At 55.3% G+C, this 54,963-nt stretch carries 59 protein-coding genes (2 of these 59 only partly in view); 21 read left to right on the top strand and 38 right to left on the bottom strand.

Annotated features, from left to right (window positions below):
- The 6 genes from B1C80_RS01285 to B1C80_RS01260 form a co-directional block, all read right to left on the bottom strand.
- Positions 1–313 carry the beginning of a fasciclin domain-containing protein gene (locus B1C80_RS01285; RefSeq protein ID WP_077919233.1) on the bottom strand. Its footprint begins 662 nt before the window's first position, so 313 of the gene's 975 nt are visible here — the first part of the coding sequence; it begins with the start codon at positions 311–313; its stop codon lies beyond the left edge, outside the window.
- Positions 314–503: 190 nt separating this feature from the next.
- The gene (locus B1C80_RS01280) at positions 504–734 is read right to left on the bottom strand and encodes a vitamin K epoxide reductase family protein (RefSeq protein ID WP_236648555.1); all 231 of its coding nucleotides are present in this window, start codon (positions 732–734) and stop codon (positions 504–506) included.
- Between the two features lie 67 nt (positions 735–801).
- Positions 802–2,115: a DUF4270 family protein gene (locus B1C80_RS01275; RefSeq protein WP_077919232.1), complete on the bottom strand. Its 1,314-nt coding sequence runs from the start codon at positions 2,113–2,115 to the stop codon at positions 802–804.
- A gap of 27 nt (positions 2,116–2,142) precedes the next feature.
- On the bottom strand, positions 2,143–2,454 hold the full coding sequence (locus B1C80_RS01270) for a DUF4907 domain-containing protein (protein ID WP_161492691.1): 312 nt from the start codon (positions 2,452–2,454) through the stop codon (positions 2,143–2,145).
- The gene (locus B1C80_RS01265) at positions 2,444–3,439 is read right to left on the bottom strand and encodes a kelch repeat-containing protein (RefSeq protein WP_129600431.1); all 996 of its coding nucleotides are present in this window, start codon (positions 3,437–3,439) and stop codon (positions 2,444–2,446) included. Before B1C80_RS01265 ends, B1C80_RS01270 begins: the two co-directional genes overlap by 11 nt.
- 210 nt (positions 3,440–3,649) lie before the next feature.
- The gene (locus B1C80_RS01260; protein ID WP_077919231.1) at positions 3,650–4,501 is read right to left on the bottom strand and encodes a sterol desaturase family protein; all 852 of its coding nucleotides are present in this window, start codon (positions 4,499–4,501) and stop codon (positions 3,650–3,652) included.
- Positions 4,502–4,686: 185 nt separating this feature from the next.
- Between B1C80_RS01260 and B1C80_RS01255 the strand changes: the two genes are divergently transcribed.
- Positions 4,687–5,205, top strand: coding sequence for an acyl-CoA thioesterase (locus B1C80_RS01255; protein ID WP_077919230.1), 519 nt, complete (start codon positions 4,687–4,689; stop codon positions 5,203–5,205).
- Between the two features lie 176 nt (positions 5,206–5,381).
- On the opposite strand, the gene B1C80_RS01250 is transcribed toward B1C80_RS01255, so the two are convergent.
- From B1C80_RS01250 to B1C80_RS01230, 5 genes are all read right to left on the bottom strand, one after another.
- The gene (locus B1C80_RS01250) at positions 5,382–5,813 is read right to left on the bottom strand and encodes a nuclear transport factor 2 family protein (RefSeq protein WP_077919229.1); all 432 of its coding nucleotides are present in this window, start codon (positions 5,811–5,813) and stop codon (positions 5,382–5,384) included.
- Between the two features lie 52 nt (positions 5,814–5,865).
- On the bottom strand, positions 5,866–7,191 hold the full coding sequence (locus B1C80_RS01245; RefSeq protein WP_077919228.1) for a serine hydrolase: 1,326 nt from the start codon (positions 7,189–7,191) through the stop codon (positions 5,866–5,868).
- A 36-nt stretch (positions 7,192–7,227) separates the two neighbouring features.
- Positions 7,228–7,722, bottom strand: a complete 495-nt coding sequence (locus B1C80_RS01240) for a hypothetical protein (protein ID WP_077919227.1) — start codon at positions 7,720–7,722, stop codon at positions 7,228–7,230.
- A gap of 111 nt (positions 7,723–7,833) precedes the next feature.
- Positions 7,834–8,532: a bifunctional 2-polyprenyl-6-hydroxyphenol methylase/3-demethylubiquinol 3-O-methyltransferase UbiG gene (locus tag B1C80_RS01235; protein WP_077919226.1), complete on the bottom strand. Its 699-nt coding sequence runs from the start codon at positions 8,530–8,532 to the stop codon at positions 7,834–7,836.
- A gap of 33 nt (positions 8,533–8,565) precedes the next feature.
- Positions 8,566–9,720 carry a glycosyltransferase family 87 protein gene (locus B1C80_RS01230; protein ID WP_077919225.1) on the bottom strand — a complete coding sequence of 385 codons (1,155 nt, stop codon included), beginning with the start codon at positions 9,718–9,720 and terminating at the stop codon, positions 8,566–8,568.
- A 524-nt stretch (positions 9,721–10,244) separates the two neighbouring features.
- Here B1C80_RS01230 and B1C80_RS01225 point away from each other — a divergent pair.
- The 4 genes from B1C80_RS01225 (at position 10,245) to trxA (ending at position 14,950) form a co-directional block, all read left to right on the top strand.
- A complete protein-coding gene (locus B1C80_RS01225) occupies positions 10,245–10,460 on the top strand; it encodes a hypothetical protein (RefSeq protein ID WP_077919224.1) in 216 nt (71 codons plus the stop codon).
- Complete coding sequence (locus tag B1C80_RS01220) at positions 10,453–10,875, top strand: PIN domain-containing protein (protein ID WP_077919223.1); 423 nt, start codon at positions 10,453–10,455, stop codon at positions 10,873–10,875. The genes B1C80_RS01225 and B1C80_RS01220 overlap by 8 nt, the downstream gene beginning before the upstream one ends.
- 40 nt (positions 10,876–10,915) lie before the next feature.
- A complete protein-coding gene (gene dnaE, locus B1C80_RS01215; protein ID WP_077919222.1) occupies positions 10,916–14,533 on the top strand; it encodes a DNA polymerase III subunit alpha in 3,618 nt (1,205 codons plus the stop codon).
- A 72-nt stretch (positions 14,534–14,605) separates the two neighbouring features.
- Positions 14,606–14,950 (top strand): thioredoxin, encoded by a 345-nt coding sequence (gene trxA / locus B1C80_RS01210; RefSeq protein WP_077919221.1) that lies wholly within the window; start codon positions 14,606–14,608, stop codon positions 14,948–14,950.
- 67 nt (positions 14,951–15,017) lie between these two features.
- Here trxA and B1C80_RS01205 read toward each other — a convergent pair whose 3' ends face one another.
- Together B1C80_RS01205 and B1C80_RS01200 are read right to left on the bottom strand one after the other, a co-directional pair.
- On the bottom strand, positions 15,018–16,781 hold the full coding sequence (locus B1C80_RS01205) for a pyruvate dehydrogenase complex dihydrolipoamide acetyltransferase (RefSeq protein ID WP_077919220.1): 1,764 nt from the start codon (positions 16,779–16,781) through the stop codon (positions 15,018–15,020).
- A 99-nt stretch (positions 16,782–16,880) separates the two neighbouring features.
- On the bottom strand, positions 16,881–18,095 hold the full coding sequence (locus tag B1C80_RS01200) for a class I SAM-dependent rRNA methyltransferase (protein WP_077919219.1): 1,215 nt from the start codon (positions 18,093–18,095) through the stop codon (positions 16,881–16,883).
- 180 nt (positions 18,096–18,275) lie between these two features.
- On the opposite strand from B1C80_RS01200, the gene B1C80_RS01195 reads away from it, so the two are divergent.
- Positions 18,276–19,124 (top strand): sugar phosphate isomerase/epimerase, encoded by an 849-nt coding sequence (locus B1C80_RS01195; RefSeq protein ID WP_077919218.1) that lies wholly within the window; start codon positions 18,276–18,278, stop codon positions 19,122–19,124.
- Positions 19,125–19,292: 168 nt separating this feature from the next.
- Here B1C80_RS01195 and B1C80_RS01190 read toward each other — a convergent pair whose 3' ends face one another.
- The gene (locus B1C80_RS01190; RefSeq protein ID WP_369822663.1) at positions 19,293–20,306 is read right to left on the bottom strand and encodes a zinc dependent phospholipase C family protein; all 1,014 of its coding nucleotides are present in this window, start codon (positions 20,304–20,306) and stop codon (positions 19,293–19,295) included.
- 102 nt (positions 20,307–20,408) lie between these two features.
- Between B1C80_RS01190 and B1C80_RS01185 the strand changes: the two genes are divergently transcribed.
- From B1C80_RS01185 to radC, 3 genes are all read left to right on the top strand, one after another.
- Positions 20,409–20,807 carry a Dabb family protein gene (locus B1C80_RS01185; protein ID WP_077919216.1) on the top strand — a complete coding sequence of 133 codons (399 nt, stop codon included), beginning with the start codon at positions 20,409–20,411 and terminating at the stop codon, positions 20,805–20,807.
- A 104-nt stretch (positions 20,808–20,911) separates the two neighbouring features.
- Positions 20,912–21,178: a 30S ribosomal protein S20 gene (gene rpsT, locus B1C80_RS01180; protein WP_077919215.1), complete on the top strand. Its 267-nt coding sequence runs from the start codon at positions 20,912–20,914 to the stop codon at positions 21,176–21,178.
- A 151-nt stretch (positions 21,179–21,329) separates the two neighbouring features.
- A complete protein-coding gene (radC, locus tag B1C80_RS01175; protein WP_077919214.1) occupies positions 21,330–22,025 on the top strand; it encodes a DNA repair protein RadC in 696 nt (231 codons plus the stop codon).
- A 20-nt stretch (positions 22,026–22,045) separates the two neighbouring features.
- Here radC and B1C80_RS01170 read toward each other — a convergent pair whose 3' ends face one another.
- The 5 genes from B1C80_RS01170 to B1C80_RS01150 all read right to left on the bottom strand — a co-directional run bounded on the left by B1C80_RS01170 (position 22,046) and on the right by B1C80_RS01150 (position 26,042).
- Positions 22,046–22,624: a pseudouridine synthase gene (locus tag B1C80_RS01170; protein WP_077919213.1), complete on the bottom strand. Its 579-nt coding sequence runs from the start codon at positions 22,622–22,624 to the stop codon at positions 22,046–22,048.
- A 67-nt stretch (positions 22,625–22,691) separates the two neighbouring features.
- Positions 22,692–23,456: an exodeoxyribonuclease III gene (locus B1C80_RS01165; protein ID WP_077919212.1), complete on the bottom strand. Its 765-nt coding sequence runs from the start codon at positions 23,454–23,456 to the stop codon at positions 22,692–22,694.
- A gap of 95 nt (positions 23,457–23,551) precedes the next feature.
- Entirely contained in the window at positions 23,552–24,772 is a 1,221-nt protein-coding gene (locus B1C80_RS01160) for a nucleoside permease (RefSeq protein WP_077919211.1), read from the bottom strand.
- Positions 24,773–24,844: 72 nt separating this feature from the next.
- Positions 24,845–25,561 carry a DUF4386 domain-containing protein gene (locus B1C80_RS01155; protein WP_077919210.1) on the bottom strand — a complete coding sequence of 239 codons (717 nt, stop codon included), beginning with the start codon at positions 25,559–25,561 and terminating at the stop codon, positions 24,845–24,847.
- A gap of 13 nt (positions 25,562–25,574) precedes the next feature.
- The gene (locus B1C80_RS01150) at positions 25,575–26,042 is read right to left on the bottom strand and encodes a hypothetical protein (protein ID WP_077919603.1); all 468 of its coding nucleotides are present in this window, start codon (positions 26,040–26,042) and stop codon (positions 25,575–25,577) included.
- Between the two features lie 191 nt (positions 26,043–26,233).
- Here B1C80_RS01150 and B1C80_RS01145 point away from each other — a divergent pair, with 191 nt between their 5' ends.
- Positions 26,234–26,812, top strand: a complete 579-nt coding sequence (locus tag B1C80_RS01145) for a Crp/Fnr family transcriptional regulator (protein ID WP_077919209.1) — start codon at positions 26,234–26,236, stop codon at positions 26,810–26,812.
- Between the two features lie 131 nt (positions 26,813–26,943).
- Complete coding sequence (locus B1C80_RS01140; protein WP_077919208.1) at positions 26,944–27,603, top strand: hypothetical protein; 660 nt, start codon at positions 26,944–26,946, stop codon at positions 27,601–27,603.
- Between the two features lie 27 nt (positions 27,604–27,630).
- On the opposite strand, the gene B1C80_RS01135 is transcribed toward B1C80_RS01140, so the two are convergent.
- From B1C80_RS01135 to B1C80_RS01125, 3 genes are all read right to left on the bottom strand, one after another.
- Positions 27,631–28,218 (bottom strand): Crp/Fnr family transcriptional regulator, encoded by a 588-nt coding sequence (locus B1C80_RS01135; protein ID WP_077919207.1) that lies wholly within the window; start codon positions 28,216–28,218, stop codon positions 27,631–27,633.
- 82 nt (positions 28,219–28,300) lie between these two features.
- The gene (locus tag B1C80_RS01130; protein WP_077919206.1) at positions 28,301–28,837 is read right to left on the bottom strand and encodes a DUF4229 domain-containing protein; all 537 of its coding nucleotides are present in this window, start codon (positions 28,835–28,837) and stop codon (positions 28,301–28,303) included.
- A 131-nt stretch (positions 28,838–28,968) separates the two neighbouring features.
- A complete protein-coding gene (locus B1C80_RS01125) occupies positions 28,969–29,892 on the bottom strand; it encodes an SDR family oxidoreductase (protein WP_077919205.1) in 924 nt (307 codons plus the stop codon).
- Positions 29,893–30,001: 109 nt separating this feature from the next.
- On the opposite strand from B1C80_RS01125, the gene B1C80_RS01120 reads away from it, so the two are divergent.
- Entirely contained in the window at positions 30,002–30,352 is a 351-nt protein-coding gene (locus B1C80_RS01120) for a helix-turn-helix domain-containing protein (RefSeq protein ID WP_077919204.1), read from the top strand.
- On the opposite strand, the gene B1C80_RS01115 is transcribed toward B1C80_RS01120, so the two are convergent.
- Positions 30,353–31,273: an NAD-dependent epimerase/dehydratase family protein gene (locus B1C80_RS01115; RefSeq protein WP_077919203.1), complete on the bottom strand. Its 921-nt coding sequence runs from the start codon at positions 31,271–31,273 to the stop codon at positions 30,353–30,355. It abuts the gene before it with no gap.
- A 141-nt stretch (positions 31,274–31,414) separates the two neighbouring features.
- Positions 31,415–32,920, bottom strand: a complete 1,506-nt coding sequence (locus B1C80_RS01110) for a catalase (RefSeq protein WP_077919202.1) — start codon at positions 32,918–32,920, stop codon at positions 31,415–31,417.
- Between the two features lie 207 nt (positions 32,921–33,127).
- On the opposite strand from B1C80_RS01110, the gene B1C80_RS01105 reads away from it, so the two are divergent.
- Entirely contained in the window at positions 33,128–33,430 is a 303-nt protein-coding gene (locus B1C80_RS01105; RefSeq protein WP_077919201.1) for a hypothetical protein, read from the top strand.
- Between the two features lie 298 nt (positions 33,431–33,728).
- Here B1C80_RS01105 and B1C80_RS01095 read toward each other — a convergent pair whose 3' ends face one another.
- The 4 genes from B1C80_RS01095 to B1C80_RS01080 form a co-directional block, all read right to left on the bottom strand.
- Positions 33,729–34,046, bottom strand: a complete 318-nt coding sequence (locus B1C80_RS01095; protein ID WP_077919199.1) for a DUF3817 domain-containing protein — start codon at positions 34,044–34,046, stop codon at positions 33,729–33,731.
- Between the two features lie 22 nt (positions 34,047–34,068).
- Positions 34,069–34,536: a hypothetical protein gene (locus B1C80_RS01090; protein WP_077919602.1), complete on the bottom strand. Its 468-nt coding sequence runs from the start codon at positions 34,534–34,536 to the stop codon at positions 34,069–34,071.
- 83 nt (positions 34,537–34,619) lie between these two features.
- The gene (locus tag B1C80_RS01085; protein ID WP_077919198.1) at positions 34,620–35,534 is read right to left on the bottom strand and encodes a helix-turn-helix domain-containing protein; all 915 of its coding nucleotides are present in this window, start codon (positions 35,532–35,534) and stop codon (positions 34,620–34,622) included.
- Entirely contained in the window at positions 35,531–38,038 is a 2,508-nt protein-coding gene (locus B1C80_RS01080) for a M1 family aminopeptidase (protein WP_139361564.1), read from the bottom strand. The genes B1C80_RS01085 and B1C80_RS01080 overlap by 4 nt, the downstream gene beginning before the upstream one ends.
- A gap of 116 nt (positions 38,039–38,154) precedes the next feature.
- On the opposite strand from B1C80_RS01080, the gene B1C80_RS01075 reads away from it, so the two are divergent.
- The gene (locus B1C80_RS01075) at positions 38,155–39,414 is read left to right on the top strand and encodes an asparagine synthetase B (protein ID WP_077919196.1); all 1,260 of its coding nucleotides are present in this window, start codon (positions 38,155–38,157) and stop codon (positions 39,412–39,414) included.
- Positions 39,415–39,589: 175 nt separating this feature from the next.
- On the opposite strand, the gene B1C80_RS28285 is transcribed toward B1C80_RS01075, so the two are convergent.
- Entirely contained in the window at positions 39,590–40,123 is a 534-nt protein-coding gene (locus tag B1C80_RS28285; RefSeq protein WP_161492690.1) for a collagen-like protein, read from the bottom strand.
- A gap of 251 nt (positions 40,124–40,374) precedes the next feature.
- The gene (locus tag B1C80_RS01065) at positions 40,375–41,412 is read right to left on the bottom strand and encodes an SDR family oxidoreductase (protein WP_077919194.1); all 1,038 of its coding nucleotides are present in this window, start codon (positions 41,410–41,412) and stop codon (positions 40,375–40,377) included.
- Positions 41,413–41,562: 150 nt separating this feature from the next.
- Between B1C80_RS01065 and B1C80_RS01060 the strand changes: the two genes are divergently transcribed.
- The gene (locus B1C80_RS01060; RefSeq protein WP_077919193.1) at positions 41,563–42,102 is read left to right on the top strand and encodes a DUF4136 domain-containing protein; all 540 of its coding nucleotides are present in this window, start codon (positions 41,563–41,565) and stop codon (positions 42,100–42,102) included.
- Positions 42,103–42,173: 71 nt separating this feature from the next.
- Here B1C80_RS01060 and B1C80_RS01055 read toward each other — a convergent pair whose 3' ends face one another.
- The 5 genes from B1C80_RS01055 to pheS all read right to left on the bottom strand — a co-directional run bounded on the left by B1C80_RS01055 (position 42,174) and on the right by pheS (position 47,412).
- Positions 42,174–43,211: an SDR family oxidoreductase gene (locus B1C80_RS01055; RefSeq protein ID WP_077919192.1), complete on the bottom strand. Its 1,038-nt coding sequence runs from the start codon at positions 43,209–43,211 to the stop codon at positions 42,174–42,176.
- Positions 43,212–43,326: 115 nt separating this feature from the next.
- Entirely contained in the window at positions 43,327–44,676 is a 1,350-nt protein-coding gene (locus tag B1C80_RS01050; RefSeq protein WP_077919191.1) for a DUF937 domain-containing protein, read from the bottom strand.
- Positions 44,677–44,823: 147 nt separating this feature from the next.
- A complete protein-coding gene (gene xseB, locus B1C80_RS01045) occupies positions 44,824–45,012 on the bottom strand; it encodes an exodeoxyribonuclease VII small subunit (protein WP_077919190.1) in 189 nt (62 codons plus the stop codon).
- A gap of 60 nt (positions 45,013–45,072) precedes the next feature.
- On the bottom strand, positions 45,073–46,275 hold the full coding sequence (locus B1C80_RS01040) for an exodeoxyribonuclease VII large subunit (protein WP_077919189.1): 1,203 nt from the start codon (positions 46,273–46,275) through the stop codon (positions 45,073–45,075).
- 81 nt (positions 46,276–46,356) lie between these two features.
- Positions 46,357–47,412, bottom strand: a complete 1,056-nt coding sequence (pheS, locus tag B1C80_RS01035; protein WP_077919188.1) for a phenylalanine--tRNA ligase subunit alpha — start codon at positions 47,410–47,412, stop codon at positions 46,357–46,359.
- Positions 47,413–47,777: 365 nt separating this feature from the next.
- Here pheS and B1C80_RS01030 point away from each other — a divergent pair, with 365 nt between their 5' ends.
- Both B1C80_RS01030 and B1C80_RS01025 read left to right on the top strand, forming a co-directional pair.
- Positions 47,778–48,209, top strand: coding sequence for a LytTR family DNA-binding domain-containing protein (locus B1C80_RS01030; protein WP_077919187.1), 432 nt, complete (start codon positions 47,778–47,780; stop codon positions 48,207–48,209).
- Positions 48,210–48,462: 253 nt separating this feature from the next.
- Entirely contained in the window at positions 48,463–48,882 is a 420-nt protein-coding gene (locus B1C80_RS01025; protein ID WP_077919186.1) for a LytTR family DNA-binding domain-containing protein, read from the top strand.
- A gap of 80 nt (positions 48,883–48,962) precedes the next feature.
- Here the strand turns inward: B1C80_RS01025 and B1C80_RS01020 are convergent, their stop codons facing one another.
- Positions 48,963–49,637 (bottom strand): porin family protein, encoded by a 675-nt coding sequence (locus B1C80_RS01020; RefSeq protein ID WP_077919185.1) that lies wholly within the window; start codon positions 49,635–49,637, stop codon positions 48,963–48,965.
- Between the two features lie 220 nt (positions 49,638–49,857).
- On the opposite strand from B1C80_RS01020, the gene radA reads away from it, so the two are divergent.
- Entirely contained in the window at positions 49,858–51,243 is a 1,386-nt protein-coding gene (gene radA / locus B1C80_RS01015) for a DNA repair protein RadA (RefSeq protein ID WP_077919184.1), read from the top strand.
- A gap of 71 nt (positions 51,244–51,314) precedes the next feature.
- Positions 51,315–52,034, top strand: a complete 720-nt coding sequence (locus tag B1C80_RS01010) for an NRDE family protein (protein WP_077919183.1) — start codon at positions 51,315–51,317, stop codon at positions 52,032–52,034.
- On the opposite strand, the gene B1C80_RS01005 is transcribed toward B1C80_RS01010, so the two are convergent.
- On the bottom strand, positions 52,031–52,525 hold the full coding sequence (locus tag B1C80_RS01005; protein ID WP_161492689.1) for a DinB family protein: 495 nt from the start codon (positions 52,523–52,525) through the stop codon (positions 52,031–52,033). The genes B1C80_RS01010 and B1C80_RS01005 overlap by 4 nt on opposite strands.
- A 118-nt stretch (positions 52,526–52,643) precedes the next feature.
- Between B1C80_RS01005 and B1C80_RS01000 the strand changes: the two genes are divergently transcribed.
- The gene (locus B1C80_RS01000; protein ID WP_077919181.1) at positions 52,644–53,519 is read left to right on the top strand and encodes an alpha/beta fold hydrolase; all 876 of its coding nucleotides are present in this window, start codon (positions 52,644–52,646) and stop codon (positions 53,517–53,519) included.
- Positions 53,520–53,588: 69 nt separating this feature from the next.
- Here the strand turns inward: B1C80_RS01000 and B1C80_RS00995 are convergent, their stop codons facing one another.
- Positions 53,589–54,479: an AraC family transcriptional regulator gene (locus B1C80_RS00995; RefSeq protein ID WP_077919180.1), complete on the bottom strand. Its 891-nt coding sequence runs from the start codon at positions 54,477–54,479 to the stop codon at positions 53,589–53,591.
- 135 nt (positions 54,480–54,614) lie between these two features.
- Here B1C80_RS00995 and B1C80_RS00990 point away from each other — a divergent pair, with 135 nt between their 5' ends.
- A protein-coding gene (locus tag B1C80_RS00990) for a sugar phosphate isomerase/epimerase (RefSeq protein ID WP_077919179.1) crosses the window boundary here: on the top strand, positions 54,615–54,963 show its start. The gene runs 521 nt beyond the window's last position; 349 of the gene's 870 nt are visible here — the first part of the coding sequence; the start codon lies at positions 54,615–54,617; the stop codon falls past the right edge of the window.

Below are 54,963 nucleotides of genomic sequence, written 5' to 3'. Positions count from 1 at the left end.
GGGTAGCTACCGAAGCTGCATTGATGGCAGCCGCATCGGCAAAACCAGCCGCCCGGAAGGCGTCATCCGTGGGAGCAAACACCGTGAAAGGACCGTTGCCCGACAGGGTTGTTACCAGACCAGCCCGCGTGACGGCTGCTTCTAGCAGGGTAAACTGGTTTCCTGAAACGACCAGGTCAACAATATTTTGCGGGGGAGGAATTGTCGGATTTTCTTCGTCTTTACAGGCCGAAAACGTCAGGGCCAGCGCCAGGAACAGGCTAGACAATAAACCAAACGCCCGGAGCGATTGCTTAGAGGTTTTAGCGAACATAATGTTTCGATTTGTTATTGGTTGTTAAGCGCACAGTTTCCCACATGTATGGGTGTACCTTTCCCAAACGACTGTTTGGTAATATTGTTTAGCAAAAGCATAAAAACCCTAAACAAACTGTCAGGATTTGCCAGTCACCCCGCCCTATGGCTTTGATCACTTCCGGTGCGGCCAGCGCTGCGGAAGCCATTTACAGTACCGACGCGGTCTGGCAATAGGCGCAGAATGCTTTGTTATCGGCCCATTCTTCGCGGGCGAGTTGCAGATTGGTTCCGATGTCGGCCAGGATCTTGGCACCCATCGCAATGGGTAACCACGGCTTCTGTTCAGCCCGTTTTTTACCACCTGCTGCGGCCAGCCAGGCCGTTAGCCCGTAGGTGACAATCATGATGACGGCATCGGGCGTGTCGAGCCGTGGCACCCGTCGTCTATCACATCTAACCCATCCCGTTTACGGCGGCTTTGGTTACAAAAACTGAGTTTACGTCCTATTTTCCGAATGTAGCGTACAGCTTCAGCCGCATCCGGTAGGTTCCGTTGCTGTTGTCGCCGAGGGCTAGCCGTTCCTGCGGAAGTTGGGCCGCGCTGGTAACCGCCGTCAGCAAAAGGGGGCGGTTGGTAAGCCGGTTGCTGAGAATTTCATTGAGGTAATACGTCAGGTCGAACACGTACTGGCCCTGCTGTTCGAGGTCGGTCAGGCTGTAGCTGTAGGTGGCGCCTACGGTGCTGCTACCACCCGTTCCGTCGGGAACGATAGCCAGCCGTTCGTTCTGGCTGTTGGTCTGGAACAGTACTAGCTGGGCGGGTGGGGCTGCGTTGCTGCGCGGGTTCTGACCGACGGGTTCAACGATCAGTTCGGCGCGGTTGAGACCCCGAAACGTTTCGAGCAGGGCCAGCTGACCGATTGACGGGAAGCTGAGCCGGGTCTGTAGCATGGCTGCCGGTATAACAAAACTCGTACGCTCGGTCTGGCTGCTGGCTACGGAACGGCTGCGGTCAGTCAGCGCTACCAGCGGAGTGCCGCTCCGGCTGGTTACGATCTGGCTGAAATGCCCTCCTTCCAGCGGAAATCGGAGGGTGCTTCGCGTCTGATTGAGGTCGTTTTCGTGGTAATAAAGCACAAGCCCCGCCGACCCCGATGAAATAGCGAGTTTGAGCAGCAGATTGGCCGAGGTCGGTTCGGCTACGAAGGCGAACCCTTTCAGCAGGTTATGGAAGGTTTCATTGTCCGAAATCGTTCGGCTGCGAAGGGCTGCAAAAAGCGACTGCCCGTAAGCGTCCGGTAGTTTCAGCCGCACCTGCCGACTGCCGGAGCCGGGCCGGGGCTGAACGGTTTTTACCAGAAATGACGATGCTTCGTACCCAACGGCATCGAGGTTGTAGTAAGTCTTGGTATCTACGGTTTCGGTGAGCCGATGTACGCGTAAGGTTGTCGGGGTTGTCGTATCGCCGTAGGCTGTTCCCAGCGGCAGCACCAGCACCAGTGAGTCAAAGCGGGCGCCGGTCCGGTCGGGCAGATCATGGCTGACATAGCTTACCGCCGAGAACCCAAGTGCCGACGTGCGACCCGTCAGGGCGTCGGTCCACTGACCTACCAGTACGCTGCTATCGGCCGAAGTAGCAAAAGTGTCGGTCAGAACCGTAGCCGCGTCAACCCGAAACGTGTCGATGGGCGTAATGGCCAACTCCAGCGGACTGATTATCTGCTGACCCACGTCGAGGTCGCCCTGCTGGCAACTCGTGCCGATGAGCAGCAGACCCAGGAAGGCCGTAGTCCTGGCTGTAAATGAAGTAATAAACATGTGTATGTGCGGTGAGCCGTCGGCCTGTTATTTAAGGTCGGCGGGGCTGAGGGTGGGGGGGAACTGGCCCTGTCTGATTTTGGCGATGGCCCGTTCGCCAACACGCCGGGCGTGTTCTTCGCTCTCGAACCCCAGCCAGCCCACTACGGCTGGCTGGGTTGGCTGATGGATGAGCGGTACGTTATTACGCAGAATATCATAACCCCAGCCCGCCGATGTGAGGTATGTACGCAGGCTGTAGCGGGGCGATGCCTGATACAGCCAGACCATAAGCCCCATGGCCAGCACCCAAAACAGGCGCATGGCCCAGGTGCGACGGGGTTGCTGCTTAGTTGTCATCGTCGCGTTCCAGGCTTGGGTCGTACTCCCACAGATCGTCCAGCACGCTGGTGCCAACGCTACCGGTTGTAACATAGGCTTTGTTGTTCAGCGCAAAGCCGCAGCTGTACAGGCGGTTGCTTCCCTCGAACGTATTTTTGTCGGCCCATGCATCGGCAGCCGGGTCATATTCCCAGACCGTGTTGTTGCCGTCGCCGAGGAGTACGTAGGCTTTGTTGTTCAGGGTGAAGGCAACGCCATAGCTCCGGGCTACCGTTTCTTCGTCGGTGAACTTATCTTTTTCGATCCAGGTGTCCTGAGTCGGGTCATAAGCCCATACATCTTTCTGGGCCGTACCGTTGTTATTGCCCGTTACCACATACCCGAGGTTGTTGAGCACGAAAGCAACGGCACCCAGGCGTTTGGAGCCGCTGAAGCTGGCCGTTCGCGTCCAGGTGTTGGTAGCCGGGTCATAGGCGTAAAAATCTTTGAGGTAGTTGCCGTCGAAGCCGGTGCCTACGTAACCCTTGTTGCCAATCGTGAACGCTACCGCATTTCGGCGGGCTGTACCGGCGTAGTCGGCAATGCGTCGCCACTGGTTGCTGGCGGGGTCGTATTCGTAAAAATCGTTGAGCCGGTCGCTGTTCTCGTTCAGACCAGTGCCGATGTAGCCTTTGGTGCCGACCGAAAATCCGGTGGCGGCCTGGCGGGCTGAACCGGCAAAATCGGCTATCTGGGTCCAGGTGTTGCGGGTCGCATCGTACGACCACATATCGCGCAGACGCTCGTTATCGGCATTATTGCCGGTGCCCACATAAGCCACGTTGTTGATGACAAAGCCCGCTGCGGCCTGGCGGGCAATACCTTCAAAGTCGGAGCGACGGCGCCAGTCGCCCAGGGGGGTAACGCTATCCGAGTTACTACAGCCAGCGAGGGCTAGCAGAAAGGTGGAAACGGGGACAGCCAGCCAATGGATGGCTACTGAAAAGCGGAAGCATTTCATCATTCGGGAAGTTGATTACACCGACGAATACGCCGGAAATCAACCAACCGTTGTAAGCAGTCTCCTTTAAAAAATGTTAAATCCAGAGAAGTGCTTCCTCAGGGAGTGGTCAGACTGAACGAAGCAGGAACGTGTATTTTAGCCCGCGGAGGTCTGCCCGTCAGCGGGTTGATGGGTCGGCGAAGGCAATGGCTAACGGCTCAAGAGCGAACGTCAGGCCGTTTGTTTTTCTGCCACAACTTCAGGGCCTACCGGTTGCCGATACGCCTGAAACGGAATCTTCAGCAGGCTGCCTACCTGCGAGTGCTCGTGGGGGCTGAGGTGGGTATCGATACCATATCGGAGATCTTTCCCGGCCATTTCGTGGTAGGTGCCGAAGAGCCGGTCCCAGTAGGGGAAAATGTTACCGTAGTTTGTGTTGGTAACCGGCAGCACGTAGTGATGATGAACATGGTGCATATTGGGCGTTACGATGAACAACCCCAGTAGCCGGTCGACCCGGCGCGGTAGTTCAATATTGGCGTGGTTGAACTGTGATAACGCCACCGACAGCGCCTGGTATAAAAAAACCAGCCACATCGGCGCCCCTGTAACGAGTACGGCAGCCGTTGTGAATACGAACCGAATCACGCTCTCACCCGGATGATGGCGGTTGGCGGTGGTAGTATCCACGTAGGTGTCGGTATGATGAATCAGGTGGAAACGCCACAAAAATTTAACCTGGTGTTCGGCCCAGTGGGGGAGCCACGCACCGATCAGGTCAAGCGCGAGCAGACCGACTAGTGCTTCGACCCAGAGCGGCCAATCAATCCATTGCAGCAGACCCAGGTGGTTCTGAACGGCCCAGTCGCTGGTCCGGAGCAGGATGAACGCCAGCACAAAATTGACGACAATGGTAGTCAGCGTAAAAAAGATGTTGATGCCTGCATGGCGCAGTTTGTTGTACTCGAACCGAAAGAGCGGGGCCGCGCTCTCGATCAACCAGAACAGCGTAATACCACCAACCAGAATCAGGCTTCGGTGAGACGATGGGATGTGTTCCAAATACGCAACCAGACGCTCCATAGTAGGTTGAATTAATCTTGGATTAGATTATACAAAAATAGGGATAATTTCTTTGATAACCCCTTATTTGCCTGTTTCACTTTTCGGTCGTTGGTTTGTAGCGCGTTTATAGAAACCGATCATCACAGACTATCTACACTGGGTGTTATCAACCGACTGTAGATCGAAAACAGAACAGAAAACGAATGCCCCAGCCCAAACTAGCCCGCGAGTCCATGACGGTTATGACCGAGATGGTACTGCCCAACGATACCAATACCCTGAATAATCTGATGGGTGGCCGACTCCTTCATTTTATGGACATTGCGGCTGCTATTGCCGCGCAAAAGCACTCGAACCGCATCGTTGTAACGGCCTCGGTAGACAATGTCTCTTTTGCGGAGCCGATTCGGCTGGGAAACATCGTTACCATGAAGGCGCAGGTGACCCGCGCGTTCAGTTCATCGATGGAAGTGTTTATTGAGGTCTGGGCCGAAGACATCCCGGCGGGTGTACGGGTCAGTACCAACAGCGCGTTCTATACGTTTGTCGCCGTCGATCAGAGTGGCCGCCCCATCGAAGTTCCGGCGGTCGTTCCGGAAACGGATGAAGAAAAAGACCGGTACGCCAGCGCCCTCCGCCGGCGGCAGCTCCGTCTGGTACTCGCCGGCCGTATGAAAGCCCAGGATGCCACCGAACTCCGGGAGTTTCTGAAAGTAGAGTAACGGGAAGATTGTGTTGGAGCATGCCGACCGGAGAGATATACGCCCGGCAATAGCGCCAAAAAAGTAACCCCGGCCTAAAGGCCGGGGCTATTCATTTTTCGGTGGGTCCAGATTCTACATGGAGTTCCGTTAATGACTAGCTCCGGCATTCATGCCGGAGAAAGGAATAAGAACGTTTATTGCGTTAGCCGGAGCGACTGCCAGGCTACCATCTGCCATTGGCCACCCTTTTTTACGTACATATCCGTATACCGAAGCTTGAGGTCGGTGGGCGTGTTGTTGTTATTCATCTTGATCAGACAGACACCGTTGATGATGGCCGTATTCCCATACACCCGGACTTTCTGCTCCTGCGGGTCAATGGCTGCGTAGTTGGACTTGCCATCACGGATCGACTGGATATACGACTCCTTGCCATCCGTATTGCCGTTCGAGTGGGTGTAAACAAGGTCGTCGGCCAGTAGTTGGTTGAGGGCTGAGTAATCTTTGCTTACCTGGGCGTCGAACCGGCGTTTTTCGGCATCCAGAACCGCTTTTTCGGTAGCGTTCGATTGAGCCTGAACAAGGGGCGCGGTGAGCAGCAGGCAGAAGATGAGTAGGTGTTTCATGGAGAGTTATCGGGTTTATCAACTCGATACTAAAGAAGACAGCGCAGGGCTTCTACCGCTCTGGCTGATTAAGCTCAGTGATAGCCTGATAGACCAGCACCTTGAACTTGTCGGTCAGGTCGCCGTAGCTGTTCGGCACTTTCTGCGTGTACAGCAGGGCAACTACTTTTTCGTTGGGGTCGACCCAGTAGGTAGTACCGAAAAAGCCGCCCCAGTCGAATGCACCGGCTGAAACGGGTAGCCGGGCCGCGCTTCGTTCGGACGTAATCGAAAAGCCCAGCCCGAATTTGTTGAGGCCCTGGTTCAGATCCCCAATCTGGTTCTGGGTAATCAGGCGAACCGTTGTGGGACTCAGGATGCGCTTGCCATTATAGGTTCCGCCGTTGAGCAGCATCTGCAGAAAAATGGCGTAATCGTACAGCGTACCCGACAGGCCTGCTCCACCAGAGTAGTAGGTACCCGCCTGCTTGGGGTAGTCTTCCGAGATGCCCCCTTGCGTGGGCAGGCGCCGTAGGGTTCGGGTCGAGTCTTCGGTGTAGACGCGCGTCAGGCGGGGCTGTCGGGCAGCAGGCAGGTAAAAATAGGTGTCGTTCATGCCCAGCGGCTCAAACAGGCGTGTCCGGAGAAACTGGTCGAGCGACTGTCCCGACAGCACCTCGATCAGGTAGCCCAGTACGTCGGTGCTGAGGCCATAGGTCCACCGGTCGCCAGGATTGTGCATAAGGGGCAGGGCCGCCAGCCGCGGAATCGACTCGGCCAGTGTGCCGGTGGGGGTGCCGATACCGCTCGGGATTTTGTATTTGGCATAAATGGCTACGGCTTCTTTAGTGCCGATAGTCGGATAGCTGATGCCCGACGTATGCGTCAGTAACTGCCGGATGGTAATCTCCCGTTTGGCCGGAACGGTAGTGAACGTAGTATCCTTCTCGTTGAACTTATCGAGTACTTTGGGATTTTTGAATGCCGGAATGTATTTCGATATCGGATCGTCGAGCAGGAGTTTACCTTCTTCGAACAGCATCATCAATCCAATGCTGGTGATGGCTTTGGTTTGCGAGGCCAGCCGGAAAATGGCGTCACGCGTCAGGGGCGATCGGGTCGTTATGTCGTCCTGACCGTACGCTTTGTGATACACGATACGACCATCGCGGGCCACCAGCACCGCGACCCCTGCCTGACGACCTTTGGCGATGTAATCCTCAATGACAGCGTCCATGCGCCGGAGTCGGGCCGTGCTCATCCCAACGCTTTCGGCGGGGGCTTCCTTCAATACAGCGGGCACCGGACTGGGGCGCGTGGCTACTCGGGCAGCGGGTATTTGGGCCGTACCCGACAGAAAAAAACCGGCCATGAGGCCGGTTAGCATGCGTGTTTTCATGAACAGACCGGATGTTAGGAACCGGCGCTAAGGTACTTATTTTCGCGTCGCGATGATGTCGTACTTTTTCGAGTACTGCGTTCCGTTTCGCAGGGCATTGGCCGATGCGTTCAGCAGAAGCTGGTTGCTGGTGAAACTGCCCGTTGCTGCGTAGTCGGAGCTGACCTTGTTGGTAGGCGTCAGGGTAATCTGATCCGTTTTCTTATCGATAATGGTAAAGGTATCGCCGTTCAGCTCCGCCGTGACACGCTCCTTGACGTTTCCGTCGTACGACATGTCGAAATACATTTCTTTCGGATTTGAGGCCTTCGTTACGGCCACGTTGATTTTGCCCACATCGGGGGTCAGGCCGTCAGAACCAATGTAGATGGTGATGCGATAGTCGCCGTCATACGTACCAACGTATTGTTCGCGCGGGTCGATGTCGGGGTCGCTGCCGCCTGATTTTTTACAGGAGGTAGTCAGGGTGCTGACAACGAGTAACGCCATCAGTACGTTTCGATAAGAACGAACGATAGTAAGAAAAGCCATGATGTTTATTGGAAGATGGGTTAAGTCTGTTGTTTGTCTATCAAACGCCGTGCCGGTTTTTTAAGTATAAACGAACCTTGATTCGTTCGGCTGTCCTGTCGGCCCGCGGGCCTAAAACTGGAGCAGCAGGTTCTTTCGCTCCTGTTGCAGGGTAAGGGGTTCATCAATGAAACGGGCTTTAATACCCAGCCGTTTGCACATGGCCAGCCAGTCACGTTCGGGTACGATCAGAATCCCGTTCTGCTGCCGAACCGAGTAATAGTCGGAGAAGCGGAGCCGGAACAACAGCCTGAGCATCGATAGCAGCTGCCCCTGCCGCAGCGAACGCCCCAGTATGCTAAGCACGTCGCCCAGCACGCCTTCGGCCACGATCAGGTCGCAGAGCAGCGCCCGACCGCCGGGTGCCGCTGCGGCTTTTATGTTGGTCAGTAACTGCTCAATTTCGGCCGCGCTCCGGTAGTACTGAACCACGCTCATGACGATGATCAGATCGAACTGACGATCCGCCACCGGGCCGAAGTTCAGGTAATCGTCGGCTGGAATATCGTGAATATGCACGTTGGGATGACCAGCGTGCTTGGCGCGGGTGATCTCATTGTATCGCTTCGAGATATCGAGTCCGTGGATATCGCCAACCCGGCTGTGCCAGGCGTCTTCCAGGTTACCCGGTCCCGACCCGATGTCGAGTACCCGGGTTGATGGCGAAAGGGGGGCGTAGGTTTCGACCCGATCCAGAAAAAAAGCATAATTGGCGGTCATCGAGTCGTCGAACTCGTTTTCGTTTTGCCAGAAGTCGAGCCAGGTAGGCATGTGATGAGTGATGAGTGATGAGTGATGAGTGCCTTAGGCGGGTAGGGCTTCAGGTTGGCGCTGGGTGGTTGGTCGGTGCATCAGGTAGATTACCCGAAACCAGATCAGCACGCAGGGCAGCGCTTTCAAACCATAGGGTAATACCAATTCGTTGCGCAGAAATGCCGGAAACAGATCGCTCGGCGACATGATCGTCAGCACGAAGCAGCTGATCAGCAACCCGCGGTCAAGCCGCGATTGTGGGCAGACAAACCACCAGAGAATAACGCCCGTTACGGCGGTGATGTAAGTCGGTGACTCGGAAACCGGGTTAAAGATCACCTGGAAAATCAGTATCGACGCCAGCAGGAGCTGTTTGAACGTCTGTTCGCTATATCGTTTGATGTGTACGTAAACCGTACAGAACAGCAGCACGCCCGAGCCGATAATAACGGATGTATCCAGATTGGGCGATACGAAAAGGTGGAGCAGCCGATGAATCGATGTGTTGGCCCACTTGTCGTGGTCTGATTTGATAAGCAGCTGCCTGACCCATAAGTCATACTGCCAGGCCAGCTTGTCGGGCGTTGTGAACAACAGCGGCAGTAGCCCCAGCACCACAGCCCAGAACACCATCGAGACCAGAAACCGGCCGCGCTGCGGGTACAGCACAAAGAGGCCGGCCGCTACGAGGCTGTATATTTTTACATTGAACCCGAGCATGATGAAGCAAGCCGCCCAGAACGGTTGGCGCTTTTCGAAGCATAGAAAGGCGAACAGCGGAATGGCCCCAATGAGCGGATTGGTCTGGCTGTTGACGATCGACGTAAAGAGTTCGTGCAGACCGAACCAGTACGCGAACACCTGCTGCCGATGGGTCAGCGGCATGCGGTAGATGGCATAGACCCATACGGCCGCAAACAGCAGCTGCCACAGAAACAGACCAACCGAATAGGGGAGCGCGAAGACCGGCGAAAATAAAGCCGCAAAGGTGGGCGCGTAGTGATAGTGATCGAAATACTCAGCCGGATACTCAGCGTACAGACTCGTGCCGTTGATCAGATGATAGAGCGAGTGGTAAAAGATAGAGTAGTTATTCGAGTCCTGATGAATAACGATCCGGGTGCTGGCAAACACCATCAGCAGGGCATAAACGCCAAAAATGAATCGGAAATCGCTGAACAGCGGTTTGCTGAAAAAGGCACGCATGCTTGATCAGATAGCAGGCTTTATCCTGCAGGTACATTGGTTACGGAGGTTGGTAAAGATACGGTACTTTTACCAAGGGATCGATAAGTAATTGCTGAAGCGTACAGAAGCTTATGAATATAGTTACCTATTTTTTTGTTGACTCCGAACCGGAAACAGGTAAGGCTGTGGTCGCGATGGTGGAATCATTTCAGCCTTAGTAGGTTGACCGTAACAAGGCAAAAAATAAGGCTCCATACTACCCGGTCCCCGCGTCTTTCGTTTAAATTTACCCAATCGAACCTGACTGGCCGCGCCGGAACATCAGCGCTGTTCTGCCTCTGATCGGTACAAACTATGCAATTCTTGCCTCTCCATTGTCATACCCCCTATTCGCTGCTCGACGGGCAGGTCGATAGTGAGAAGTCGGTTAAAAAGGCGAAGCTAATCCTATGCCGCCGTTCGCTGTAGCGAAACTATACTTTCTTCAGCCGCGTATTCAATGAACCGTTGCTTCTCTGGTAGAACTTAAAAAATATACGACAATGACCAGAATTCAGTTAGATACCCAGCCCGACAAATACCTGATTTCTATTGACCGTTCTGCTGTCGACCGGCAGTGGCTGGTGCAGTTGATTGAGCGGCTGCGCCTGGAGGAACTGGCTGGTCAATTTAATTTTGGCGAAGACGTCGAAGCGCTCGGTGAGCAAATCAAAGCTGATTGGTGGGCAAAAAACAAAAGCCGGTTTATCAATGAGTAGCAAACCACCGCTGGTCGTTGATACCAACATTGTTTTTAAAGCATTACGAGCCAAACAATCCGCTATACGGGACGCGCTGATTGACAATCAATATCAACTTTACGCGCCCAAGTTTTTAATTGTTGAAATTTTTAAGCACAAGGAAAAGCTGCTCCGGAATAATGCACAACTTGAAGACGAGCTATACGAGTACCTGAACGGGTTGCTGCAACGAATTACGTTCGTCAGTGAAGAATCAATTTCAATAGGTAGCTACCTCGAAGCATACCGGCTATGCAAAGGTATCGATGAAAAAGACGTACCCTTCGTTGCCCTGGCAATCGAACTCGGTTGCTCACTCTGGACTCGCGACCAACCCATCCGGGAGGGATTAACCGCCAGAGGATTTACGGCTTTCTACGATATTTTCGATTAAATCATTTCAAGTACGATAACGATTTTCTTTTCCTTTATCCATGCAATTCTCCCACCTCCATTGTCATACCCAGTATTCGCTGCTCGACGGGCAGGCTGATATAAAAAAGCTGGTCAAGAAGGCCAAAGCGGATAATATGCCCGCCGCGGCTATCACCGATCACGGAAACATGTTCGGTGTGTTCGAATTCGTGGCCGAAGCCAGCAAACAGGGTATTAAACCCATTGTAGGTTGCGAATTCTATGTGGTAGACGATCATACCCGAAAACAGTTTACCAAAGAGCAAAAAGACATTCGGTACCACCAACTGCTGCTGGCCAAGAACGCGCAGGGGTACAAAAACCTGGCCAAACTGTGCTCGCTGGGCTACATGGAAGGCCTGTATGGCAAATATCCGAGGGTCACGAAAGCGCTTATCGACCAGTATAAAGAAGGTCTGATTGCAACCACCTGCTGTATTGGGGCCATCGTTCCGAAAACCATTCTGAAAAAAGGGGAAGAAGCCGCCGAAATTGAATTCAAATGGTGGCTCGATCGCTTCGGGGAGGATTATTACGTCGAGCTGCAGCGCCACGAAATACCCGATCAGATCAAGGCCAATGAGGTGCTGGTCAAGTTGGCCCGGAAGTATAATGTCAAGATTATTGCGTCGAACGATTCGCACTACGTAGACCGCGACGACTGGGTTGCCCACGACATCCTGCTCTGCGTAAACACCGGCGAGAAGCTGGCTACGCCGTCGGAGAAGGAGTTTAACGAAGACGAAGGGGCCAAGAAAGGAACCCGGTTTGCATTCTTCAGCGATCAGTTCTACTTCAAGAACACGCAGGAGATGAGCACCCTCTTTCACGACCTGCCCGAGGCCATTGACAATACCAACGAAATTGTTGGAAAAGTAGAGACGCTGAAACTCAAGCGCGATATTCTGCTGCCCAACTTCCCCATTCCGCAGGAGTTTCAGCTTCATACCGACGATGTGCTGAACCAGTGGGAATACCTTAAACACCTTACCTACGAGGGCGCCCGGCAGCGGTACGGCGAAATCGAAAGCCACGTGCAGGAACGACTCGATTTTGAGCTGTTTACGATCAAGACAATGGGGTTTGCGGGCTACTTCCTGATCGTGGCCGACTTCATCAAGGCCGGGCGCGACCTCGGCGTTATGGTCGGTCCGGGACGGGGTAGCGCGGCCGGTAGTGCGGTGGCGTACTGCATCGGCATTACCAACATCGACCCCATCAAATACGACCTGCTGTTCGAGCGATTCCTGAATCCCGACCGGAAGTCAATGCCCGACATCGATACCGACTTCGACGACGAAGGTCGCCAGAAGGTGATCGATTACGTGGTCGATAAGTACGGAAAGCAGCAGGTAGCGGCCATTGTGACCTACGGTACCATGGCGGCCAAGTCGGCCATTAAGGACGTGAGCCGGGTTATGGACCTGCCGCTCAACGATGCCAACGCCCTGGCCAAGCTCGTGCCCGACAAGCCGACCTATAACATGACCCTCCGGCGGATCTTCGAAGACCCCATCGATGGACCGGGTGGGCTGTCCAGCGTTATTCAGCCGGACGAAGTCGAGAACGTAAAGCGGATGCGGGCGCTCGAAGCGGGTGATCAGAGCGTAGGGCGTGCCATGAAGCTGATCGATACCGAAAAAGTCCAGAACGTGCTGCAGCAGGCGCGTCGGCTCGAAGGTACGGTTCGGAATACGGGCGTTCACGCGGCCGGTATCATCATCGCGCCCGACGATCTGTCCAATATCGTGCCCGTCTCGACCTCTAAGGATACCAACCTCATCATTACCCAGTACGAGGGTAAGGTGATTGAAGACGCGGGCGTAATCAAGATGGACTTCCTGGGGTTACGCAACCTGACCATCATCAAGGAATGTCTGCGCCTGATCAAACAGAATTACGGACTTACCATCGACATCGACGCTATTCCGCTCGATGATCCGAAAGCGTATGAACTGTTTCAGCGGGGCGAAACCAACGCGATCTTCCAGTTCGAATCCGACGGCATGAAGAAGCACATGAAGGATCTCAAGCCCGACCGCTTTGAGGACCTCATTGCCATGAACGCGCTCTACCGCCCCGGCCCGATCCAGTATATTCCGAACTACATCAACCGGAAACACGGGCGCGAGGAGGTTAAGTACGACCTGCCCGAAATGGAAGAGTACCTGGCCGATACCTACGGCATTACGGTCTATCAGGAGCAGCTCATGCTGCTGTCGCAGAAACTCGGCAACTTCACCAAAGGCGACGCTGACGTGCTGCGGAAAGCCATGGGTAAGAAGCAGAAAGACGTGCTCGACAAGATGAAGGGCAAGTTTATGGAAGGCTGCGCGGCTAACGGACTGAACCTCAAAATCTGCGAGAAAGTCTGGACCGACTGGGAAGCCTTCGCCAGTTACGCCTTCAACAAGTCGCACTCGACCTGCTATGCGTTTGTAGCTTACCAGACAGCCTGGCTCAAAGCCCATTACACGTCAGAGTACATGGCGGCCGTTCTCACCAGCTGCCTGGGGTCTATCGATAAAATTACGTTCTTCATGGAAGAATGTAAGAATCTTGGCCTGCCGGTACTGGGCCCCAACGTAAACGAGTCGGAGCGCTTCTTCGGGGTGAACGACAAAGGCGAAATCCGGTTTGGTCTCGGTGGTATCAAGGGCGCGGGCGATGCGGCCGTAGAAGCCATCATCGAAGAGCGGAAAGCCGGTGGACCCTTCAAGGATATCTTCGACTTCGCCATTCGGGTCAACCTCCGCACAGTCAATAAGAAAACCCTCGAATCGCTGGCCTATGCCGGCGCGTTCGACAGCATCGACGAATACCACCGGGCGCAGTATTTCGATCTGGGCGAAGGAGATACCTCGCCGTTCCTGGACAAGGTAATCCGGTATGCCAACAACTACCACGCCGAGAAAGCAGCCGCCCAGCAGTCGCTGTTCGGGGCCATGATGGGGGGAGAACCAATGATTGCCCGTCCCAAACCACCCACTGTGCCGGAGTGGAACCAGATCGAAAAGCTCAAATTCGAGAAAGATGTGGTTGGCTTCTACATCACCGGCCATCCGCTCGACGAGTTCAGGCTCGAACTGGACGGTTTCTGCAACTGTACGCTCGATAAGATCTACGAAGTCAAATCGCCGGAAATCAAAGTAGCGGGTATTGTTACGGCCATGCAGACCAAGATTGCCCGCAACGGTAACCCGTTCTGTATTTTCAAGATTGAAGATTACAATACGGCGATCGAAATGGCGCTCTTCGGCGATGACTATGTGCGGATGGGGCAGTATGTGGATGTGGGCCGCTTCCTGCACATTACCGGAAAAACGCAGAACCGATGGAATTCCGAGCAACTCGAATTCAAACCGGTCAACATTCGGCTACTGACCGAAATGCGCGACAAGATGTGTAAGGAGATACGGGTTTCGCTGATGCTGGATTCGGTAAACGCGCAGCTGGTCGCCAGGCTCAATGAACTAATCGGCGCCCACCCCGGCACCTGTACCCTGTCGCTGAACGTGGTAGACCCGAACGAACGAATTGAAGTCAGCCTGCAATCGCGTACCCTGAAAGTGTCGCCGGCCAACTCGTTTCTGCGGGCGCTCGAAGCCATGGAGGGCGTCACGTGTAAGGTCGCGTAGATTCGGAACTAAACCGGCCCGCGCGGGTTTATACGTCTGAAACAAGTTCAACCCAATAAACAGATTTCACTCATGGCAGCAGGATCCATGGCTGTTGAAGCAACCGATGCGAACTTCAACGAACTGATAAATTCAGACAAACCCGTACTGGTCGACTTTTGGGCCGAATGGTGCGGACCATGTAAGATGATCGGACCGGTTGTTGAGCAACTGGCCGGCGAATACGAAGGTAAAGCCGTTATCGCGAAGATGGACGTCGATCAGAATGCGCAGGTGCCCGCCAAGTTCGGTATCCGCAGCATCCCGACGCTGATGGTCTTCAAAAACGGTCAGCTGGTCGATAAAGTAATCGGTGCTGTGCCGAAGAATGTGCTGGAGCAAAAACTCCAGGCCGCTCTGGAGCCAGCCGCGCTCTAAGCATACATCAGATACAATAAAGAAAGGGAGCCAATTGGCTCCCTTTCTTTATTGTATCTGATGGTATTTATACCAGCATCCGCATCGGATTTTCGAGCATCTCTTTCAGCGTTTGCAGGAAAGCCGACCCCGTAGCCCCGTCAACCACGCGGTGGTCGCAGGAGAGGGTTACTTTCATGACGTTGGTAGGCTTCGCTACCGGAACGCCGGCCGCATCACTCTCAAACTTGACCGACTGTTTGATGGCACCAACCGCCAGGATGCACGAATCGGGTGGGTTGATGATGGCCGTAAATTCGTCAATGCCGAACATCCCCAGGTTCGAGATCGAGAAGGTGCTGCCTTCCCAGTCTTTGGGCTGGAGCTTTTTGTCCTTGGCTTTGCCCGCCATTTCTTTCACCTCGGCCGCAATGGTCGACAGCGTTTTCTGGTCGGCGTTACGAACCACCGGAACGAGCAGCCCTTCATCGACCGCCACGGCGACGCCGATGTTGACGTACTTGTACTTCCGGATTTTATCGCCGAGCCATGACGAGTTAACGTTCGGGTGTTGCTTGAGCGCAACGGCCGCTGCTTTAAGTACGAAATCGTTGAACGAAATCTTAACCGGGCTCACACTGTTGACCGTACCGCGCAGTTCCATCGCCTTATCCATGTTGATTTCCATGGTCAGGTAGAAGTGCGGAGCCGTAAACATGCTTTCGCCAAGCCGGCGGGCAATGGTTTTCCGCATCTGGCTCACCGGTACGTCTTCGTATTCGCCGGCTGCGGGCGCTGGCTGAGCGGCCGGTGCGGGCTGGGGAGCGGCTGCCGGCTTCTGTTCGGCGGCTGCGGGCTGGGCTGGTGCAGTTGCGGGTTTGGTCGGAGCGGCCGATGGGACAAACGATTCGACATCGCTTTTCACAATGCGGCCTTCGGGACCCGAGCCCTGAACCTGCTTGAGGTCGATTCCTTTTTCTTCGGCAATGCGTTTGGCCAGGGGCGACGCCTTCAGCCGACCGTTCGACTCGGCATTGTCGCCACTTTCGCCCCCGTACGACAGATCCGTTGCGGCATTGGCCGGTGCCGATGCCTGCGGGTTCTGCTCGGCGGTTTGAGCGCCCCCGTCGCCACTGGCGGCAGGCTGGGGAGCCGGTGCTCCGCCACTGTCGATCAGGACTTTGAAGTTGGCGCCTTTTTCGCCGACAACGGCAATGATTTCATCGACACCAACAACGGCGCCTTCTTTCACCCCAACGTAGAGCAGGGTGCCTTCTTCGTAAGCTTCCAGATCCATGGTCGCTTTGTCGGTTTCGACTTCGGCCAGGATATCGCCCGATTTTACCGTATCGCCTTCTTTCTTGTGCCAGGCCACGATCGTTCCTTCGGTCATGGTGTCGCTCATCTTCGGCATCCGGATTACTGACGCGTTGACGTTTTCGGCTGGCGCTGCTGACACCGCTTTCTGGTCGGGCAGGTTGGTCGCTACCTCGGCTTTGTTGGCATCTCCGCTGGGAGCGGGCGCTTCGGTCGGAGCCGGTTTCGGCGTTTCGGCGGCCGGGGCTTCCTGACTGCCACCACTCGAACCGTTCAGCAACGATTTGTAATCTTCACCATCGGCACCGATGACAGCCAGAACGCCATCAACGGGCACCGACGAGCCTTTTTCGACGCCTATGTACAGCAGGGTGCCTTCTTCATAAGCTTCGAGGTCCATAGTGGCTTTGTCCGTTTCGACTTCAGCCAGGACGTCGCCGGATTTAACTTTATCGCCCACTTTCTTATGCCACTCCGCAATGACCCCTTCGGTCATGGTGTCGCTCATCTTGGGCATTCGAATCAATTCAGCCATATATAGTCTGTATAAATCGGGTTGTTCGTAGTCGGGACAGGTTACGTGCCAAAATTAGCGCAAACCGGCCAAGGTTGTATCGTTCGGCAGGCTTTTCTATTACTCGACCCAGAGCACCAGCCCTTTGAGGTAGCCGCCTTCGGGGTGGAAGAGGCTTACCGGATGGTCGGCGGGCTGGCTCAGGTGGTGCAGCACGCGCACCTGCCGCCCGGCTTCGATGGCGGCCGCAACGATGGTATTGTAGAACAATTCGCGATCGACCACCTGCGAACACGAAAATGTAAAGAGGATACCGCCTTTGGCTACCCGCCGAAGTCCTTCGGCATTCAGTCGTTTGTAGCCCTGTACGGCCCGGTGCCGCGCCGAGAGGCTTTTAGCAAAGGCGGGTGGGTCAAGCACGACGATATCGTACTGCTGGCTATCCTGGTGTTTCAGGTAATGCATAACATCGTCGGCAATGGCTTCGTGCTGGCCCGGTGCGTTCCGGTCAGCCTGATCGGGGAAATTGGCCACTACGTTCTGGTTGGTCAGATCGATCGCTTTCTGCGACACATCGACCGAATGCACCTCACTGGCTCCGGCCTGCAGGGCATAAACGGAGAAGCCACCCGAATAACAGAAGGCGTTCAGCACCCGTTTGCCGGGCGCATACCGGGCCAGCAACGCCCGATTGTCGCGCTGGTCGAGAAAAAATCCTGTCTTCTGGCCTGTGATCCAGTCGATCAGGAACATGTTGCCATTTTCCTGCACCGGGTGCGGAACGGGTGTTCGGCCAAAGAGGTAGCCGTTGGTTACGCTGGCGCCGTACTCGTCGGGCAGGGTTTCGGCGCTTTTGTCATAAACCGCCTTGAGCTCATCGCCGAAAACCGCACGCAGAGCTTCGGTAATGAGCTGCCGCTCGCGGTGCATCCCGATGGAGTGGGCCTGCAAAACGGCTACGCCATTGTACACGTCAATGATGAGGCCCGTGCAGCCATCGCCTTCGCCATGCACCAGCCGGTAGCAGTTGGTATCGTCGTTGATAATGGCCTGCCGGATGCTGCGGATGTGTGTCAGCTTATCGGTCCAGTAGGCCAGGTCTGGTGTAACGGGCCCGCCGGCAGTGGCGCCAAAGGAAAAGATACGCACGGCAATGCTGCCGTCGTGGTAATGGCCCGTGGCAAGGTACTGTCCCTTGCGGTCGTAGACCTCAACCACGTCGCCATCGGCCAGATTCCCTTCGTACCGGCCAATGGCACGCGAAAAAACCCAGGGGTGAAACCGCCGAACGGCTTCGTCGCGCCCGGCCTGCAGATATAACTTGGAATACGTCATTCAGAATCGGAAAAGAATGCAAAGATACGATAGGCTTTGTATGTCAGCCAGAGCAGTTGACGATCAGGGTGGTGCGGTTCGCCCAAAAGTGCCTTCGTGGAGTTTCCTGAGGGTTATGACAAAAAAATGCGTAGAACAAATCCATTTTTACGTTTTAGTTCTGCAAAACCATCTACAATCATGCAACGACGTTCGTTTCTCCAGCAGGCTGGCCTGCTTTCGGCAGGTGCCCTTACCCTAAGTCATGAACTACTGGCCAGCGCGCCCGGTAAAGCCATTAACCCTTTTGGCGTTCAACTCTACAGCACCCGCGATATTCTGCCCAAAGACCCGAAAGGAGTCATGACGCAGCTGGCCCAGATGGGCTACAAACAGTTTGAGAGCTACAGCGGACCGCAGGGCTTTTTGTGGGGTATGGAGCCGAAAGAGATGAAGTCGTTTCTGGATGGGCTGGGCGTGAAAATGATCAGTACCCACTTCGATATGAACAAAGATCTGGACAAGAGCATCGATATGGCGAACGGCGCTGGCCTGAGCTACCTGCTCTGTCCCTACATCGGAGCCCAGAAGACGTTCGACGACTGGAAACGAATTGCCGACAAGTTCAATACGGTTGGTGAGCAGGTGCGTAAGGGTGGGCTGAAGTTTGGCTACCATAACCACGATTATTCGTTCAAACCCCTCGACGGTAAAATTCCACAGGAGTACCTGCTGGCCAACACCGATCCCAAAAATGTCATGTTCGAGCTGGATCTGTGCTGGATCGACGTAGCGGGTCAGGACCCCGTTGCTCACCTCAACAAGTATGGCAAGCGCTACGAACTCTGCCATATCAAAGATTACAAGAAAGTAGGCGGCAAACCGGTTCAGGACGACCTTGGCAAGGGTAACGTAGACTTCAAAAAGACGCTTCGTACGGCTATGGACAATGGCATGAAGTACTTTATCGTCGAGCAGGAAGAGTATCCTGTGTCAGTACTGGGCAGCATGAAAAATGATGCGGAGTACATGAAGAAGCTGACTGTATAATTTCTTCTTGACATGACGGCTGGTCGTTTTCTGGAACGCTTGGCTACGAGTGTTATGTCATTCCGGCGCAGGAAAAACCAATAGATCTTCCTGCGCCGGAATACCAATGCCGGTTGCTAAAGCAGCCGGAATGAGTATTGATCCGTTTCAACGGGTCCTGAGTATCAATCAACCCTCCTCCCGGGCTGAGAACAGTCGTTTCAGCCAGCTTTTTTTCTCTTCGGTGTCATCATTTTTGTCCTGCTCGGTGAGCTGGTAGCCGGCCAGAGACTTCAGATCCGGCTGGCCCGCATCGACCCAGGCTGTATACCAGAAATCGCCGACCATCTTTATCGATGCGCGCATCTGCCGTTCTACCTGCCCGCTCAGACGGGTATGATACTGACGCGAAAAATCGGATGCATACACTTTTGTAGTCATCCCGTTTCGCTCCTCGAAACCGTATTTACGGGTTTCTCCCACTTCCTGCGTAAGCGTCTGCTCCAGCCGCAAGACGGAGTCGAGGGCCGCATGGGCTCTGAATACAGCCCGCCAGGCTGCCTTTTGCGGAGCGTATACATACTCGGCCTGACCGGTGAAGAAATCATAGTCCATACTGAACAGTTCGGGTAGGCGGGATTCCCAGAAGCCATGAATGCCCTGCTGACCGGTGAGCTGACCGTTGTAGTTGCGGGTCGTATGCAACGGCACGTTTGCGTCGGCAATGTAATGGCCCAGATCGGCCGCGAGCCGGAGAATCCGGCGAACGTCGCGCTGCCGGAAGGCTTCGGTCAGCTGGTACTTGCTCAGCTGAATCTGCCAGGGGACCAGGCCGTGCAGCGCCAGCGTGTCTTCGCCATAGCGGTCCGCAGCGTCTTTGTAAAAGCGGGGCAGGGTAGCGGCTGTGGTATCGGAGTACGCGTCGAGGTCGATGAAATGGCGCGGGGCTTCACCCACTACGGCATACCGGCGTTTGTCGGGGTTAACCGCGTTGTCAGTCAGAAAGCCGATGTGTTTTTTGAAGAACGGCATCATCTCAACCGGTAACGTGAACACGGCCAGCCGGTTAATCTGCTGGTGAGCATAAAACCCCCAGTTGGGTCTGGCTGACTGCGGAGCGTCGGTGGCCAGCGTGGATGAACTGCTCAGCAGGCCCGAAAAAAAAATCACAAAAACATACAACCAAACAAAACGTTTGTACATTTGACAAAACATGGCACTTTACGGATATATAATTTAACTATTCTGTAAAACTGCTGGTTGAATCGAAACAAAATTTGGCAAAATAGAAAAAGACCAATAGTCATGAATCCAAAATCACGGGGTTACGCCCTTATCGTTGTGCTGATGTGTGCTTTCGCTTTGACAATCTATGGTGCATACTCACCTGCGCGCAAAGCCCAGAAACAGCAAATTGTGTGTGTGAAATTCAAAAAAGGGGTTGAATCGCAAGCTGTTGAACAGCATATGAACGGTTTTGCCGCCCTAAAGCATGAAATTCCAAACATCGTTGGTTACACCTCTGGCAAGACAATTTTGCCAAACGGAGCCGTTGCCGACTATGACGTGGTGCATTATCTGACGTTTCAGAGCGAGGCCGACATTAAAATTTTTGAAAGCAGCCCGGCTTACAAACAGTTTGTAACGCAGAACCAGGGCGTTTGGGAAAAAACGCTGATCGTCAACGCTGATATTCGGCCGTAAGCGTTGGTTTATCACAGAAAATCAGTCAGTACACTTGGATGTGCTGACTGATTTTCTTATTTTTGCGCCCTCATATCGCGAAACGATCTTTACAGTACATACCGATGGCAAACCATAAGTCAGCAAAAAAAGCAATCCGGTCGAGCGCCAAAAAGCGGCTGTTGAACCGCTACCAGCACGTCACGACCCGGAACCTGGTGAAAAAACTGCGTACCACCACCGACCATGCTATGGCCGTTGAGTTGTTCAAAACCGTATCGTCGGCACTGGACAAACTGGCAAAGCGCAACATCATCCACAAGAACAAAGCGTCTAACAACAAGTCGAAACTGGCTCGGTTGGTAAACGGTCTGAAGCCTGCTGCTGCCTAGTTGCCAGTCATTCAGAGACATATCAGAACCTTACCTTTTTCGGGGTGAGGTTTTTTTATGCCCTAACTGGCCGGAAATGCGGTAGAATAGCGAGGTTTATGGTGTCTATTTTGTTAGTTCGTGTTTAGTTCCTGACCGATTCACTGCTGCCGTGACCTACGAAACCTCCGGAAAAATCCAAAGCTGGGCCGAAGAAGACCGTCCCCGCGAAAAGTTGATGCTCAAGGGAAAAGCCGCCCTGTCCGATGCCGAGCTGATCGCTATCCTGATCAACGCCGGTACGGTAGACCTGACCGCGGTCGATATCGCCAAAATCATCCTGAAGAGCGTAGGTAACAACCTGAACGACCTGGCCCGGCTGAGCATCAAAGACCTGTCTAAATTTCGGGGTATTGGCGAAGCGCGGGCCATCGCTATCGTGGCTGCCCTTGAACTGGGGCGTCGGCGCAAAGAGCAGGACCGTCCGCAACGCGCCCGAATCACCTGTTCGCGCGATGCGTATAATGAGATGATTCCGCACCTGATCGATAAGCCCCACGAAGAATTCTGGATTTTGCTGATGAACCGCGCCAACGAGGTGCTACGGCCGGTACTGATCAGCGCGGGGGGCGTATCGGGTACGGTGGCCGATCCCAAAATTATCTTCAAGCAGGCAATCGAGTATCTGGCCTCGTCGATGATTCTGTTTCATAATCACCCCTCAGGCAACCTGACCCCGTCGCAGGCCGATAAAGATCTGACCCGTAAGCTGAAAGATGCGGGTCGCCTGCTCGATATTCCGGTGCTGGACCATCTGATCTTTACCGATAAGGCGTATTACAGCTTTGCCGACGAGGGTATATTGTGAGTTTCGGCGGATGGCTCGGGTTACAGCTTCAGCCCCTGCAGGATCTCGCCCCGGCTTAGTGGACGAACGTCGCCGGGCATCATACCCTCGGCGGTGAGTGATTCGATGGCCCAGCGCACGAGCCGGAGTGTAGGAAACCCAACGGCGGCCGTCATTCGGCGTACCTGCCGGTTCTTGCCTTCGTGCAGACTGATCGATAGCCATGAGGTTGGTATGGCGGCTCTGTAGCGGATGGGTGGGTCGCGGTCGGGCAGGGGCGGAGCCGCCATCGGTTTTGCCAGCGCGGGCAGGGTCGCATAGGGTTTACCATCGACCGAAATCGTAACCCCCGCCGATAACTGCTGGCAGGCTTCGGCGGTCAGCGCACCATCTACCTGCACGTAGTACGTTCGGTTGTGCCTGAATCTGGGGTTCAGCAGCCGATGGTTGAGTTGCTTGTCGCTCGTCAGGAGGAGCAGCCCTTCGCTATCGGCATCGAGCCGCCCAACGGGGTAAACATCGCCCGGAAAGTCGTACGCCAGATCGGCTAGCGTGGGTTTGTCGCCCTCCCGCGAAAACTGCGAGAGCATCAGGTAGGGCTTGTAGATCAGATAGTACATGAAAAAACAGGGCAATTCAACGGGGTGGAAAACGGGTGACGATGCGCGTTGCTCCCCACCCGACTCCTCAATCCTGTAATGACAACCAAACGGGGCAGTGGTCAGCGTGGACGGCGTCGGGAAGCATCCGGCAGTCGACGATGCGGGGGCGCAGCGGGTCGCTGACGGAGGCATAGTCGATACGCCAGCCCTTGTTACTGGTGCGGGCGCCGGCGCGGTAACTCCACCAGCTGTAGGCTACATCGTTGGGGTGGGTATGCCGAAAGGCGTCTATCATGCCGGAGCCAAACCACTGATCCATCCAGGCGCGTTCTTCGGGCAGAAATCCGGTGGTGTTTTTGTTGCGAACGGGGTCATGAATGTCCTGGGCAGTATGAGCAATGTTGTAGTCGCCGACTACGATCAGGTTGGGCCGGGTTTGCCGCAGCGTTTGGACGTACTCGAAGAAATCGCGGAGAAACTCCATCTTCACCGCCTGCCGAACCTCGCCCGTCGTGCCCGAGGGGAAGTAGCAGTTCAGCAGGGTCAAGTCGCCAAAATCGGTGCGCAAAATGCGGCCTTCGCAATCATATACGGCCAGGCCGCAACCCATGATCACATTGGTAGGAGCCATGCGGGAGAGCGTAGCCACGCCCGAATAACCTTTTTTCTCGGCCGCGTGCCAGTGATACTGGTAGCCCAACTGTTCAAACGGTGCCAGGTCTACCACATCGGTAGTGGCTTTGACTTCCTGAAAACAAAGGATATCGAATTCGTTACGGCTCAGCCAGTCGGTCAGCCCATTGCGCATGGCCGCCCGAATGCCGTTGATATTGTAGGAAATGAGTTGCATGAACGAAAAGAGAAGAGGACAGACAAAGAAAGCCGAACACCGGGAGGCATGACCTGATGCCCGTTGGTGTTCGGCGGCTTTTTTCGGTTCTTCCGTTATAAAGGCCCTGTTACCAGTTCCCCTTCGGTGGGGACTGATTTCTTGTTGTCGGTGAATAGCAGCACGAAAATGATCAGTACGGCAGCGGCAATACCGGCTGGTACGAGCCAGACTGACAGCCAGTCTTTGGTACCATCGGGGCGGGTATACATGTCGAGTACGATACCCGACAGTTTGGAGCCGATGCCCATACCCAGGCCATACGTGGCCAGGGTAATCAGCCCTTGCGCCGAGGACTTGATTTTGTCGCCGGCCTTGTTGTCGGTGTAGATCTGACCTGTTACAAAGAAGAAGTCGTAGCAGACGCCGTGCAGCAGGATGGCAATAAAGAGCAGCCACTCCGACGATACGTCGCCGTAGCCGAAGCAGATGAACCGCACGATCCAGGCGATGAGCCCAACGATCAACATCTTCTTAACGCCCAGTCGGCTATACGCCACCGGGATCAGCAGCATGAAGATAACCTCCGACGCCTGGCCCAGCGACATTTTGTTCTCAACGTTCTGCATGCCGCCGTCGGTCAGTGAAGGGTTGGCCATGGCGTAGTAGAACGACAGAGGAATACAGATCAGCACCGACGATAAAAAGAAAATAGCGAACGACCGGTCTTTGAACAGTTTGAAGGCATCGAGCCCCAGGATCTGGCTAACCGACGTTGAGGCTGTGGCTTTGGGGGGCGTATCGGGCAGGAAGAACGAGAAGATACCCAGCGCTACCGCCGAGTACATCGACAGCTGGAAGATCGTGACCTGATCGCCGAACCCGTAAAAACCAACAATGTTGGTAACCACGATCCAGGCCACCGTACCGAGCACCCGGATACCCGGAAACTCCTTCTCGGGGCTCGTCATCTGCTGCATGGCAATAGACGTGGTCAGGGCGAGCGTTGGCGCGAAGGTGATGCAGTAGGCCAGGATCAGGTAGAAGAAATTGCCCGGGTCGGTATTCTGCGTAATCAGGTAGAGCACGACTGCTCCGAGCAGATTCAGGATGCCCAGCACTTTCTGCGCGGCAAAATAGCGGTCGGCAATCATCCCCACGAAGAAGGGCGCAATGATCATGGCGAGCGAAAAAGCCGCGTAGGCGTTGCCGACCTGATCGCCGGTGGCATTTAGTTGCGTGAGCAGGTATTTGCTCATTTGTCCGTACCAGGCTCCCCAGACAAAGAACTGGAGAAACATCATAGCAGACAGTTTAACGCGTGTTGTGGTAAGCATGAGGGCTTGCAGAAGTTAGGTTTTACCGTATGAAGATAGCCAACCCCCTTTTTCTATCATAACCCCGGCCTTTTATTTCTCAATCCGGCCAACCTGCCAGCACCGCAGACCCAGTCCGATGAGCCAGATCAGCCAGAGCGTACTGCCCAGAAAACCAGCCGGATTCCAGACCGGGAAGGTGGGTAGTACCGTGGCCAGCAGCTCGGCCTGGGCCAGCAGATAGATGGCCGAAGCCACATAACCCAGCCATACCCAGCCCCGGTTCAGAAGCCCGGCCCGGCCGAGTGCCCCCGCGAGTATCACCGTCCAGACAATGGTAAAGAGCTGGCCCAGGTGCTCGCCCAGCAGCACGCCACCGTACTGATGGATGGTGATGAAGGCCAGGCGGGCGGCCTCCCGAACCGCTTCCCGATCGGTCGTTACGAAGATGCGGGCCAGCACCGGTACCACAAACACCCAGCGCAGCAGGCCTATCAGCTGGACAACCAGTCCAATGAGCCCGACGGTGGTAGCCCAGCGTACCGTCGGCTCCCGTTTATCGACCCACTGACTCAGCAGTACATACGCCGGAATGAGCGGCAGACCGACCAGTGCGAACGCCAGCCAGGTCCAGATCAGGCTGGCCCCGCCCGCCTGGAACCGGCTCAGTACGGCGCCCGGCTCCGCCCGTAAACTGTCCGGATAGTCGAACGTACTGGTCAATATCGCGTACGGGATCAGGAGCAGCAGACCCCCGGCTATGAGCAGCTGACCGGCCCGGGCCAGCCATGTTTTCTCAGGAGTGTTCATGAGGATAGATCGATTATCGGAGAACGAATGAGTAGCTGATACCCGGCGTTGGGTTGATTTTTACGCCCTGGCCTGCTGACGCCAGCGCAATGGCGCCGATCCGCAGATTCAGGCCGCGCCAGACCATCCATCGGAAACCGAGTTCGGCCGAGGCTGCGTTTCTGGCTTCGTAATCGCGGTTGAGACCACGCAGGTATGATACCGACGCATAGAAGGAAGACGGATTGGGCTGCCGGCCAACCGGCAAAAACCAGCCCGTTACCCCTGCTTTTACGAAGCGGGTCGTAAGGTTTGGGCTCAGGTTGGTCAGGTAATAGCCGCCATGGACCGAGAAAGCCTGGTGGCGGTATTCCAGCCCGATCGATGGAGCCCGGAATCCATTGATACTTAACTCATGCTTGGGAAAGCGATGCTGGGCCAGTAAGCCCGGGGAGGTCAACAGGAGGCCGACGAGCCAGGAAAACCAGAATAAACGCGTCATGACAGGACGATGGAAAAGGTTATCGACGTTGATAACGAATGCAAACATCCTGGTCTGGCCGGCCTGTTTCGTGCACCTGAGTTAATTACGTTCGGTTGCCCGGCGAAGCTGGCGAGTGATTGGGTGCCGTCATCAGCCCCGGAGCACATTTCGAAAGCGGATTTTTCCGCTAAAGGTTGTAGCTTACCCCTATGTTTGACCGCCTGAAAATCAGTCTGGACCGGCTGTTGCCCGTTACCCGCGACGAGTTCATGTACTTTGCTACGTTGCTCACTCCGCGCCGACTGGCCAAACATGAATTGTTGCTGCGGGGCGGGGAGGTTTGTTCACATATCGCTTTCATCAACCAGGGCTGTCTGCGCTACTATTACCTGAAAGACGGGGACGAGTACAACGGGCAGTTTTTCTTCGAAGGGGCCTGGGTTGGTGATTACCAGAGTTTCCTGACCGGGCAGCCAGCCGTGCAGTACATCGATGCGCTCGAAGACACGGAACTGCTGGTCATTAAACGAACCGATCTGCAGGCGCTGTATGCCGAACGGCCTGTCTTCGAGCGGTTCGGGCGATTGCTGGCCGAGAATATAGTGATCGGTTCTCAGCGCCGGACAGCCTCGTTACTGTTCGATACGCCCGAAGAGCGCTACCTCAAGCTCATTGCCGAACGGCCCAAGGTGATGGAGCGGATTCCATTGCACCATATTGCGTCGTACCTCGGTATCAAGCCCGAAAGTCTGTCGCGCATTCGGAAACGACTGGCCGATAACCGGTAGAATAGGTCTATTTCTTAACCCAGGTCAAGATACGTCGCTGGCGAAGCTAACCGAAGTCAAGGCACGACGCCCTGATCAGGCAGCACCTTTGTATCGTAAGTCAACCGATCACAAAGCCGTTAAAAGCACGTATGAAAACCGTTCAGATTACCTTCCTCGGGTCCGTCTCTTTCCTCCTGGCAACTACTGCCCTCCGGGCGCAGCAGACGGAGCCTGCACCCGCCAAGCTACCCATCTACGCGACTATCAGCATTGGGTACGGCAACACCTTTTTCTCGGGCCAGCTCGCCGAAAAAGAAACGATCAACGACGGGCGTGGCTTTGGCCGAAACCAGGGAAACACGCTCACAAGCTGGTTTTATGTTGCCCCGGCCCAGTGGAAGGGCCTCGGCGTAGGGGCAGGGATCAAAGGTTTTTTTGCTACACCCAACAACGGTGGTAACAGCGAAACATACCTCTTCAACTACTACCATACCGGTATCGGTGCCAAATACTACCTGTTCAGCAAACGCTTCAACCAGGGTCTGGCGCTGAAGAGCAGCTTCGGAATTGGCCAGATGACGGAGAAAACAAAGTATAACGCAACCCAAACCTACGAGCATCAGTTTGCCATCGGTACTACCCTGCTGGTCGGACTGGGCTATTCTGTTCCGATTCTCAAAAAACGGTCGGCCCTTAACATTGACTTCGATTTCGAAACGTCAAACCGACGGGGCGACGTAACGGGGGTCGGGGAGAATCAGTCCTTCAGAAACAGCCACGTCAGCCTGAATGTTGGCATAGGTTTCTGAACCGCCCTTCGGCGTAACCCCGTTGTGTCATCGGCCTGTCCGGGCCAGCCGGCGCCGGATGCGGCTGAGCGACTGGGGTTTTACGCCCACGTAGGAGGCCAGGTAATACTGTGGAATACGCTGCTGAATATCGTGGAAGTGTCGGGTAAAGTTCAGATACCGGTCTTCGGGGGTGTTGGTATACAGACCAGTCAGCTGATGCACCGTTTGCAGAAAAATCTGCTCGATGATGAGCCGCCCAAACCGTTCGCCTTCGTTTACCTCCCGATAAAACCGCTGAAGGTCTTCATGCGTGATGCAGCGGAGCAGCGTTGGTTCGATGGCCTGAATGGCGCAGTTGGCTGCTGACTGGGTCAGAAAACTCTCGTAGCTACTGGCAAAATCGGTCTCTTTCCCGAACGAGTACGTAAGTTCGTCGCCATCGTGGTTGACCGTATATCGCAGCAGACCCTCTTCGATATAGGCCACATAGCGGCAAACCTGCCCCTCCTGCAGCCAAAAATCGCCCGGATGCAGCGATTGCGGGCGGAAGAGCGTGTCGATCAGCTCCTGTTCAGAAGCCGATAGCGCTATAATCTGGCTGATTTTTGATACCAGAGGACTGCTGCTTGTCATGATGGATCGATTAACCAGGGTTCTGAGTTAGGCCGCCATCAGTTGATCTACTGGCTCCCGGGCCGCACCAGTCATCTAGTTATCAATTTTTCGGGAATTCGCCTAGCTGTAGTTTCAGAATCCTGTTTTCGAGATATCCGTCGTCGATATGTTTGTCGGTGATGTACCACACCCGGGCGGGCATACCATCGGGCAGTGGAATCTGGGTGGGACCACCGTTCTGAAACCCGGCATGTTCCGCTTCTTTGATGTAATAACCGAACGAAACGCCGTTGACCGTAAACCCCTCGTAGTGTTTTCGGTCGGGTTTCCCGCTGGCATCGCGCGCTACCCATTTCTTTTCCCAATGCCCCTGAATGATCCCGTCGAGGTGCTCACAGTCGTCAGCCAGGAGCCGGTCGCGCAGCCGGTGAAAGTCCCAGTACGACAAGGCCGCTATCCCGGCAATAACCAGGGCAAACCCCACAACCCAGTGCCGCTGTGGGTATAGACCGGGCTTAACCGTGGTCAGAATACCGAAGCTGTACAGCACCAGAATCGCAAAAATACCGGCCAAAATGAACCAGATCCAGCCGTCGTAAGGCTCCACCGAGATGTCGTACACAGTTTTGTAGTGCATTCGCTTTGAAGGGCTTAGGGTTGACAGGTGGGGCAGGCAGGCGTTTGGATCCTGACCCGCCCCACCTGTCAAATATAAACCGACAGCCAGCTCGTGCCCGATAGGATTGAGCGAAAGGCGTGGTCTGTTAATCAGGCGGTTACCGGGGCCGAGAAAAGCGCCCTGCGGGCCGCAACCCACTGGCTGATACTCGTCATCTGAACGGGCAGTTCGGATAGGACCGGCTGCATGTCGGCCCGAAAAGCAGGTCGCTGCTCCGGGAAGTCCCACATCCGCTGATATTCACTGGCAGCCGCAGCGCCGGCCCCCGGCCCAAAGGCCTGATCCAGAATACCGCCAAAATCACGAGGTGGCATGGCGTAATACGTTATTGGGCGACCGAGTCCTTCCGAAAAGGCCCGGGCCAGCGCCGGTCCGTCCGGGTTGGCCAACCCGCTAACGGGCCAGTTCGACCCTGCCAGCTGGGGGCGTTCGAGAGCCGCTGCCACCAGGGCACTGACATCGTCGGACGCAATCCAGCTAACAGGCATATCAGCAGGCACCGGATAGGCAACCTGGTTTTTGTTGGCAACGAACGGTGCCGTCCAGGGGCCGAGCAGGTTTTCGAGGTATACACTCGGCTGAATGATAATATGGGGCAGCCCGCTCTCCTGTAAATACTGCTGCATATCGATCCGGACGTCGATGGATGGGTTCCCCGTCCGAACGGGAAGAATTGCTCCGCTGGTGTTCCAGACGAGAAGCTTGACCCCCGCGGCCTTGGCGGCATCGATAGCCTGACGGCCGTAATTGGCAACTTCGGCCGGGTTGGCGAAGAACGGAATCAGCAGCGATACGGCATCCATACCGTCGCTGATCTCACGCAGCCGGTTGCCGTCGGCCATGTCGCCTTCCAGCACGATAGCGCCCGCTCGGGCGTGGTGAGCCGCTTTGTCGGCAGTGCGGGTAAGAACGTAGGGTTGGTGACCAGCCGCCAGCAGGAAGGTAGGTACCGCACCGGCCTGCGATCCGGTAGCTCCGTAGACGAGTACGTTTAATGGGTTGGTTGTGTTCATGACAGCCTTTTGTTAGATGCTGTCGCAAAGCTCAACCGGTTTGCTATACATTTTATATGGCTATACTTTTGTATAGTACTATACTATAGCATAGTAATTCATACTCAGCATGAAACAGACCTATTGCACGAACCATCTGCGATCCATGGCCGACACGCTCGAATTACTGGGCGGTAAGTGGAAGTTGCTGATCATGAGTTTGCTCCACAGCGAAAGTCCCATGCGCTTCAGCGAGATCGAGCGGGCTATTGGCGGCATTACGCCCCGTATGTTATCGAAAGAACTGAAAGAGCTGGAGCAGAACGAGCTGGTTGAACGGCGGGTCTACCCCACCATGCCTGTCTCGGTCGATTACCGGCTGACGGACTATGGTCGCTCGTTAGATACCGTACTGACGGCGCTGGGCGACTGGGGCAGGAACCACCGCCGACGCATCATGCAACCCGCTGTTGCCCGCTGATCAGTTGCCGCGCACCGTTTCCCGCACCCCTTCAATCGGGGAGGTGGCTTCGATGCCGAATCGCCGGGTGAACTTGCTGCTGTCGAACGCGTAGTGCCGGTCGTACTGGTAAACCATTTCGCGTAGTTCCTTCATGAGCGGTACAAACCAGCCCAGGGGTAACAGGGCCCAAACGGGTAAGGCACTGGCTTTGGGTGTTACGTGCATCTCCTTGGCAAACAGCTCGACCCATTGCCGTCCCGTCAGCCGTTGCGGGTGGGTGGGCAGGTGCCAGACCTGCCCGTAGGCATCGGGCGTGTTGCCCAGCAGAGCCGTAGCCCGGCCCGCGTCGGGGGTGTAGGTGAAGTTATGTACGTAGTCCAGGCCGGCCAGCCAGTTGGCTGCTTTGCCCTGCTTCAGGTTTTTGTAAACCGTTTCGACCAGTACGCTCTTGTCATTACCGGGTCCGTAAAAATCGGCCGATCGGGCAATCAGGGCCGTCAGGGTACCGGCTCGTACGGCCTCCATCAGCATACCGGCAATCTGCGCTCTGACTTCTCCTTTCCGGCTGGTAGGCCGGATCGGGGTTTCTTCGGTCATGGGGTCGAGGTGATCCCGGTCGTACATATAGATGTTGTCGAAGAAGACCAGTTTAGCGCCGTGCTCCTGACAGGCCTCGATGACGTTGCGCATGGTAACAGGCCATCTCTCCTGCCAGATTTTTACGGAATAGTCGTACCCAACCGTCAGATAGACGACTTCCGATCCGGCCACGGCGCGACGTACGGCGCCGGCATCGGTCAGGTCGGCCGAAACCAGTTCATCGGTCGGGTTAACCGCCTTCGGGTTCCGGCTGACCAGCCGAATCTGATCGGTATAGCTTGTCAGAGCGCTGGCCAGGTCTTTGGCAATGGTGCCGCCCGCACCGAGTATCGTTTGCATCGTGTGTTTGTGCGTTAAATTGAGATACTGCAAAGGTGCTCACGGGCAGGCAACTACGCATTGACCCGGGTTAACTTCGGCGCAAAAAAATACCCCCAAAAAGAACGCAGAGAGGTCTCTTTGGGGGTAGCCGTCAATTCACTAAGCGTGTGCGCTCTGGGCGGTTGGCATAAACTGATCGACGTTTACGTTCAGCCCCCGCGCTATGGCCATGCCCAGGCTCATGTCGGCCCGGAAGAAGTGGCACAATTGCCGGAAAACGATCTGCTCTTTTTTCGGGCCCGAAATGCCGCGCATGGCCGTTACAATGTTCTGAACCGTGGCCATCTGCTGCTCGGGCGTCATAACCTCCCGGAACAGGATCCCAGGCTGGGTATAATGGTCATTGTCGCCGGGTGCATTCCGGTCGTACCAGTCGGCTACCAGGCTGTCGAGCGTCTGGGCGGGTTCTTTGTACGACGCGTCGGCCACAATGGTATCGAACGAGTTGGGGAAGTAGTTGGGGGTGCGGCCGCCGTTGCCATCTACCCGCATTTGTCCGTCGCGCTGGTAGTTATGAACGGCGTAGGGGCAGCGGTTCACCGGAATCTGCTCGTAATTACCGCCCAGCCGATAGCGGTGTGCATCCGGATAAGACAGTAATCGACCCTGAAGCATCTTATCGGGCGAATAGCCGATACCGTCTACCACGTGGGCCGGGGCAAAGGCCGACTGTTCGACCTCCGCAAAGTAGTTGTCAGGATTCTGATTCAGCTCCAGCACGCCAACGTCGATGAGCGGGTAATCCTTATGCGGCCAGACTTTCGTGAGATCGAAGGGATTCCACTTGTAAGTTTTGGCGTCGGCTTCGGGCATGATCTGTACCTTCAGCGCCCATTTCGGATAATGCCCGTTGTCAATGGCTTCGAGCAGGTCGCGCTGGGCGAAATCAAGATCCCGGGCCTTCATCGCGTCGGCTTCCGGCCCCGAGAAATTGCGGATGCCCTGCATGGATTTGAAATGAAATTTGACCCAGAAGCGCTCGCCTTTGGCGTTGATGAGCGAGAACGTATGCGAGCCGTAGCCGTTCATGAACCGGTATCCAACCGGCGTACCCCGGTCCGACATCAGAATCATTACCTGATGCAGGCTTTCGGGGTTCAGGCTCCAGTAATCCCACATCATGGTGGGCGATTTCAGGTTTGTGTACGGATCGCGCTTCTGGGTATGAATGAAGTCGCCGAATTTCTTGGGGTCTTTGACGAAGAAGACGGGCGTGTTGTTACCCACCAGATCCCAGTTGCCCTCCTCGGTGTAGAACTTAACCGCGAAGCCGCGTGGGTCGCGCTCGGTATCGGCCGATCCTTTTTCGCCACCAACGGTCGAAAACCGCATGAACACCCGGGTCTCCTTGCCGACCTGATTGAACAGTCTGGCCCGGGTGTACTGGGTGATGTCGTTCGTTACCGTAAACGTACCGTAAGCGCCCGACCCTTTGGCGTGTACAACCCGCTCCGGAATCCGCTCCCGGTTGAAATGCGCCATTTTTTCGTGCAGGATATAGTCCTGGAGCAGCAAAGGCCCGCGTGCGCCGGCGCTCTGGCTGTTTTCGTTTTCGGCATAGGGCCGTCCTGAAGCGGTAGTTAACTTTTGGGGCTGGTTGTCCATACGAGTGCGCCTGATGATGCGGTTGATACGTGAGTGGTGAGAAAAAAGCTAGTTGACGAGTAACAAGGTAGAGCAGGCTCTGTCATAGGTCAAATTGATTTGCTTTATGATCATATAGAGTGGATTGATGCGTAATAAGCCAGAATCTAAAACCATTTTGTCGGCATCCTGTTAGGTAAGTATTACTCAACAAAATAACTGATTCCTATGGATAAGCTACAGAAATTCGAACTGATGAACAAAGTAGTTCGTGAGCTTGAGGATCTTCAAAATAGCCAGACCGCACTGATTACGAAGATCAGTCAGATCGAAGTTGATAACATGAACGGCCTGAACGATAAACGTCTGGAAACCGATCTGGGCGATATGCACGCCAAAATAGCCGAAAACGTAGAAGCCATCACGCAGATCTTCGCTTATTTCGAGGAGCAACGAGATGAGTACGGCGACAAAAACCGCGCTGCCATCGAAGCCGCCGAAGCCGCTGCCGCTATCGACGCCGTGAAGTAAGCTACGATAAGCTGATATAAACGGTCCCTCCTCATGCCATACGATGCATGAGGAGGGACCGTTTTTTTACAAAGCTAGGGTAACTCGCTGCAGCTGAAACCTAGGCCTTTCATCAGCTCGATAACCGTTGCTGCCTCCAGAGCAGATCCAGCAGCCGTCTCAATTCGTAGAACCCGATCACAGTCTTCCAGATCTACCGTCCAGCGAGTGATGACGTTGACAGCATTCAGGGCAGCCCCCACAGTTTGTACGCAGCCCGTACCGACCATGTCTGTTTGGAAGATAAGTACGGGCATACTTATTCTGACGGCTCGCGCAGTTGCCTGAACAGTTTGTAATCGGCCCAGAAGGTTCCGCCGGGCAGGACCGAAGCCAGTAGGGCCAGCCCTGTTTTGCCCAGCGGCCAGCGATACTCGGTCTTCGCCTGTATGACCGTCAGCACGTACAGGACAAACAGGAGCCCGTGAATGGGGCCAACCAGTTCAACGGCTTCCGGATGACCGCCGATGCGCTTGAGCGGCACCGCAATGAACAATAGTATGAGGTAGGAAAGCCCCTCGGCAAAACCGATAACCCGTAGCCGTATTTTGGGGGAGTTGAAAAAAGTAGCTGCCATTGTCGTGGTTGATAAAGACTGGTTAAAGACCCCGTATCCAGGGGCGGCTGGCCAGGGGTGAAAATGGCCAGGGTATCGACAGGCCGATCAGCAACAGGCCGATGGTGAAATAAACGGCTGTTGTTCGAAAGCGCTGCCGGTGATCGGTCTGCCGCTTGGCTTTACTGGCCCCAACGGTCATCACAACGATCGCTATAAACATCAGGCTGCCGTGAATCAGCCCAAAGAACGGAAATTCGGTCGATTCGCCGAAGCCGGGTTTGTAGGTCCAGTAATAGCTGACAATCGGGCTAATGGTGTACAAATATAAGCCAACCAACAGCTGGGTGTGTGCGAGGGAGGTCGTCAGCACGCTCACGGCGCGGTCGAGCGGGCGGTACGGACGGCTGCTGAGCCAGCCCGAGTAGCTACTAAACAAAGCCGCCAGCAGGCTGCCGAGTACCAGCCACCGCAGGGCGTTATGCAGAAACAGAATGATTGGGTAAACCATAGAATAACCGATATAATCTACCGCAAAGGTCCGGGCGTAGGCGGTTGTTGAGTTAGGACGTATTCGTTGGAAATTGGTCCGAATCAATCATTTTGCTGGCTGTGCCTGGCTCGGAAAGCCGTGGGGCTCAGGTGCACGTACTTCCTGAACAGCTTACCAAAGGTAGACTGGTCATCGAAACCCAGCTCGGCCGCAATCTGCCCCACCGTCAGGCCAGACTGGAAAAGCAGCACTTTCGCTTCCAGAACGATATGCTCGTCAATCCAGACCGAGGGCGACCGACCCGTTCGGGCTTTCAGTACTTTGTTAAGGTGATTGGGGGTCACGTTGAGCCAGTCAGCATAGGCCGTTACCGCTCTGGACTGGCGAATGCGCTGGGGCAGTACGTCCATAAACCGCTGAACCAGCTGATCGCCGGCACTGATCCGGGGCGGTACGCTGCCCAGATAAGCCTGGTTGATTTCCGTCATCAGCGTGAGCAGATATGGCCCGATCAGGTCGGTTCGCGTGCTGCCGTGGGTGTAATACTCCGCTGAGAGCCGCCCGAGCAGATTGGCTATGTAATCGGTTTGGGGGCTTGTCAACGACACGACGGGCTGACTGGTCAGCTTCAGAAAATCGAAGCTGGCAGGACCAACGGCGGTGCGTAGCCGTTCCGGGCTGACAAAGCACATGTACCCCGTTGTGTTTTCCTGAATGGTTTCGATCGAGAAGATCTGCATGGCCGGAACGATGGCCAGCTCGGGCGAGGTGAGCGTATACGCCCGATGACCAATCCGGATGGCGACTTCGCCACCCGTAACCAGAAAAAGGGCGTGGTTGCCGGTACGGCCCGTCGGGACCGGTAGTTTAATAACGGGCCGGGCGTACTCGAACGACGAGATAATGAACTGGTCAAAATCGGGCCTGAAACGATTGTCCCACGTCTCGTCGCGCAGCAGAAACCGGTCTCGTGCCATGGCCGGACTGATAGCCGGGAAATGCGTATCTGTGATCATGGCTGATAAAGGAGCTTACTGGCTCGGAAAGGTCCGTCGGCAGCCTGTAACAGTTTCGCGCGCAAACGGGGGTTATAGCCCGGCCGGTCGGCCAGAAACTGCCGGACCAGCTGCGCCGTTTCGGGGGTCTGATACGCGCTGAGCGTGGCCCGCAGCCATTGCTCGGGAAAGAAAATGTCGCCGGTTCGCTGAATCTCCTCCAGCAACTCGAGGCTTTTGGGCAGGTAGCGGGCCGAGGTTGCGGCCCGGAGCGGATGGTGCAGATACCCAAGTGCCGCTGTTACCCAGGCTTCGCGGTCGCGGTTGGCTTCGACGGCCAGTGACGCAAAAAAAGCGTTCCGCTCGGCCTCACTGGCCGAGAGGGCGGGCATCATAAATTCGAGTCGTTTCTGCCGGTCGGGGTTTTTGATGCGGGCGAGCTGCCGGGTCAGGATGCCGTCGGCCGGGTAGTCGCGTACGGCCAGCGCCAGGGCCAGGGAGGTATAGTCATCTTCGGTGAGGGTCACGCCCGCCGGCGCTTTTTGCTGGTCCCAGATCGTAAACAGTCGCTGTTGGGCGCCGGGGCTGAGGGCCACGCTCTGGTACAGACGAAACAGCAGTTTAGTGATACCCGGGTGTTGAGCCTGTTCCATAGCCTGCCAGGCCGCCTGTTCGACCTGGGCCGCCACCGCTGGCCGGTCGGCGGGTCGGGTGAATGTCCAGACGAGGTCCGTCAGCTGGCTGGTCAGCAGCCGCAGGGTAAGCTCCTCTTTCTCGGTTGCCAGCATGGTCTGGTACGTATCGATGAGCTGTTTCGGCCCGATACCGGCTCCTGCCAGCATGGCTTCGTACAGATTGATGTACAGAGCCGCCCGGGTAACCGGATTGCCAACTCTGGCCAGCTGGGCGGGGGTAGCCGGGTCGACGGGAAAACGGCCGTATCCCTGCCCCATGGCGTTGAAGGCGACGAACAGCGGGGGTGTTTTGCCCCGGGCAGCGGTTAGCTCAACGGTAGGCTGGCTCATCGTAACCGGAATCAGCTCGACCCGGTCGGCATAGACCAGGGCCACGTCGAACACCTGGGGCCACAGGCGTCTGGAGCCATCTTCACCCGCTTGTGTGATCGTAAATCGGTTGATGCGTCCGTTCTGCTGCTCGATCTGGTGCGTAAAAACCGGTCGGCCGGTCTCGCTGACCCAGATGCGGCTCCAGGCCTGGAGGTCGGTTGGGGTACGGGCGTCGAGAATCCGGATGAGGTCGGTCCAGGTCGCGTTACCGAAGGCGTAGGTTTTCAGGTAATCGCGCAGCCCCTCCCGGAGGGCTTCTCTCCCGATCAGGAGCTCCAGCTGCCGCATCATAATCGGCGCTTTGTGGTAGATGATACCCCCGTACAGCGAGCCGGCTTCCTGGAGGTTGGCCAGCGGCTGACCAATGGGGTTGGCGCCTTCGGTCCGGTCGACGGCGTAGGCCGCCGGGAAATGGTCGATCACGAACTGCAGATCGTAGTTGGCATCGGGAAACGAAGCCTCCGTGATTTTATCGGCCATAAAGTTGGCAAACACTTCTTTGAGCCATACATCGTCGAACCAGCGCATGGTCACCAGATCCCCGAACCACATGTGAGCCGTCTCGTGCGCAATCAGGGTAGCGCGGTTCAGCTTCTGATCGCGGGTGGCGCCGTTGTCGAGAAAGAGGGTAGAGGAGCGGTAGTCGATGGCGCCAACGTGTTCCATGCCGCCGTACTGAAAATCAGGGATGGCCGCAAAGTCGAACTTGCTGAACGGATACGGCATCTGGGTGTAGTCTTCCAGAAACCCCAGCGCTTCGGCGTGCAGATCGAAGAGCGGGGCGAGGCTAAGCCGGATTTTGGTGGTGTCGGTTTCGCGGTGGAGCAACAGCATGGGCCGGTTGCCGGCGGTTCGGCTGACGGGCCTGAACTGCCCCGCTACGAACGAAAACAGATAGGTCGGTATCCGCTCCGAAGCAGCAAACCGGAGCGTTTTCCGGTCGGCGGTTACGGCGGAGTCGATCAGGCTGGCGTTGGTGATGGCCTGCCAGCGTTGCGGAAGGGTAAGCGTAAGCTGAAACGAGGCTTTCAGGTCGGGTTGGTCGAAACACGGAAAGACGGTGCGGGCGCGGTCGGGAACGAGCAGGGTATAGAGGTAATCGTCGTTCCGGTTCAGCGATAGATTCCCGGCTGTAAAGCCAATCGTGATCTGGTTGGTGCCGGGTCGGAGCCGGGCCGCATCGATGAGCAGATGTTCCTGCTCAAAAACAATTGGAATGGCTGTTCCGTTAACCGAAACAGTCTGCAAATGAGCGCGTTCTTCCTTGAAGTCGAGTTGCAAAGGTGCGTTGCCGGGCTGCCAAGTAAAGGTTATGGTTTCACTGGCTGGAATGGGCTGGTTTTTTTGCGCAGGAATGTCGAACTTGAGAGCATATGCCAGATCGCCAAGGGTTTGAGCCCGAAATCGGGCCAGGGCCTGCGAAACGCCGGTTTCGACGGGGGGCGGAGATGGGGGCATAGCCTGACGGGTACAAAACATCATAAGTACAGCCAGTGTAGACAGTAGAAGACCGTAACAGGAAAAGGAAAGTAGCTTCACCATTGAACAGAACCAGTTGCGAACGTATGCAAGTTATGAAACGGCATCTGACCATCCTGCTTTTCCTGTCGGCGATTATTGCCGCCCGCGCCAGCTCAATCCTGATCCCGATGGACGATCAGCAGGCCAACCACCTCAAAGCCTATGGCATTGCGTATAAAATGCTGAAAGACGACCAGGACGTCGACTGGCTGTTGAACTACCGGGGTGGGGCGTTTCTGATTAAGCACTCGGCCGCGCTGGAGACCGAATGCCGGGTGCGGGGCGTATCGTTCGAGTCGATTACCGATAGCCGGGCGGCTTCTATCCGCCAGCAGCTGGCTGATCCCGATCTGAATATGAACGTGGTGACGCTGCACAAGGCGGCTAAGATCATTGTTTATTCGCCCATTAAAGTGAGCCCGTCCGAGTTCGAAAATACGGATGCCGTACTGCTGGTGCTGACCTACGCCGAAATTCCGTTCGAGGTCGTGTATGATGAAGAGATTCTAAAGGGCGACCTGCCCAAATATGACTGGCTGCACCTGCACCATGAGGATTTTACGGGTCAGTTTGGGCGGGCCATTCACCGGCAGACGCTGGCCGACATCAAAGCGCAGGAAGACATCGCGAAGAAATATGGGTTCTCGAAGGTATCTACCATGAAACTGGCGGTGGCCAAAGCCATCAAGGAGTTCTGCGCGGGCGGAGGCTATCTGTTTGCCATGTGTTCGGGCGCTGAAACGCTCGATATTGCGCTGGCAGCGGAGGGCGTCGATATTGTAGGAAGTGCGTACGACGGCGATGGTACCGACCCCGACGCGCAGGCTAAGCTGGACTTTACCAAAACGCTGGCGTTCGGAAATTTCACCCTCGAAGGCGACAATGGATACCGGGGCTTTTCTACGTTTTCTGACATAAACTCGGCCGCCGGTCGGGGTTATGACCAGACGGCCGGTTTCTTCGAGCTGTTTAACTTCTCGGCCAAATGGGACGTAATTCCGGCCATGCTTACCCAGAACCACGAACACATTATCAAAGAGTTTTTTGGGCAGACCACCGCGTTCCGGAAGGCCGCCGTCAAACCCAGTTCGCTGGTGATGGGGGAGGGGAAAACCTCCGATCGCTACATCTACGGCGAAGTAGGGCGGGGCCAGTGGACCTTTTACGGCGGTCACGATCCCGAAGGTGTCCGCGGGGGCGGCAGCTGGCGCACCCCTACCGACCTTAATCTACACCCGCATTCGCCTGGCTACCGGCTCATTCTCAACAACGTCCTGTTCCCCTCGGCCCGCAAAAAGAAGCGCAAAACGTAGAGACGCATCCGCCCGGCGGCCCTGCCTATGCGTCTCCTACGCGTCAGCAACACGGCGTTATAGGGGAGGGGTGGTTGTACTTACAAATTGCTGACGCATAGGAGCTGCATGGGGTCTTGTTGCTGACGCGAATGAGACGCATGGGCCGGGCCGCCGGGCGGATGCGTCTCTACGGTTAATCAGGAATGTTGTAGGCTTTTTTTACGGCTTCGTAATCGTTGAGGTCGATGGCCGCCTTTCGCCCGCCAACCGCAGCGCCACCCGGAATAATGACGTAGCGGAACTGCTGGCTCGACAACGCATAGGAAGCAACCAGCTCTATGCGCCCCACGTAAAAGCGCTGGTGTACCGAATAGCTTGTGCCCCCGATTGTCTGCGCATACGGCAGGGCAAGTACCCGGCCGCTCTCGCTCCAGTACACGCGGATATCGGCACGGTCCAGAACGGCTTGCGTGATGGCTGCGGCTGTAATGTTGCCCGTATAGCTGCTGCCACTGCCCGAGAATGTGGTCGGAATCCAGGGCGAGTACTGAACGTTGGCGGTGCCTGTCTCGCCTTTGGCACCTTGCGGACCAGCCGGTCCGGTGGGGCCAGCAGGTCCGGCTGGTCCGGTGGGGCCTACTTCGCCGTCTTTAGGCTGACAGTTTTGAAAAACAAACGATCCAAGGAAGAGGGTAGCCACGAGCAGGCCTGTGTGTAAACGTTTCATGTTGAACAGTGATTAATGAGTAAGGTGATACGACTTCTTAGTCGCATCACCCCCACTGTCGGAAACAGCAACGAGTGAACACAGGTAGTACTACCGGGAAATTACGTAGATGTACGCACCAGATCAGACATAGGGTAATGAGTCAGGCTACCCGGATAAACGACAGAGAGGTCAACGCCATACGCTGTTGCTTACAGCGGGCGTTGACCTCTCCGTTCAGTTATATGGTCTGATTATACTGGCTATCAGTATCAGGCCAGCGTCGACTCGACTTTAGCTTTGCCGTTGTGATAGGTTCCGACAACCGAGTCGATGATCGACGAGATCGTACCCGAGGCCGAGTCCCCCAGCGACTGCGCCTGTTGCCGATAACGAGCTTTATCGATCGGGTTGGCGTTGGTATAAGCACGTACGAGCGCGTAGCCCGCCACAGCCGCCAACGCAATGCCGATCCCAACGGTCCAGGCTGGCGTTTTCTGGTCCTGCCCTGACTCATGCTTGGGCGAGAGCAGCTTGCGCATCAGAGAGGCCAGCGCTTCCTGGGGCGACACATAGGACATGAGTTCCTGCGCTTTGTTACCCAGCCCGCCGGGGATTACTTTGGCCTCGCCTTTCATCAGCGCCTTGTAGCCGTCTTTAGCTACCATAGCCGGATCATCCATCATGTCTTCAACGACCAGTTTGGGCGCACCCGCTTCGCGGAAAAAATTGGTGGCCGTGGCGTTGGGCATCAGCGCCGTCATGGTTACGTTGGTGCCTTTGAGTTCATTATTGAGCGACTGGGTCAGGCTCCAGACATACGCTTTGGTAGCCGCATAAACCGACATCAGCGGGAAAGGCGTTACCGATACCATCGAAGCCAGCTGCAGAATACGGCCTTCGTTGCGGGCTACCATATCGCTCAGAAATAGCTTGGTCAGTAGTGTGGTGGTCAGCACGTTGAGGTGGATGAGCTCTTTCTCGCGCGCCCATTCTGTTTCGGTGGCAAACTTCCCGTAGGTACTCGCCCCCGCGTCGTTGACCAGAATATTAATCGTAATGCCTTTGCTCTGTAACTCGTCGTACAGCTCCTGCGCTACATCTTCCCGCGCCAGGTCTTTGTTGATGACGGTAATCTGCTGGGTTCCGTAGTTATTGCGGAAGACATCGGCCAGCCGGTCGAGGGTTTCTTCACGTCGGCCAACCAGCACCAGGTCGAATCCATCCTGGGCAAAAAGTTTGGCAAGTTCCTGACCAATGCCACTGGAGGCACCGGTGATAAGGGCTGTTTTTCCTGTTCCTTCTTTCATAACGTTGTGATTAAGTAACGAATAATACTCTCTAGAGAACCGGCGCTGGTCGAAGTTGTTCGAATACGCTGGGTGAGGCAAGGTGCCGGTAAGGTTCGCTTACGCACAAATAGCCACGGAGATTTGTTATACAGGAAACTAACCAACGCCATGAAATTACCCCATCTTTTCCTGTTGCTTATCGGGCTGGTATCGGCTTGCTCCCCGTTTCGGGTTGTTCGTAACGAGTCGGATCGGTCGGCGACCTGGGCGGCTTACCGGACCTATGCTTTTGTCGATACAGCCCGTATCGACCCAACCCCCCGCGATTCATACCAGGCAGCTATGGAACAGGTCAAACAGGCCGTAGCTATCGAGTTGAAGAATCGGGGCTATGAGCCTACGAAAGATAATCCGGACCTGCTGGTCAATCTGGGGGCCGTGGTGAAGGAGCGGACGCAAACCCGGCAGACCACGATTCGGGAAGCCCCGCTGTATATTGGTCAGCGCCGGTACAGCTGGCGGAGTCAGGAAGTGCCGACGGGAACGTATCAGGAGGGAACCGTAAACTTACATATAGTCGACGCGCAGCGTAACGCCCTGCTGTGGGATGTAGCCGTCTCAAGCGTACTCAACCGACGAACGCTGGACCCTGAGCAGATCAGCAATGCCGTCGCCAACGTGTTCGAACGGTTTCCGGGGAAAAAGTGAATGGATGGTAAATGATGAACTGGCGCGGTCACAGTCGCCCCTCGTTCATCATTTACCATTCATCATTCATGCTACACCGCTTCCTGCTCGGCCTCGGCTTTGGTTTTGTAGTAGGACCCGGCCACCGAGTCGACTACGGAAGCCAGTGCGTTTTTAGCCGACCGGCTCGCTTTGCTGGCTTTATACCGATACCGCGCCCGATCGATCGGACCGGCATTTCGGTAGGTGGCATACAGAACGATACCCGTTGCCACGAGGGCTGCTACGCCGATGCCGAGGGCCAGCGCCGACGACTGCTCTTCCTGCTGGGCGTTGCGATCTTCCATCTGCTTCCGCATGTTGGCGGCAACAGCCTGATCGGGCAGAAAGTGAGCGGCCGCTACCTGTACTTTATTCATAGCACCCGACACAATCTTGTCTTTGCCAGCCATCATGGCTGCGTACCCATCTTTGGCCACTACAGCTGGGTCGGTTGAGCGGGCCTGATCCTGCGCTTTTGTGTTCATCGCGCCCGCCTTGTTGAAGAAATCGGTATCCGTCGCGCCCGGCATCAGCACCGTAATCGAGACGTCAGTATCTTTCACTTCGTTACGCAGCGCTTCGGAAAACGAATAGATAAACGACTTGGTGGCTCCGTAAACCGCCATCATCGGGTTAGGCATCACAGACGCTACCGACCCCAGCATGAGAACCTTCCCTTCATTCCGCTTCACCATATCTTTCAGAAACAGCTTGGTCAGGTGGACCAGTGATGTCAGGTTGACCTGAATGACATTCAGTTCTTTCTGGAGATCGGTTTCGGTCGCAAACTTGCCATACTCGCCAAAACCGGCGTTGTTCACCAGGGCGTTTACGGTAATGTTTTGCCGGGTTACCTCATCGTAGATTTCCTGCGGAGCCTGCGGACTCGACAGGTCTTTCTCGATAACCGTAATGGTCGATGTGCCAAACTGGTGTCTGTACTTGTCGGCCAGATCCTGAAGTTTATCTTCGCTTCGGGCTACGAGAACGAGGTTATACCCATCTTTGGCAAATAACGTTGCCAGTTCACGGCCAATACCGCTCGATGCGCCGGTAATAAGAGCTGTCTTGCCTGCTTCGGTTGTCATAGGAGTTGAGTGTGTTAAGTTGATCGCTTACCATTCAACCTGACGGGCGGGAAGTTGTTTGGACAGGACGGGGAGGAGCGGCATCAGCCCCCCCATGGCCATCCTCTGCCTTCGCTTATTTAACGACTACTTTAACGTCGATTTTTTTCAGCGTCGGTTTGGGGATACCGGATGTATCCCGTTTGCTGACGCCGGTGCCGCGTCCGATTGCGTCGATCCGAACAAAATCGATACCCGACGACATCAGCTGCTGCTTGATCTGGTTGACCCGCTTGAACGACAGGCTCTTGTTGGTAAGCGCTCCACTGGCATCATTGGCGTAACCGATCAGCTGAATTTGCAGCGAAGGATAGGTTTTCAGCAGCGTGGCCAGCTCCCCAACGGTTGCCTGCCCCGACGTCATGGATAACGAACCGGGCGAGAACGACACCTCCGTCAGTGGGAAGATCCGGCCTTTGGGTAGGGCTGCGTTGCCCAGATAAGGCGTCATTTGCTGCGTCAGATTACCGGTTGGCGTGGTGGGCGCGCCCCCGACAGCCAGACCGGTTGCGGTAGTTGCCGCGGTTGCTGATGTAGAGCGCGGAGCCGGCTCGGCCGGCACGGCCAGCGACCGGGTTACGGTATCGGCCTGGATGGTATCGCTCGTGACCGGGCCCGCGTCGGTAACGATCTGCTCATCGCCGGCGTAATTCTGGGTATTCTGATAGATGTAGTAGCCTCCGCCCAGTACGGCCAGAACCAGCAGCCCACCTACGGCCAGCTTTGCCAGGGAGCTGTTGTTCCCGGCTTCTTCTTCGGCGGGTTCGTAACTGATAGGTGGGCGCGAAGCCGTAGCGGTCTGGCGGGATGGCGAAGCCACTGGGCGGGTCGGTGCCTCGGTCGCGGAACGGCGGGCCGGCGCTGCCAGGCCCGAAACGATCTGCTGCAGCCCCACCTTCTCGACCAGCCGGGGCATGAATTCGTCCGGTACGGTGTTGATGAGAGCATCGCGTTCGGCAAAGAGCAGCGAGGCCAGCCCATCGGCGTCCAGCTTCCGGTCTTTAACCTGTTTACCCAGGCCGTGCAATACGATCGTGGTGGTGAGACCCAGCAGCGAAATAGCCGATGAGTTGCGGATGCCCGCGTAGCTCGAGATCATGCTGCCGATCGAGCTTTTCATGGCGGGCAGCAAATGACTGATCACATCATTACCCTGCGTAATGAGCGTATTGGTATGCGCCGGATCGCGTAGTGACTGATCGAGGTTTTCGATCAGACTACCGTCATAACGCCCTTTTTGTATATGGCTGAATAACTGATTGACTCCAATTTCAGTAGTTGTCCGCTTCATCAGACCACCAATAATGGTGTATACCAGACCGTCAACGGCTTTATTGATTTTATCCGCCGGTTCGTCTACGTACAGCGCAATACGCGATACGACGTCCGGGTTGAATACAGTATCGAATGTGTTGAACAAATTCATAAGTAGGAAAACTCGATCGGGCAAAACAAGGGTGTCGTTCTCTTCACAGTCAAAATCGGCACATTACCCCTTTTATGACCCCCCTCCGGGATAAAATTAGGCAAGGTTTACTAAAGGACACGCAAGCCCGGTTGATAAATTCCCGATTTATCGCTTCGGCAGGCGTTCGATCGATTCCTGATAGTCAGTTTCAACGATACGCAGGCGATCCTGGCAAAACGTAATCAACTCGCCAGCCTGTCGGATTTTGGCCGGCAGTTCGTCGAGTGCGATCTCTTCGTTCTCGATCTCTTCAACCAGCGCTGTCAGTTTTTCGTAAGCTTCCTGATAGGTCATGTTGTGTTTTGTTGTCTATACGTCAATCCTGGCCACGCACTTCTCCACGTTGCCTCTACATCAGCTCACGACGGTGATGGTGCCATCGTGCAGCTGAACCTGAAGGGTTTCGCTCTGACGGACCTCGGCCGCCTTTGTAACGATCCGGCCCTGACGTAACAGCAGGGCGTACCCCCGCCGGAGCACGTTGGCAGGGTCAAGGTGCCGAATCGTAACTGCCTTCTCGGTTAGTTCGGTATGCCGGTCGCGGAGGTAGTTGTAAGAAACAAACCGCAGCCGGTCGGTTTGCATATCAAGCTCTTCGCGGGCGTTCTGGAGTACATCCCGGGCAACAACGCCCATTCGGTCGAGGAGCCGAAGGCAGCTTTCTTCGAACTGTCGGTTGTGTTCGATGAGGAAGCCCGCGGCCTTGGTCGGTGTTTTCACACTCTGGTGACACATCATGTCGGTAATACTGACGTTGCGCTCGTGCCCGATACCGGCCAGAATCGGAATGTCGAAACCGGCAACGGTCAATCCCATCAGCAGGGTGTCGAACGAGCCGAAGTCGAGCTGCGAGCCCCCGCCACGCACCAGAACAACGGCGTCGTAGGGCGTACTGCTCAGCCGTATCGTTTCCAGCTGCTGGCAAATAGCCTGTTCGGCCCCTTTGCCCTGCACCTGGGTCAGGTACTCATCTACCGAGAACGTATAGCCATAGGGGTTAGCCGCCAGCTCATGGCGAAAGTCACGCCAGCCATCGGAGCCCGGTGCGGCAATCAGGGCCAGGCGCTGCAACACGGCCGGTCGGGGCAGAAGCTGATTAGCCGTGATGTATTGTCCTGCTTCGAGCCAGACCAGGTCGGGGTAATCCCGAACCAGCGTGTCCAGCACCTCCTGCCGCTCGCGTTCCAGATTGCCCAGCGTGTAGGAAGGGTCGATCTTCAGGATTTCGAGTCGCAGGCCATAAACCGGGCTGAATCCGACCGATACCAGGAGCAATAGTTTTACGTTCCGCGCAAAGGCGACGCCGGTTGCGGTTTCGAAGTCGCGGATGGTATGGTAGTTCCGGCGCCAGATGCAGGCATCCAGCTTGGCCAGCGTTTCGTGCCGACCCGAGGGGCCGTCTTCCCGCTCGACCAGCGTCAGGAAGCAGTACCCCCGGTCGGGGTAATTCTTGATATCGCTCGTTTCGGCCACAACCCATATCGGCTTCTGTCCGAAGGCGTTGTCCAGAACAGCTTCAAGGGTGAACGCAAGATCGGATAAGCGAATAGGTGACATAATAGAGTGAGTGAATGAGCGACTGAACGACTGGGTGAAGGCCGACTGGAGCGGCTACTCACTTACTCATTCACCCATTGATCAAAGTCCTTCAAACTGGCGCAGAAACCGTACGTCGTTTTCGGTATAGAGCCGCAGATCGTTGACAACGTACTTGAGCTGGGTGATCCGCTCGATACCCATTCCAAACGCAAATCCGGTATACTCTTCGGGATCGATGCCGCAGTTGGCGATGACCTGCGGGTCAACCATGCCCGATCCTGCAATTTCGACCCAGCCCGAATGTTTGCAGATGTTACAGCCCTTGCCGCCACAGATCTGACAGGAGATGTCGATTTCGGCGCTTGGCTCGGTAAACGGGAAGTAAGACGGTCGAAACCGGATCTGCGTACCCGGCTCAAACATCTCTTTTACAAAGTGATACAGCGTATCTTTCAGATCTTTGAAGCCTACATTCCGGTCAATATAAATACCCTCTACCTGGTGGAACATGCAGTGGGCGCGGGCCGAAATGGTCTCATTCCGATACACCCGGCCTGGCATAATGGAGCGAATTGGGCGGAACGGGGCTGAGCTGCCATTAGCGCGCTGACGCTCCATCAGCCGGATCTGTACGTTCGACGTATGCGTCCGCAACAGCATATCGGATTGCTGACCGTCTTTTTCGACGAAGAACGTATCCTGCATATCGCGGGCCGGATGGTTATCCGGGAAGTTGAGGGCGCCGAAGTTGTACCAGTCCGACTCGATTTCGGGGCCGTCGGCTACGTTAAAACCAATCCGTTCGAAGATCTGGATAATGCGCTGACGAACCAGGCTCAGCGGGTGTTGCGTACCGTTCAGATTGGGTACAGTGGGCAGGGTCAGATCGATAGGCGCCCCGTCGGTACCGGCTGGCTGATCGTCAATCTGCCTGGCAAACTCATCGAAACGCTCCTGCGCCCGGTTCTTAAGCCCGTTGAGGGCCTGGCCGACCGCGCGCCGGTCGTCGGCAGCCACCTGCTTGAGCCCGTCAAACAGTTCCGTAACAACCCCTTTCCGGCTGATGAATCGCAGTCGAAACTGCTCCAGCTGTTCTTTCGATGCTACTTCGTACTGATCTATTTCCCCGTAAATCTCCTTAACTCGGTCCAGCATACTACACTACCTGTCATTGTATAAGGCAAAGGTACGGAAAAACGGAATGAGTGCCGATTTAAGAACCGTATATGCCAGATGGGCGTGGTCTTTATTACCCAAAACTGTAGAAAATGATGACAACATGTGACCATGCGTTGCTTTACGGATGGTCATTGAGTAAGCGGTAAAATACCACTGATTAATAACAGTTTATAAAGAAGATGCCAACGTTTAATAAAACGGCGGGAAGGTAGGTCTGATTGTTGCACAGGATGAGGTGTATTACGCACAGTAACTCCCTAGGTAGATCGCGATTACTAGTTCCCTAAGTAACTGAACATCAACCTTAAACTATCAATCATTATTCTTCACTCAAAACGACTATGAAAGCATTCGCTAACGACTCGATTTTCGATCCAATGTCCATTCCTTTCCACAAAAGTGTGGAAAAAATTGCCGATTCTTCGTGCATGCAGAAGCTGTTGATCCCATTCTACGATCGTAAGCGAACAATTTCTGTCGATGAAATTGTGCGGCTCGAAGGGTCAGGAAATTACACAAACTTCTTTCTGAAAGACGGCACCAAAATGCTGGTGTCCCGGACCCTGAAAGAATATGAAACATTGCTCGACGGCCAGGCGTTTGTCCGGGTTCACAAATCGTGTATCGTTAACCTGGGCTTTGTTCGTAAGTTTTTTGTCAAGAAAGAAGGCGAGCTGGAGTTGATTGATGGTCAGCAGGTGAAAATTTCCCGTCGCCGGGCGCAGATGTTTATGGATCGCATCCGTGATTTTCAGCCAGTTGCTGTGAGCTAGACGCGCTCATCCGTAGAAATTACCATATGTGCTCCGTAGGATGCTGCATAAGGCCATACGTATTTCTACGTAATCAGGTGGGTACTACCACTCAAATGTAGACCAAAAAATATTTATAACGGTCTGATAGTTAGTTGATTGGGTGTTAATCTGATCGGCTGGCTGCCAGACCGTTTTTTCGTGAGGTTGCCTCCGGATGGTAATTTTGAGTCATCAGACACGGATTCAAACACGGACTTAATAACCCCTAAGCATGGAAGCGAACCTCTTTTCTACTGTACAGCCCCCATTAACTGCTCCTCAATTTCCAGCTTCGTATCAGCGAGGTACTCACCGGATTGCGTTACCTTATCTGAACCGCACCATATTTATTGCGGTCGATGATATCCTCTGTCTGCAGGGCGAAGGCAACTATACCTTCCTCCATACCCGCGACCGGAAACGGTATCTGGTATCGAAAACCCTGAAAGAATTCGAAAAAACGCTCGACAGCACGCTGTTCCTGCGGATCCACAAATCATACATCGTGAACCTGGCTTACGTACAACACAGTGTGTTTACCAAAGAGCGGCAGGTACGACTGGCCGACGGTCGGGAGGTAGCCATATCGCGCCGTCGGATGAAAGACATTACGCTGCAACTGGCTCAGTACCGCCAGCGGATGCATAATTAATAGAAACGGTAAGCAACAACACCTAAAAGGGGCGGATACATTGCGTATCCGCCCCTTTTAGGTGTTGTTGCTTACCGGCCTTAAAACAGTTTATACGCCAGCGTTACCTGCCACGATTTGAACCGCTGGTTGAACTTGCCGGATGCGTCGTTGATCTCCGCCACGTCAGACAGGTTACCTTCGTACCGGACGTCGATACCGAGCGACCCGATGTCGAGGCCGCCCCCAACCTGGTAGCCGTAATACGCTTTTGACCAGGCATCGTTCAGCGTACCGCTGGTATATTGCTGAATAGCCTCGCCCAGCCGCTGATTATCATCGATACGCAGCGATACAACCGGGCCAGCTACTACCCGGAGCGGACCACCTTTAATACCGATCAGCACCGGAATATCGAAACTCGTTGTTTTGATGGTAACCGTTTCCGACTGCCCGTTGCGGACGACATCGAACTGGCCCGATCGGGTCGAGTAGAGGACTTCGGGCTGTAAAAACAGGTTCTTCCCGAAGCGGGTATAAATACCGAACGACGTACCCGTGCGGCTCTTGTAGCTGTCACTGATGCTGTTACGGAACGTCTGGCCATCAACATTGACCGAGGGAGACCCGTTGGAATTCGTAGTGGTACTTACAAAAGGGCCGAATGAAAGTTTTGAGAGGTTGACCCCGCCTTTAATTCCGATCTGGAAGCCTCCCTGCGCAAACGTGAGCGCCGGCAGGAGTGTCAATGCAGCGATTAGCAGTTTCTTTTTCATGGTTGTCTGATTGTACTAGATGGTTAAACGTTTAGTCGGGACCGGCGGTGTGCCAGATCAACTTATTTCGAGGAAACGGCGTTTATCTAATGAATAAGGGCAATGCGTAAAAACTGATTCGAGCCGGTTTCGGGGCTTGGACTGGCCAGCATCCGTTTGGTTTAAACGACCTGGTAATAACTCTATCACTGAACATCCGCCGTTATTCCAGATTCCTGAAATGGCTAAACTGAAAACCACTTATTTCTGTCAGAATTGCGGCCAGCAGTCGGCCAAATGGATGGGTCGCTGTGCTACCTGTGGTGAATGGAATACTATAGTAGAAGAGGTAGTCGCTAAAGACGAACCCGAGAAAGGAGGCTGGCGCAGTCCGTCGGCCGGTCCCGGCCATGTACGTGTGGCTGCCAAACCCAAAGCCCTTCATGCGATCAATTACGAGGAGCAACCCCGCATTCCAACTATCGACGGGGAGCTGAACCGGGTGCTGGGGGGCGGTATCGTTCCCGGCTCGCTGGTGCTGATCGGGGGCGAGCCCGGTATCGGTAAATCGACGCTGTTACTCCAGATTGCGCTGAGCCTGTCGGGTATGCGGGTGCTGTACGTGTCGGGCGAAGAAAGCGAGCAGCAGATCAAGATGCGGGCCGAACGCCTGGATGCACCCGTCAGCGACTGCCATGTCATGACCGAAACGTCGACCCAGAATATATTCCGGGTAGTGGAGCATTTCGAGCCGGAAGTGCTGATCATCGATTCGATCCAGACGATGCAGTCGTCGCTGGTCGAGTCGGGGGCGGGGAGTGTCTCGCAGGTTCGCGAGTGTACGACTGAGTTCATGAAATATGCCAAAGAGTCGGGCGTGCCGGTATTTATGATCGGTCATATTACCAAAGAAGGATCGCTGGCTGGCCCTAAAGTGCTGGAGCATATGGTCGATACGGTGCTGACGTTCGAGGGGGATCGGCATACGACCTACCGGATTCTGCGAACGACCAAAAACCGGTTCGGCAGTACCGATGAGCTGGGTATTTATGAAATGCTCGGTTCGGGGCTGCGGCAGGTAACCAACCCGTCGGAGATTCTGATTTCACAACGCGACGATGCGCTGAGTGGCGTGACCATCGGGTCGATGCTGGAAGGCAACCGCCCGCTGATGATCGAGTCGCAGGCGCTGGTGAGCGTGGCCACCTACGGCACTCCGCAGCGCAGCAGCACCGGCTTCGATGCCAAGCGGTTAAATATGCTCCTGGCGGTACTGGAAAAGCGGGGCGGCTTCCGGCTGGGGCAGCAGGACGTTTTTCTGAACATAGCCGGGGGGCTGCGGGTCGAAGATCCGGCCATCGACCTGGCCGTTTGTGCGGCTGTCGTGTCGAGCTACGAAGATATTGCCATCGCGCCCTCCATTGCGTTTGCGGCCGAGGTTGGGCTGGGGGGCGAGGTGCGGGCCGTGAGCCGGATCGAATCGCGCATTGCCGAAGCCGAAAAGCTGGGGTTCAAAGAAATCTATATTTCCAAGTATAACCTCAAAGGGCTCGATACGAAAAATATGGGGATCCGCATCCGGCCCGTATCGCGGCTCGATGAGGTCTTTCAGGGAGTATTGCTGTAGGTTTGTTTATCTGATCACATCAATGGCAGGGCAGGTTCATCGAATGAGGCTTGTCCTGCCGCCGATAACGCATGTGCGTCGTAACTTATTTGCCCCTGCCCGAAGGTGGTTTTGTGCTGACATCCAACCGCGACGAGCTCAGCAGCCGACCGGCTGCGCTGGCCCCGCAGGCGTATACGCTGGCCGACGGGCTAGTTTGTTTCCCCAAAGATCCGACCGGCGGAGGGACCTGGCTGGCTACTTCCGCCACAACAACCGTCTGCCTGCTCAACGGCGCCTTCGAGCCCCATCTTCATCAGCCACCCTATCGAAAAAGCCGCGGCCTGGTCGTGCTTGATTACTTTAGCTACCCCAGCCCGGCGCTGTTTACCGACCGCTACGACTTCAGCGGTATCGAGCCCTTTACGCTGGTTATCGTCAGCCACGCGTCAGGTACGCCGGCGCTGCATGAGCTGCGCTGGAATGGGATGCAGGTTTACCTCCGCAACATGCCGCCCCAGGTGGCGCATATCTGGTCGTCGGTGACGCTGTACACGCTGCCCATGGCCGAACTTCGAAAAACCTGGCTGGCTCAGTTTCTTTATAAACAACCTCATTATACAGCCGCCGACGTGTTTGCGTTTCACCAAACGGCGGGCGACGGCGACCCGGCCCATGATTTTGTCATGCACCGCCCCGCTTATGGTCTTCAAACCGTGAGCATCACTCAGGTGTACCACAGGGCGGCTGACCAGCAGATGCGGTATCTCGACCTGAGTGCGCAGGCCTCGGTGCAGGTGGCGGTTGGCTAGAACGAATACAGACCCATCGGCTGTCCGGCCGTGCGGAGGGCGCCCCCCAGTTTTAGGATAGTGAAAAAATGGTGGGCTTCGTGGAGCAGAAAAAATTCAGTCCAGCCTTCCAGGGTCATCGGTCCATAGGCCGGGTGAAGACCCGTGCGCGTCAGGTGTTCCTCGTGTAAAATACTGAGAAAGGCATTGAGGGCTGCCCGTTCACCCCGGAATCGTTCAAGAAGCGCGTCGAACGGGAGTTCGGTCCAGGGTAAAAAGCCGGGATCGGCATCGGCAGCATAGCGCTCGAACCGGGGTTCGTCCTGGGTAGTGATCCGCTGCATTCGTTCCAGAAAAACTTCCTGATAACGACCCAGATGCGCCAGGTTTTCGGCAATGGACCAGGTGCTGGGCTGGGGCCGCTGGTGAAGCTGCTCATCGGAAAGACCGGACAGCAAATGATCAAGGGCGTCGGGCTGGGCCGACAGTCGGGACAGGAGGGATGGTTTCATTACCTGAAAATAAAATACGCGCAAAAGAGGGCAAAGAAAGAATCTGCCACAAACCATTATACGTAACTACAGTTAATTCATGGATTATATTACTCAACACGTTAATTGAACCTTAGTTATGAGCTACATTAAAGCGGGTACTGACGCCCAGGGCAATGATGTAAAATTATTCTACACCGATCAGGGTACAGGAAGCCCGGTTGTGCTGATTCATGGCTGGCCCCTGAGCCACGAAATGTGGGATTACCAGCTGGCCGAACTGCCCAAGCATAACCTGCGGGTTATCGCCTACGACCGGCGTGGCTTCGGTAAGTCGAGCCAGACCTGGACCGGCTACGATTACGATACCCTGGCGGCTGACCTGAAAGCCGTACTGGACGAACTGGATCTGCAGAACGTTACGCTGGTTGGCTTCTCGATGGGCGGTGGTGAAGTGGCCCGCTACATGGCCAATTACGGCGGTGCCCGGGTGGCACGGGTCGCTTTCGTCAGCGCAGTAACGCCTTACCTGCTCAAGACCGACGATAATCCCGATGGCGTAGACCAGGACGTATTCGATACGATGGTCGAAAATATCAATAAAGACCGGGCTGACTTCCTGCAAACCTTTGGCAAGCAGTTCTACGGGGTTAACCTGATCAGCCACCCGGTTAGTCAGGCGCACCTCGACGGCGATTTCGCCCGGGCCTATGTGGCGTCGCACAAAGCAACGGTCGATTGTGTACGGTCCTTCTCCGAAACCGATTTCCGGAACGACCTGACCCAGATCACGGTGCCTACGCTGATCATTCACGGCGACTCTGACAAAACGGTACCCATCGAGTCGTCGGGCGAACTGACGTCGAACGCCCTGCCGAACGCGACCTACATCGTATACGACGGAGCGCCCCACGGCCTGTTCGTAACCGAGAAGGATCGGCTCAACCAGGATCTGCTGGCTTTTGTGCAGGAAGGCGTAACCACCCGCGAACCCCTGAGTACAACGACGTATTAATCCGTAGTTGACATACAGTCCGACTCCGGACCGGCTGCCCACTTCTGAAAAGAGGTGGGCAGTTTTCGTTTAGCCCAGTTGCCGGTACGTTCTGACGTAACCCGAGGGGGTCTGGCCGGTTATCTGCCGGAACTGGCGGTTAAAGTTGGAGAGGGTTCTGAATCCACTTTCAAAACTGATCTGAGCCACACTTAAATCCCCTTTTACCAGTAACTTGCAGGCGTGGCCGATGCGAACTTCGGCTACAAAATCAAGGAAGGTTTTGTTGGCGTGAGACTTGAAATAGCGGCAAAAGGCGGGGGCTGTCATGCCGGCCAGATCGGCAATGGCAGCGAGGTGTATTTCGTCGGAGAAATGGTCCATAACGTAGTCGTGAACGATCTGCATCCGGCGGTAGCCCGACCCATCTATTTCGTATGGTTTCACGGTATTGGTGTAGCCCGTGCTGGTCAGGAGCCGGTAATTCGTGGCGTGGGCCAGCTCGTTCAATAGGGTAAGCAGGCTCAGCACCCGATCAAAGCTGATGGGCTGCTGGGTCAGGTTCCGAAGCGCGGCCTCGGTACGGTCGCGGGTGTCGCCGATCCATTCGAGTCCCCGTCGCGAAAGTTCGAACAGCTGCCGCAGAGCCGCCATTTCGGGCTTGTTGATAAAATCAGCGCCCAGGAAGCCTTCTGAGAAATACACAACGATTCCCTTTGTCAGCAAGCCGCTGGACCGGTCAAAAAAGGCCTGATCACTGCGCCAGAGGTGTGGCAGGTTAGGACCCAGAAAGACCAGATCGCCCGGCCCAAACGGCCGGATCGAGTCGCCGATGAAGCGCGTGCCCGTACCTTCCTCTACCATGAACAGCTGGTAGTGCGGATGAAAATGCCAGTTAGGATCGAAGTGCGGTTCAACCAGTTCCTTGACCAGGAACGAAGCGGAAACCGGTTCAAGGTCTTTACGTAAGGGCTGTTTCATAAGACTGGCTTGTTATTTACTCGAATATGGGATAAAAGGTCGAAAATTAGTGAAAAAATAGTCAGTTTTCGGCAATATAAGCCGCGCATCCCACTAGTATACTCAATACATTTGTTAACTTTTTATAGATCGAATATGAATAAGTATGGAATGAATCTATTTGTCTGGACGATGACGATGGAGGAAGATCTGTCCGACACCTTCTCGTTTCTGAAAGCAAGCGGTTTTGATTTCGTTGAGATTCCCATCAATAACGCCGATGACACGGCCCGCTGGAAACGCATCGGGCAGCAGTGTGCCAGTCTGGGGCTGGGCGTTCAGACCTGCACCATCTGCGGTCCCGAATACAGTCTGATCAGTCCGGACGCTGCTGTTCGTCGGGCTGGGATCGATTTTCTGAAGCGGGTTGTCGACTGTTCAGCCGCGGCTGGCTCGAAAATTCTGATGGGCCCCCTGTTTGCCGGGTTCAAAACGTTTGTCGGCC

This window comes from Spirosoma sp. 209, from assembly GCF_002006735.1.
Lineage (GTDB): Bacteria > Bacteroidota > Bacteroidia > Cytophagales > Spirosomataceae > Spirosoma > Spirosoma sordidisoli.
Note: the sequence above shows the minus strand (reverse complement) of the source record. Positions and strands in the feature narration are given on the sequence as shown.

Bases quoted from the DNA above. Each gene is read 5' to 3' on its own strand.
- B1C80_RS01275 (WP_077919232.1), bottom strand. From the start codon at position 2,115: ATGTTTATTACTTCATTTACAGCCAGGACTACGGCCTTCCTGGGTCTG.
- B1C80_RS01270 (WP_161492691.1), bottom strand. From the start codon at position 2,454: ATGACAACTAAGCAGCAACCCCGTCGCACCTGGGCCATGCGCCTGTTT.
- B1C80_RS01265 (WP_129600431.1), bottom strand. From the start codon at position 3,439: ATGATGAAATGCTTCCGCTTTTCAGTAGCCATCCATTGGCTGGCTGTC.
- B1C80_RS01260 (WP_077919231.1), bottom strand. From the start codon at position 4,501: ATGGAGCGTCTGGTTGCGTATTTGGAACACATCCCATCGTCTCACCGA.
- B1C80_RS01255 (WP_077919230.1), top strand. From the start codon at position 4,687: ATGCCCCAGCCCAAACTAGCCCGCGAGTCCATGACGGTTATGACCGAG.
- B1C80_RS01250 (WP_077919229.1), bottom strand. From the start codon at position 5,813: ATGAAACACCTACTCATCTTCTGCCTGCTGCTCACCGCGCCCCTTGTT.
- B1C80_RS01245 (WP_077919228.1), bottom strand. From the start codon at position 7,191: ATGAAAACACGCATGCTAACCGGCCTCATGGCCGGTTTTTTTCTGTCG.
- B1C80_RS01240 (WP_077919227.1), bottom strand. From the start codon at position 7,722: ATGGCTTTTCTTACTATCGTTCGTTCTTATCGAAACGTACTGATGGCG.
- B1C80_RS01235 (WP_077919226.1), bottom strand. From the start codon at position 8,532: ATGCCTACCTGGCTCGACTTCTGGCAAAACGAAAACGAGTTCGACGAC.
- B1C80_RS01230 (WP_077919225.1), bottom strand. From the start codon at position 9,720: ATGCGTGCCTTTTTCAGCAAACCGCTGTTCAGCGATTTCCGATTCATT.
- B1C80_RS01225 (WP_077919224.1), top strand. From the start codon at position 10,245: ATGACCAGAATTCAGTTAGATACCCAGCCCGACAAATACCTGATTTCT.
- B1C80_RS01220 (WP_077919223.1), top strand. From the start codon at position 10,453: ATGAGTAGCAAACCACCGCTGGTCGTTGATACCAACATTGTTTTTAAA.
- dnaE (WP_077919222.1), top strand. From the start codon at position 10,916: ATGCAATTCTCCCACCTCCATTGTCATACCCAGTATTCGCTGCTCGAC.
- trxA (WP_077919221.1), top strand. From the start codon at position 14,606: ATGGCAGCAGGATCCATGGCTGTTGAAGCAACCGATGCGAACTTCAAC.
- B1C80_RS01205 (WP_077919220.1), bottom strand. From the start codon at position 16,781: ATGGCTGAATTGATTCGAATGCCCAAGATGAGCGACACCATGACCGAA.
- B1C80_RS01200 (WP_077919219.1), bottom strand. From the start codon at position 18,095: ATGACGTATTCCAAGTTATATCTGCAGGCCGGGCGCGACGAAGCCGTT.
- B1C80_RS01195 (WP_077919218.1), top strand. From the start codon at position 18,276: ATGCAACGACGTTCGTTTCTCCAGCAGGCTGGCCTGCTTTCGGCAGGT.
- B1C80_RS01190 (WP_369822663.1), bottom strand. From the start codon at position 20,306: ATGTACAAACGTTTTGTTTGGTTGTATGTTTTTGTGATTTTTTTTTCG.
- B1C80_RS01185 (WP_077919216.1), top strand. From the start codon at position 20,409: ATGAATCCAAAATCACGGGGTTACGCCCTTATCGTTGTGCTGATGTGT.
- rpsT (WP_077919215.1), top strand. From the start codon at position 20,912: ATGGCAAACCATAAGTCAGCAAAAAAAGCAATCCGGTCGAGCGCCAAA.
- B1C80_RS01170 (WP_077919213.1), bottom strand. From the start codon at position 22,624: ATGTACTATCTGATCTACAAGCCCTACCTGATGCTCTCGCAGTTTTCG.
- B1C80_RS01165 (WP_077919212.1), bottom strand. From the start codon at position 23,456: ATGCAACTCATTTCCTACAATATCAACGGCATTCGGGCGGCCATGCGC.
- B1C80_RS01160 (WP_077919211.1), bottom strand. From the start codon at position 24,772: ATGCTTACCACAACACGCGTTAAACTGTCTGCTATGATGTTTCTCCAG.
- B1C80_RS01155 (WP_077919210.1), bottom strand. From the start codon at position 25,561: ATGAACACTCCTGAGAAAACATGGCTGGCCCGGGCCGGTCAGCTGCTC.
- B1C80_RS01150 (WP_077919603.1), bottom strand. From the start codon at position 26,042: ATGACGCGTTTATTCTGGTTTTCCTGGCTCGTCGGCCTCCTGTTGACC.
- B1C80_RS01145 (WP_077919209.1), top strand. From the start codon at position 26,234: ATGTTTGACCGCCTGAAAATCAGTCTGGACCGGCTGTTGCCCGTTACC.
- B1C80_RS01140 (WP_077919208.1), top strand. From the start codon at position 26,944: ATGAAAACCGTTCAGATTACCTTCCTCGGGTCCGTCTCTTTCCTCCTG.
- B1C80_RS01135 (WP_077919207.1), bottom strand. From the start codon at position 28,218: ATGACAAGCAGCAGTCCTCTGGTATCAAAAATCAGCCAGATTATAGCG.
- B1C80_RS01130 (WP_077919206.1), bottom strand. From the start codon at position 28,837: ATGCACTACAAAACTGTGTACGACATCTCGGTGGAGCCTTACGACGGC.
- B1C80_RS01125 (WP_077919205.1), bottom strand. From the start codon at position 29,892: ATGAACACAACCAACCCATTAAACGTACTCGTCTACGGAGCTACCGGA.
- B1C80_RS01120 (WP_077919204.1), top strand. From the start codon at position 30,002: ATGAAACAGACCTATTGCACGAACCATCTGCGATCCATGGCCGACACG.
- B1C80_RS01115 (WP_077919203.1), bottom strand. From the start codon at position 31,273: ATGCAAACGATACTCGGTGCGGGCGGCACCATTGCCAAAGACCTGGCC.
- B1C80_RS01110 (WP_077919202.1), bottom strand. From the start codon at position 32,920: ATGGACAACCAGCCCCAAAAGTTAACTACCGCTTCAGGACGGCCCTAT.
- B1C80_RS01105 (WP_077919201.1), top strand. From the start codon at position 33,128: ATGGATAAGCTACAGAAATTCGAACTGATGAACAAAGTAGTTCGTGAG.
- B1C80_RS01095 (WP_077919199.1), bottom strand. From the start codon at position 34,046: ATGGCAGCTACTTTTTTCAACTCCCCCAAAATACGGCTACGGGTTATC.
- B1C80_RS01090 (WP_077919602.1), bottom strand. From the start codon at position 34,536: ATGGTTTACCCAATCATTCTGTTTCTGCATAACGCCCTGCGGTGGCTG.
- B1C80_RS01085 (WP_077919198.1), bottom strand. From the start codon at position 35,534: ATGATCACAGATACGCATTTCCCGGCTATCAGTCCGGCCATGGCACGA.
- B1C80_RS01080 (WP_139361564.1), bottom strand. From the start codon at position 38,038: ATGCCCCCATCTCCGCCCCCCGTCGAAACCGGCGTTTCGCAGGCCCTG.
- B1C80_RS01075 (WP_077919196.1), top strand. From the start codon at position 38,155: ATGAAACGGCATCTGACCATCCTGCTTTTCCTGTCGGCGATTATTGCC.
- B1C80_RS28285 (WP_161492690.1), bottom strand. From the start codon at position 40,123: ATGAAACGTTTACACACAGGCCTGCTCGTGGCTACCCTCTTCCTTGGA.
- B1C80_RS01065 (WP_077919194.1), bottom strand. From the start codon at position 41,412: ATGAAAGAAGGAACAGGAAAAACAGCCCTTATCACCGGTGCCTCCAGT.
- B1C80_RS01060 (WP_077919193.1), top strand. From the start codon at position 41,563: ATGAAATTACCCCATCTTTTCCTGTTGCTTATCGGGCTGGTATCGGCT.
- B1C80_RS01055 (WP_077919192.1), bottom strand. From the start codon at position 43,211: ATGACAACCGAAGCAGGCAAGACAGCTCTTATTACCGGCGCATCGAGC.
- B1C80_RS01050 (WP_077919191.1), bottom strand. From the start codon at position 44,676: ATGAATTTGTTCAACACATTCGATACTGTATTCAACCCGGACGTCGTA.
- xseB (WP_077919190.1), bottom strand. From the start codon at position 45,012: ATGACCTATCAGGAAGCTTACGAAAAACTGACAGCGCTGGTTGAAGAG.
- B1C80_RS01040 (WP_077919189.1), bottom strand. From the start codon at position 46,275: ATGTCACCTATTCGCTTATCCGATCTTGCGTTCACCCTTGAAGCTGTT.
- pheS (WP_077919188.1), bottom strand. From the start codon at position 47,412: ATGCTGGACCGAGTTAAGGAGATTTACGGGGAAATAGATCAGTACGAA.
- B1C80_RS01030 (WP_077919187.1), top strand. From the start codon at position 47,778: ATGAAAGCATTCGCTAACGACTCGATTTTCGATCCAATGTCCATTCCT.
- B1C80_RS01025 (WP_077919186.1), top strand. From the start codon at position 48,463: ATGGAAGCGAACCTCTTTTCTACTGTACAGCCCCCATTAACTGCTCCT.
- B1C80_RS01020 (WP_077919185.1), bottom strand. From the start codon at position 49,637: ATGAAAAAGAAACTGCTAATCGCTGCATTGACACTCCTGCCGGCGCTC.
- radA (WP_077919184.1), top strand. From the start codon at position 49,858: ATGGCTAAACTGAAAACCACTTATTTCTGTCAGAATTGCGGCCAGCAG.
- B1C80_RS01010 (WP_077919183.1), top strand. From the start codon at position 51,315: ATGTGCGTCGTAACTTATTTGCCCCTGCCCGAAGGTGGTTTTGTGCTG.
- B1C80_RS01005 (WP_161492689.1), bottom strand. From the start codon at position 52,525: ATGAAACCATCCCTCCTGTCCCGACTGTCGGCCCAGCCCGACGCCCTT.
- B1C80_RS01000 (WP_077919181.1), top strand. From the start codon at position 52,644: ATGAGCTACATTAAAGCGGGTACTGACGCCCAGGGCAATGATGTAAAA.
- B1C80_RS00995 (WP_077919180.1), bottom strand. From the start codon at position 54,479: ATGAAACAGCCCTTACGTAAAGACCTTGAACCGGTTTCCGCTTCGTTC.